41 protein-coding genes and 2 pseudogenes are annotated in these 45474 nt (G+C 28.1%); 22 read left to right on the top strand and 21 right to left on the bottom strand.

All coding sequences use genetic code 11. From position 1 onward, the window contains the following. Positions 1-1062, top strand: a 1062-nt coding sequence (locus tag KQ44_RS08790; RefSeq protein WP_168171263.1) for a hypothetical protein, incomplete at its 5' end; no start/stop codon positions are given. 57 nt (positions 1063-1119) lie between these two features. Here the strand turns inward: KQ44_RS08790 and pyrR are convergent. Beyond that, the gene (gene pyrR / locus KQ44_RS08785) at positions 1120-1647 is read right to left on the bottom strand and encodes a bifunctional pyr operon transcriptional regulator/uracil phosphoribosyltransferase PyrR (protein WP_020004931.1); all 528 of its coding nucleotides are present in this window, start codon (positions 1645-1647) and stop codon (positions 1120-1122) included. A gap of 253 nt (positions 1648-1900) precedes the next feature. Here pyrR and KQ44_RS08780 point away from each other — a divergent pair, with 253 nt between their 5' ends. From KQ44_RS08780 to pncB, 8 genes are all read left to right on the top strand, one after another. After that, a complete protein-coding gene (locus KQ44_RS08780) occupies positions 1901-2449 on the top strand; it encodes a flagellar basal body-associated FliL family protein (RefSeq protein WP_013114389.1) in 549 nt (182 codons plus the stop codon). Positions 2450-2490: 41 nt separating this feature from the next. Continuing rightward, a complete protein-coding gene (fliM, locus tag KQ44_RS08775) occupies positions 2491-3522 on the top strand; it encodes a flagellar motor switch protein FliM (RefSeq protein WP_008722421.1) in 1032 nt (343 codons plus the stop codon). A 4-nt stretch (positions 3523-3526) separates the two neighbouring features. Continuing rightward, positions 3527-4603 carry a flagellar motor switch protein FliN gene (gene fliN / locus KQ44_RS08770; RefSeq protein ID WP_096737087.1) on the top strand — a complete coding sequence of 359 codons (1077 nt, stop codon included), beginning with the start codon at positions 3527-3529 and terminating at the stop codon, positions 4601-4603. A gap of 149 nt (positions 4604-4752) precedes the next feature. Then, entirely contained in the window at positions 4753-5085 is a 333-nt protein-coding gene (fliN, locus tag KQ44_RS08765; RefSeq protein ID WP_096737086.1) for a flagellar motor switch protein FliN, read from the top strand. Positions 5086-5276: 191 nt separating this feature from the next. Beyond that, on the top strand, positions 5277-6221 hold the full coding sequence (locus tag KQ44_RS08760; protein WP_096737085.1) for an N-acetylmuramoyl-L-alanine amidase: 945 nt from the start codon (positions 5277-5279) through the stop codon (positions 6219-6221). Positions 6222-6302: 81 nt separating this feature from the next. Further along, on the top strand, positions 6303-7208 hold the full coding sequence (locus KQ44_RS08755; protein WP_096737808.1) for a peptidoglycan DD-metalloendopeptidase family protein: 906 nt from the start codon (positions 6303-6305) through the stop codon (positions 7206-7208). After that, a complete protein-coding gene (locus KQ44_RS08750) occupies positions 7192-7425 on the top strand; it encodes an AtpZ/AtpI family protein (protein ID WP_096737084.1) in 234 nt (77 codons plus the stop codon). The genes KQ44_RS08755 and KQ44_RS08750 overlap by 17 nt, the downstream gene beginning before the upstream one ends. 3 nt (positions 7426-7428) lie before the next feature. Beyond that, entirely contained in the window at positions 7429-8628 is a 1200-nt protein-coding gene (gene pncB / locus KQ44_RS08745; RefSeq protein WP_096737083.1) for a nicotinate phosphoribosyltransferase, read from the top strand. Positions 8629-8689: 61 nt separating this feature from the next. Here pncB and rsmD read toward each other — a convergent pair whose 3' ends face one another. The 4 genes and pseudogenes from rsmD to KQ44_RS08725 form a co-directional block, all read right to left on the bottom strand. Continuing rightward, complete coding sequence (gene rsmD, locus KQ44_RS08740) at positions 8690-9259, bottom strand: 16S rRNA (guanine(966)-N(2))-methyltransferase RsmD (RefSeq protein ID WP_096737082.1); 570 nt, start codon at positions 9257-9259, stop codon at positions 8690-8692. A gap of 18 nt (positions 9260-9277) precedes the next feature. Continuing rightward, a complete protein-coding gene (locus KQ44_RS08735) occupies positions 9278-9952 on the bottom strand; it encodes a hypothetical protein (protein WP_096737081.1) in 675 nt (224 codons plus the stop codon). 90 nt (positions 9953-10042) lie between these two features. Continuing rightward, a pseudogene (locus tag KQ44_RS08730) lies at positions 10043-11172 on the bottom strand (homoserine O-acetyltransferase). A gap of 79 nt (positions 11173-11251) precedes the next feature. Next, on the bottom strand, positions 11252-12547 hold the full coding sequence (locus tag KQ44_RS08725; protein ID WP_096737080.1) for an O-acetylhomoserine aminocarboxypropyltransferase/cysteine synthase family protein: 1296 nt from the start codon (positions 12545-12547) through the stop codon (positions 11252-11254). A 549-nt stretch (positions 12548-13096) separates the two neighbouring features. Here KQ44_RS08725 and KQ44_RS08720 point away from each other — a divergent pair. Continuing rightward, positions 13097-13831, top strand: coding sequence for an ankyrin repeat domain-containing protein (locus KQ44_RS08720; protein ID WP_096737079.1), 735 nt, complete (start codon positions 13097-13099; stop codon positions 13829-13831). A gap of 422 nt (positions 13832-14253) precedes the next feature. On the opposite strand, the gene KQ44_RS15410 is transcribed toward KQ44_RS08720, so the two are convergent. Together KQ44_RS15410 and KQ44_RS15405 are read right to left on the bottom strand one after the other, a co-directional pair. Next, entirely contained in the window at positions 14254-14754 is a 501-nt protein-coding gene (locus tag KQ44_RS15410; RefSeq protein ID WP_276307036.1) for an RtcB family protein, read from the bottom strand. Between the two features lie 113 nt (positions 14755-14867). Next, positions 14868-15518 (bottom strand): RtcB family protein, encoded by a 651-nt coding sequence (locus KQ44_RS15405; protein ID WP_276307035.1) that lies wholly within the window; start codon positions 15516-15518, stop codon positions 14868-14870. Positions 15519-16312: 794 nt separating this feature from the next. On the opposite strand from KQ44_RS15405, the gene KQ44_RS08710 reads away from it, so the two are divergent. Beyond that, positions 16313-19447, top strand: a complete 3135-nt coding sequence (locus KQ44_RS08710; protein WP_096737078.1) for an efflux RND transporter permease subunit — start codon at positions 16313-16315, stop codon at positions 19445-19447. A gap of 112 nt (positions 19448-19559) precedes the next feature. Continuing rightward, the gene (locus KQ44_RS08705; RefSeq protein ID WP_346426135.1) at positions 19560-20555 is read left to right on the top strand and encodes a rhodanese-like domain-containing protein; all 996 of its coding nucleotides are present in this window, start codon (positions 19560-19562) and stop codon (positions 20553-20555) included. A gap of 42 nt (positions 20556-20597) precedes the next feature. On the opposite strand, the gene KQ44_RS08700 is transcribed toward KQ44_RS08705, so the two are convergent. Beyond that, positions 20598-21065, bottom strand: coding sequence for a hypothetical protein (locus tag KQ44_RS08700; RefSeq protein ID WP_096737076.1), 468 nt, complete (start codon positions 21063-21065; stop codon positions 20598-20600). A 294-nt stretch (positions 21066-21359) separates the two neighbouring features. Between KQ44_RS08700 and KQ44_RS08695 the strand changes: the two genes are divergently transcribed. The 3 genes from KQ44_RS08695 to metK all read left to right on the top strand — a co-directional run bounded on the left by KQ44_RS08695 (position 21360) and on the right by metK (position 24766). Further along, positions 21360-22232: a ribokinase gene (locus KQ44_RS08695; protein ID WP_096737075.1), complete on the top strand. Its 873-nt coding sequence runs from the start codon at positions 21360-21362 to the stop codon at positions 22230-22232. Positions 22233-22433: 201 nt separating this feature from the next. Then, a complete protein-coding gene (locus KQ44_RS08690; protein ID WP_096737074.1) occupies positions 22434-23420 on the top strand; it encodes a VWA domain-containing protein in 987 nt (328 codons plus the stop codon). Positions 23421-23581: 161 nt separating this feature from the next. Continuing rightward, positions 23582-24766 carry a methionine adenosyltransferase gene (gene metK / locus KQ44_RS08685; protein WP_096737073.1) on the top strand — a complete coding sequence of 395 codons (1185 nt, stop codon included), beginning with the start codon at positions 23582-23584 and terminating at the stop codon, positions 24764-24766. 92 nt (positions 24767-24858) lie between these two features. Here the strand turns inward: metK and KQ44_RS15035 are convergent, their stop codons facing one another. Both KQ44_RS15035 and KQ44_RS15030 read right to left on the bottom strand, forming a co-directional pair. Beyond that, on the bottom strand, positions 24859-25020 hold the full coding sequence (locus tag KQ44_RS15035; protein ID WP_240516562.1) for a hypothetical protein: 162 nt from the start codon (positions 25018-25020) through the stop codon (positions 24859-24861). A gap of 2 nt (positions 25021-25022) precedes the next feature. After that, a complete protein-coding gene (locus KQ44_RS15030; RefSeq protein ID WP_240516561.1) occupies positions 25023-25457 on the bottom strand; it encodes a hypothetical protein in 435 nt (144 codons plus the stop codon). A 1341-nt stretch (positions 25458-26798) separates the two neighbouring features. Here KQ44_RS15030 and KQ44_RS08675 point away from each other — a divergent pair. Further along, positions 26799-27671 (top strand): glycine--tRNA ligase subunit alpha, encoded by an 873-nt coding sequence (locus tag KQ44_RS08675; protein WP_096737072.1) that lies wholly within the window; start codon positions 26799-26801, stop codon positions 27669-27671. Between the two features lie 871 nt (positions 27672-28542). On the opposite strand, the gene KQ44_RS08670 is transcribed toward KQ44_RS08675, so the two are convergent. Next, positions 28543-28782, bottom strand: coding sequence for a hypothetical protein (locus KQ44_RS08670; RefSeq protein ID WP_096737071.1), 240 nt, complete (start codon positions 28780-28782; stop codon positions 28543-28545). A 167-nt stretch (positions 28783-28949) separates the two neighbouring features. Between KQ44_RS08670 and KQ44_RS08665 the strand changes: the two genes are divergently transcribed. Both KQ44_RS08665 and KQ44_RS08660 read left to right on the top strand, forming a co-directional pair. Next, positions 28950-29954, top strand: a complete 1005-nt coding sequence (locus tag KQ44_RS08665; RefSeq protein WP_096737070.1) for an Ldh family oxidoreductase — start codon at positions 28950-28952, stop codon at positions 29952-29954. Between the two features lie 87 nt (positions 29955-30041). Beyond that, positions 30042-30641 (top strand): DNA alkylation repair protein, encoded by a 600-nt coding sequence (locus KQ44_RS08660; protein WP_143277854.1) that lies wholly within the window; start codon positions 30042-30044, stop codon positions 30639-30641. A 641-nt stretch (positions 30642-31282) separates the two neighbouring features. Here KQ44_RS08660 and KQ44_RS08655 read toward each other — a convergent pair. The 5 genes from KQ44_RS08655 to KQ44_RS08635 form a co-directional block, all read right to left on the bottom strand. Further along, positions 31283-32410 carry a sodium ion-translocating decarboxylase subunit beta gene (locus tag KQ44_RS08655; protein WP_096737069.1) on the bottom strand — a complete coding sequence of 376 codons (1128 nt, stop codon included), beginning with the start codon at positions 32408-32410 and terminating at the stop codon, positions 31283-31285. 16 nt (positions 32411-32426) lie between these two features. Next, positions 32427-32825 carry a biotin/lipoyl-containing protein gene (locus KQ44_RS08650; RefSeq protein WP_096737068.1) on the bottom strand — a complete coding sequence of 133 codons (399 nt, stop codon included), beginning with the start codon at positions 32823-32825 and terminating at the stop codon, positions 32427-32429. Between the two features lie 104 nt (positions 32826-32929). Continuing rightward, the gene (locus KQ44_RS08645) at positions 32930-33247 is read right to left on the bottom strand and encodes an OadG family protein (RefSeq protein ID WP_096737067.1); all 318 of its coding nucleotides are present in this window, start codon (positions 33245-33247) and stop codon (positions 32930-32932) included. 31 nt (positions 33248-33278) lie between these two features. Further along, a complete protein-coding gene (locus tag KQ44_RS08640) occupies positions 33279-34823 on the bottom strand; it encodes an acyl-CoA carboxylase subunit beta (protein WP_096737066.1) in 1545 nt (514 codons plus the stop codon). Between the two features lie 695 nt (positions 34824-35518). Beyond that, positions 35519-36166: a hypothetical protein gene (locus KQ44_RS08635; protein WP_096737065.1), complete on the bottom strand. Its 648-nt coding sequence runs from the start codon at positions 36164-36166 to the stop codon at positions 35519-35521. Positions 36167-36599: 433 nt separating this feature from the next. Between KQ44_RS08635 and KQ44_RS08630 the strand changes: the two genes are divergently transcribed. The 3 genes from KQ44_RS08630 to KQ44_RS15025 all read left to right on the top strand — a co-directional run bounded on the left by KQ44_RS08630 (position 36600) and on the right by KQ44_RS15025 (position 39126). Next, positions 36600-37133, top strand: a complete 534-nt coding sequence (locus tag KQ44_RS08630; protein WP_096737064.1) for a hypothetical protein — start codon at positions 36600-36602, stop codon at positions 37131-37133. 674 nt (positions 37134-37807) lie between these two features. Beyond that, complete coding sequence (locus KQ44_RS08625) at positions 37808-38452, top strand: hypothetical protein (protein ID WP_096737063.1); 645 nt, start codon at positions 37808-37810, stop codon at positions 38450-38452. 497 nt (positions 38453-38949) lie between these two features. Beyond that, a complete protein-coding gene (locus KQ44_RS15025; protein ID WP_240516670.1) occupies positions 38950-39126 on the top strand; it encodes a hypothetical protein in 177 nt (58 codons plus the stop codon). Between the two features lie 1467 nt (positions 39127-40593). On the opposite strand, the gene KQ44_RS08615 is transcribed toward KQ44_RS15025, so the two are convergent. The 4 genes and pseudogenes from KQ44_RS08615 to KQ44_RS08600 all read right to left on the bottom strand — a co-directional run bounded on the left by KQ44_RS08615 (position 40594) and on the right by KQ44_RS08600 (position 43846). Further along, on the bottom strand, positions 40594-41124 hold the full coding sequence (locus KQ44_RS08615) for a shikimate kinase (RefSeq protein WP_096737062.1): 531 nt from the start codon (positions 41122-41124) through the stop codon (positions 40594-40596). Then, positions 41117-42240 (bottom strand): annotated as a pseudogene (locus KQ44_RS08610) (chorismate mutase). The gene KQ44_RS08615 and the pseudogene KQ44_RS08610 overlap by 8 nt, the downstream one beginning before the upstream one ends. Positions 42241-42636: 396 nt before the next feature. After that, positions 42637-43164, bottom strand: a complete 528-nt coding sequence (locus KQ44_RS08605; protein ID WP_240516560.1) for a hypothetical protein — start codon at positions 43162-43164, stop codon at positions 42637-42639. A gap of 235 nt (positions 43165-43399) precedes the next feature. Next, positions 43400-43846, bottom strand: a complete 447-nt coding sequence (locus KQ44_RS08600; RefSeq protein ID WP_168171262.1) for an ankyrin repeat domain-containing protein — start codon at positions 43844-43846, stop codon at positions 43400-43402. 310 nt (positions 43847-44156) lie between these two features. Here KQ44_RS08600 and KQ44_RS08595 point away from each other — a divergent pair, with 310 nt between their 5' ends. After that, positions 44157-44459, top strand: a complete 303-nt coding sequence (locus KQ44_RS08595) for a Trp family transcriptional regulator (RefSeq protein WP_013113458.1) — start codon at positions 44157-44159, stop codon at positions 44457-44459. On the opposite strand, the gene KQ44_RS08590 is transcribed toward KQ44_RS08595, so the two are convergent. Then, positions 44448-45461 (bottom strand): radical SAM protein, encoded by a 1014-nt coding sequence (locus KQ44_RS08590; RefSeq protein WP_240516668.1) that lies wholly within the window; start codon positions 45459-45461, stop codon positions 44448-44450. The genes KQ44_RS08595 and KQ44_RS08590 overlap by 12 nt on opposite strands. Positions 45462-45474: the final 13 nt, after the last annotated feature.

The raw sequence follows: 45474 nt of genomic DNA, 5'->3' as shown, positions 1-45474 counted from the left end.
AAGAATGAGGGCTCAGAAAAAATAGATGAAGAAGAAAGTATAGAAGAGCCTTTATCAGAAGAGATAGAACAAACTGAAGAAGTTTCAGAAGTAAAAGAAGAATTACCAGAAGAAGAGATAATCAATAATGAAGAAGATTTGACAGAAGAAGATAAAGCTATGTATGAGGGCTATTTGGATAAAGTAGACAATCATGCAGAAGAGGATTTATCCGAAGAAGAAAAAGCAATGTATCATAGTTATTTGAATGGTGAGCAATCTTCTAATATAGAAGAAACAGAAACAACAGAACAAGCTGATGTAAAAAATGATGAATTACAAGAAGAAGTTAAAGAAAATGATAAAAAAGATGATTTAAAAGACGATGATATACTTGAAGAAAAAGAAATGTATAAAAAACATTTGGATAAGACAGTAGATGAAGATATTCAAAGTATTTTATCTACTAATGATGCCAAAATAGATGAAATACGTGATTCTGATTTGAATATGCTTGAAAATATCATCAAGGGTAATGAAGAGGAAGATGGTGAAGAGCTCATACGTATAAATAATAGTAAAGTAAATGAAAATGATGATAAAGATGAAACTAAGGCTGTTAAATCTGTAGAAAATTTTGATTCTATGGAAGAGCTTTTAAATAAGGAGACAAATATGTCTGAAGAAAAAGAATTACAAACTATAGAGAAAGATAATGTAGATAGCAGTGTTGCAGTTGAAGATGAGTTTAAATTGGGTGATGATAATGGACCTATACTGATTGAAGAAGAACATAAGCCTTCCAATGACAGCGATGATGATGATTTTGACGGAGAGATAACACAGTCTGATTTAGATTATGCTATAAAACTGTTTGAATCAGAAGAAACAAGCGGAAGCAGTAATGAATATAGTTCTAAACAGGATATTTTATTATCAGAAAATGAAATTAATAAATTTAAAAAACTCTTTTGTTATTTCAAAAATATTGTAGAGAAAATGTCTCCTGAGGATTTAAATGATTTTTCTAAAACAGAGTTTTATGATATGTATTCATCATTATTCAGGAAATTTGGAGATTAAAAAATAAAAGGGGCTTAAACAAAGCCCCTTTTTTATTAGTTTTTATTATAACTATTATTAATTTCTGTCTTTTAATAGTACCAAATCTTCACCTTCTAATTCTTTAACTCTCACAGATACATACTGGTCTTCTGGTACATTAAGAGCAAGTCCTACATAATTTGCCGATACAGGCAGTTCTCTTCCAAATCTATCAACCAATACCAATAATGCTACTTTTTTAGGTCTTCCATACTCAAATAAAGCATTCAAAGCTGCTCTAATAGTTCTTCCTGTATAAAGTACATCGTCTACAAGAAGTATAGTTTTTCCAGTAATATCAAAAGGTATATCAGTTTCTTTAATTTCAGGAAACTCTGAAAGTGAAGATAAATCATCTCTGTAAAGGTTAATATCTATTGCTCCAATAGGTATCTCTGTTTTTACTTTTTCTTCCAAAAGTTTTTTTAATCTTATACCAAGGAAATCACCGCGTCTTCTTATTCCTACAATAGCAAGCTTTTCAATATCTTCTTTTTCTATGATTTCTGCTGCTAATCGAGGAAGGACTTTTTCATATTCTTCAGCTTTTAATAAAACTCTCATTTTTATACTCCTTAAGATATTACTTTATTTTTATGAATTTAAGTAATTTTTGAAAATTATAACGATTAAAAAGAAAAAAATCAACATAATTATTTTTTTACTTTTGCATAAAAAATATGTTAAGTGTTTTAATACTTTACCGATATTATATATAAAGACAGTAAAAAAAGTTAAAGTTAACATAAGAGTTGCTAATTTTATTTTACTGTTATATAATTGAAAACAAACATATTAATTTAAGTGAGGAAATTATATGGCAGACGAAGAAAACTTAGACGAAGAATTGGATGAAGGCGAAGAAGAGCAAGCCGAAGCTGCACCAAAGAAAAAATTTGGTTTAAGCCCTATGATTGTTAAAATCCTTATGGGAGTTGCTGCCATTTTAGTTGTGGCTTTAATATCTGGGCTTATAGCATTTTTTGTATCTAAAAGTGTAGGAAAAGCTGCAGGAGTTCAAGGTGGAGTGGTGGACGATATGGTAAAACAGCCGCCTCCATCAATATATCGTATAGATCCAGAGTTCAATGTAAACACAGCTGACATGGATGTAGCTAGATATGTAAAAGTAAGTATTATATTAACTTATACTACTAATGTTAAACAGCTTGCAGTAGAACTTCCAGAAAGATTCTATATGATAAGAGATAGAATTACTACAATCCTTAGTTCTTACACTTATGATCAGTTAAGAACTAATGAAGGCAGAGAGCAGTTAAAAGCTGATATTAAGCGAGAGATTAATAGTATGCTTAGAAATGGTCAAATAGATGGTATATTATTTGATAACTTCTTATTAAGCTAATTAAAGAAGAACGGAAAAAATATTTATAGAAGGATACTCGTATGACAGAAGTATTGTCACAAAGCGAAATAGATGCGTTACTAAGTGCTATATCGTCTGGTGAAAGTTTAGATAATATTGATACTAAGCGTGTAGAAGTAGAGCATAGAAAGATAAAGATATACGACTTCAAACGTCCAGATAAGTTTTCAAAAGACCAAATTAGAACGCTTCAAATGATGCATGAAAACTTCGCACGTGTTACTACAACTTCATTATCAGCACAGTTGAGAACATTAGTAGGTATTCACGTAGCAAGTGTAGACCAGCTTACTTATGAAGAGTTTATAAGAAGTGTTAGTAATCCTTCTACTTTGGCTATAGTTAGTATGGATCCTTTGAAAGGCAGTTCTATACTAGAGATTGACCCATCTATCACTTTTACTATAATTGATAGATTGTTTGGCGGACCTGGTGAAAGTCCTAAGAATTTAAATAGGGAGCTTACAGATATTGAGTTATCAGTTATGGAAGGTATTATAGTAAGAATACTTGGTAACTTAAGGGAGGCTTGGTCTCAGGTAATAGACTTAAGACCGCGTTTGGGTTCTATTGAAACTAACCCTCAGTTTGCTCAGATGGTTAGCCCTAATGACATGGTTGTACTTATTACTTTGGAGACTAAAGTAGCCGATGTGGAAGGTATGATGAACTTTTGTATACCATATATTACTATTGAGCCTATACTTTCTAAGTTCTCAGCTCAATACTGGTATGCATCTATTAGAAGAGGAAGCACTAGCGAAAATTTAAAGATAATAAAAGAAAAATTACAAAATATATTTGTTGAAACTTCGGCGGAACTTGGATCTATGCAATTACCGCTATCAGACATTCTCAATCTTCAGAAAGGCGATGTTGTTAAGTTTACTGATACTAAGATTACAGATCCTGTTATATTCAAGATAGGAAACAGAAAGAAATTCTTATGTCGTCCTGGTATATCAGGCAGCAGAATGGCTGTACAGCTTACAGGTGTTATGGATGGAGAGGCTGATATAACCGAAGACGATTTATTAAAAGAGGAGGATTAAGGTTATGATGAGTGACGGTGCATTATCTCAAGACGAAATAGAAGCTTTGCTAAAAGGTGCCGATGAAGCTTTTGGAGGCGATTCCAAAGCATCTAGTAATGGCGGCGGAAATGTAGATAAACAACTTTTTAATGAAGCTGCTAAAATGATAGCAGAAAATCAAGCCTTTTCACTATCATCTATTTCTACTAAGACTGTATCCATTACTAATATTACTACTACAGTTGGAGATGTTAATAACTTACATCAAATGCTTTCTGGTAAAATGATAGAAGCTAAAGTGGGTTATACAGGCTCTATTACTGGAAATGTTTACTATTTCATGGGAGAAAATGAGGCTTTAATAGTTGCTTCTCTTATGATGGGACAAAAAGAAGCTGCTTTAAATGATATGGTAGCTCAGGTATTAAAAGAGGCTTTCTCACAAATGGTGGGAGTTTCTGATAGTGCTTTATCTTCTAGGTTTGGAGGCAGTTTTACTAATTCGCCTATAGAAACTTCTATACTAGAAGATGCTTTCAGTATCAATATACCTGGACCTTTGGCTATAGTAAGCGGTTCTTTGTCTATTGAAGGTGAAGTGGAAAATGCTCCATATGTATTTGCTTTGGAACTTCCTTTATTACAAAGCCTTTTAGGTTCTGCTTCTTCATCTTCTCAAGCTCCTGCTTCAAATGCAGCAGCTTCAAGTGCTGGCAGTGCTGCTTCAAACCCTATGGCTGGTCTTGTAGATAATCAGGCATTTGATTCTTCTCCTCAGCTTGGTGTACAGCATGCAGAGTTTAATTCTTTAATGCCTGCTTCTGATGTACAGGGAACTGGTAATATAGGTCTTCTTATGGATGTTACCATGAATATGACCGTAGAACTAGGAAGAGCTACTATGACTATCAGAGATATTTTAGGACTTGGTGAAGGTTCTATCATAGAGCTTCAAAAATTAGCAGGTGAGCCTGTAGATTTGCTTGTTAATGGTAAATTGATAGCTAAAGGGGAGGTTGTAGTAATAGATGAAAACTTCGGTGTTCGTGTTACTGATATTATTAACCCTATGGACAGACTTACTAATAAACCTAGATAATATAAGTTAAAATAATTACCAATAAATTAAAGCGGGGAGTAAAATCCTCGCTTTTTTATTTTAAATAGTAAAATTTTTTTTATAACTTAATTGAAATTATATTTGAAACATATATAATATATTTATTATAAATATATAGAAGTAAAATAATGGCGGATAAAAAGACAGTAACTAATAATCCTAACAATTCAGGCAATATCAGTTTGCTTATGGACGTTACTATTAATGTAACTGTAGAACTAGGAAGAGCACGCTTAACTGTAAGAGAAATATTAAGTCTTGGAGAAGGTTCTATTATAGAACTTCAGAAATTAGCAGGTGAGCCTGTAGATTTGCTTGTTAATGGTAAGCTAATAGCAAGAGGAGAAGTTGTTGTTATAGATGAATGTTTCGGTGTGCGTATTACAGAAATTGTTGATTCTATAAATAATATAGTTCCTGAAAAATCTGAAGAAGAAAAGTCCAAAGAAGAAATTAAATAATATTTTTATAATTATTGTATCGTTAAAAAATTATAAATAGGATAATAGCTTTCAAATTTAAAGATTTAAATAATGGCAATATTATAATTTCTAATAATTAAAAAATATTTGTATAATCAAGTGCTTTATAATATAAAAATTATTTACTTGAGCTTTAATTTAATAAAATTCTTTACGATAATTTAATTATTATGAATAACAAAAACCGTTTTATAATTTTTTCAGTAGTTATTATCGTTTTAATAATTGTATCTTTCTCATCACTTATTGTTACAGCAAATACTAAAGTTTCTGAAAATATAGTAAGAGAAAGCGAAGTAAATAAAGTTTCTACACCTAGTGAGAAATTTAATGATATAATAGAAAATAGAAAGATTAGGATACTTATAGATCCAGGTCATAATGCTGCTACTAAAGGTGCATTAGGATATTTGGGTTATGAATATTATGTTAATTTAAGAGTGGCTAGAGAATTAGCTAAAATACTTTCAGAAGATGACAGATTTGAATATTTTTTAAGCAGAGACGGAGCATATTACAGCAGACCTATTAAAGAATACATGACTAATAATTATGCTGAGCTTTTAGGAATATACAATACAAAAGTAAAAGGCGAAGAGAGAAGCGGAAATTTAACAAGATATCAGACTTTAGAGATGTATGCCATAAGACATTATGCTATAGATAATAATTTTGACCTTTTACTTAGTATACATTTTGATTATATGCCTTATATTAGCAGAAGGGCTAAAACTTCTGGTTTCCATGTTATAGTAAGCCCTTATAATAAAGAGTTTCCAGCTTCTATGCAGGTTGCATATAAATTATCTGAACGCATGCAGGAAAAATATAAAATCTCTCCTGTTATAGGTCATGACAGAGTGCTTCCTAATAATGTATGGAAGTTTTATGATAAAGACGAATTAATTAAAGAGGGAATATCTTTAAGAGGATTGATAGTTATAGGTGATGCTTATGAGAATGCCTATAATAAACAGGAAATAAAAAAAGATGTGCCTTCAGTACTCATAGAATCTGCCTTTATACATGAATGGCAGTTTGGAAGTATCAAAGCTATAAGAGAATTAGCAAATCAAATGTATGAGGCTTTGGTTGATGTATATACTACAAAATAGGTATTTGAACTGTTTTATTATTATTGATTAAATATCAATATTTTGTTAAAATAGTTATCAATTATTAGGCAGCAGATTATGATGCATATAAAACATAAGAGAAAAAAAAGTAGTAAATATATTAATAAAAAACCTTCTGCGTTTTATTTATTTTTTAAAAAAATCGGTCAGTTTCTTACGCATAAAATATTTTTTATGTTTATACCGCATTCAAAAAAGAAAACTAAAACATTATCGATTCCAGTATATTCTTTAATAATAATAATTATAATAATTATCTCGGCATTACTTTCTACTTTTTCTTTTCTAACCAAAAATACTGTACTTGCAAGTAAAACTGAAATATTAAGCGGAAGCTATAAAGATAAATTGGCAGAAATAAATTCTTTAGAAACTATTTTTAATTCAGTAGTAACTAATGATTATTATATAACTGATATGTCTAATATTGCAGGTATATTAAAAATAGATGATAATGCCATATCTTTTTCTAATAACTATGTAGATAATATTATGCTTATGAACTCAAGGGCAGATGAATTAGAAAAAATAAGATTATATTTAGAAGAATTAAGAGCAAATATTAACTCTAAAAATAATTCACTTGAATCTATTCCTTCAATACTTCCTATAGATTCAAGATATGCTGTTATATCAAGACCATATCAGGACGGATCTATTATATCTAAGGGTATAGGTTTTGAAACCATAGCTGGTACTTTAATAAGGGCAGCTGCTTCAGGTACTGTTAATGATATATCATATGATAAAGACAGCGGATTTACCATAACTATTTATCATAGATTCGGTATTGTTACAAGATACAGCGGACTTGCTACTTCTGCTGTATCTGAGAAGATGACTGTAAAAAAGGGTGAAATATTAGGAAATGCTAAAACAGGTATTTTTGACTATGATCTTAAAATAGCTACAAAATATGTTAATCCTTTGATATTTACTACTTTAGAATATGAAGATGGAGAATAAGAGTTTAAAAAACGCGGTAAGATATGCAGCTCTTGGTGCTGAGTTTGGAAGTATGGTACTTGGTTTAGCTTTTGTAGGGCATTATGCCGACAAACACTTTAACAGCAGACCTTTATTTACAATAATAGGTATATTTGTTGGGTTTGTTTCTGGTATTTACAGACTTTACAAGATATCAAAGGCTTTTGATAAAATGAATAAAAATAACAAGGATTAAACTATGAAGCCTATAATAAATAGTTTATTGGATACTGATTTATATAAATTTACCATGCAGCAATGTGCTTTAAGACAGTTCTCTGATGTTTGGGTACGTTATGTATTTAAAAGCAGAAATATACTAGAGTGGACTTTTGAGATGCATGAGGAGCTTTTAAGACAAATAAAATATTTCTGCGGCTTAAATTTCAAAAAAGATGAACTTGAATATTTGGCTTCTTTAAGATTTATAAAAAAGGATTATATAGAGTTTCTAAAATTATACAGACCTTTAGAAGAACATGTAAAAGCCTTATTTGATAATGATAAATTAACAGTTGAAATAGAAGGTCCTTGGTATCAGACTATACTTTGGGAAATACCTATGCTTGCTATGATTAGTGAGATTTATTATACATATACTGTTTGTAGGGAGGATAATGGAAGAAAAGCATATGAACAGGCTGAGATTAATTTATTAAAAAAAATAGATGGTAAATTAATACCTATGCATAAGGAAGAAAATGGATTTAAGCTTTCTGAGTTTGGAACTAGAAGAAGATTTTCTTTTGATTGGCAGAATAAAGTTGTTGATATACTAAAGAAAAAACTTCCTTCTTCATGTTTGGTTGGTACAAGTAATGTTTATTTTGCTAAAAAATATGATTTGCTTGCTGTAGGTACAAATGCTCATGAATATTATCAAATAGGGCAGGCATTGGATAAAGTAAGGCTTGCAGAAAGTCAGAAATTCATGCTTCAGTCTTGGGTTAATGAATATAGAGGCGATTTAGGTATAGCATTGTCCGATACATTGGGTACTGATAAATTTTTAAAAGATTTTGATTTGTATTTTGCAAAACTTTATGACGGAATAAGGCATGATTCTGGAGATCCTATAGCTTGGGGATATAAAGTTATAAATCATTATAAAAGTCTTAGGGTTGACCCCAAAACAAAAACTCTGCTTTTTAGTGACAGCCTAAATTTTGATAAAGCATATGTTATATATAAAGAGTTCAAAGACGAAGCTAATGTAACATTTGGTATAGGTACATATATTACAAACGATTTTGAACCAGTTTCCAAGCCCTTAAATATAGTTATGAAACTTCAAAGTGTTAATGGCAAACCTGTAGCAAAACTATCTGATGATGAGGGTAAGACTATTTGCGAAGATGAAGCATTTTTGAATTATTTAAAGATAGTTGCAAAAGAGTGAAGAAACAAAAATAAATATATTTTGAATTCTCAAATTTCTAATGCTATAATATTAATATTTATTATATTTTCATATACTTAAATATTACCAAAATACTTTCACCATAACTTTTTATATCATAATGCATTCTATCTTTTATAAGATCTTTAAAATTTCCTGTTTCTAAAAAACTTTTATAATAATCAGCACCAAACTCTACTGCTAAAATTCCATCATTATTTAATAGTTTTCTTTCTATTATAGCATTTAAGCAGTCAAAATATATATTTGAATGGTAAGGAGGATCAAAGTATATTATATCAAATTTATTACTAGTTCTTCTTACATAATCTAAAGCAGATATTCTTTTTACTTTATAAAGTGAATTATCATTTACAAATATAGCTTTTGCATTTATAAATATAGTTTTTACAGCATCTCTGTCTATTTCTATAAGTGTGGCATGTTTAGCATTTCTGCTTAAAGCCTCAAAGGCAATAGCACCGCTTCCAGAACATAAATCTAATAAAGTTTTATTTTCAACATTAACTATATTAAAAAAAGCCTCTCTTACCTTTGACTGAGTAGGTCTGAAATCTCTTTTTGGAGTTATTATTTTTCTTCCCTTTTTATTTCCAGATATAATATACATGTTTTTTCCAAATAAAAATTATTTATATAAAACTCTAATCTGAGCGAAAGCAGCATTCACATTTAAATAAAGTATATTGTCATGTGTTCCCATAACAAAATTCGTTTCTCCAAAACTTACACTGTCTCCAGTAGGAAGAGATACACTTCCAAAAGCACTTGAAGCCTTTATATGAACTTGAACCCTATCACTTATAAAAATAACAGTATCTGAAAATACAGTGTTTATGTCTATAACTCTGTTTCTGTCTATTTCTAAATCTGATAAGTCTATATTTTTTGTTTTGAAATATACATCATACTTAGTTCTTTTATTTTTAGGAACACTATCTCCAACATAATGCATTCCTAATAGTATGTATGCCCCCAAAAAAATGATAATCATTCCTATAATCATTCTAAATATAGGAGTGTATAGTATAAAAGGCATATTAATGTTGAAGCAGTATCTTATTAGTATGTATATACCGCCTCCTATTACAAATAATCCTAAAAGGAGTTTAGAAGCATAAAAGCCTCTTCCAAATATCATTGCAATACCCCAAGCAATTATTAAAAAAGAAACAATTATTGTAAATACAGGTGTATATGCCAATGCTGGAATATAAATATGAAAAACATACTGAAGCAGTATATAAGCACCTATTATTATTACAATACTTCCTATCAAGAATCTTGAAAATATAAATTTCATTTTTTTAATACCTTAAATATATTTTTTATATACTAAACAATATTAGCAAAAAAACAAGTGTTTTATAAAAAATATATATGCTTTAACTATTTAAAAATTTTTTATACATTTAGTTTGTTCAGTATTTTTTATTAAAAAAGCATCATGTCCGTAATTGGATTCTATTTCATAAAATAAAGTGTCTATATTAGCATGCTGATATGCGGAAACTATTTCAGCTGACTGAGTACTAGGATATAGCCAATCAGATATAAATGATATAACAAGTACTTTATTAAGAGATACATTTTTCTTATTTTTAATTTTTTTATATCATCTTTAGCATCAAAAAAATCCATAGCTTTAGTAAGATATAAGAAACTGTTAGCATCAAATCTAGCTGTAAATTTCTCTCCATTGTAATGAAGATAATTTTCTACTTCAAAAGAAGGAGTAAAATATTTTAATGCCTTTTTTCTTCTTCTTCCGAATTTTTTTCTCATATATTCTTCACTCATATATGTAATATGTCCAAGCATTCTGGCCAAAGCAAGGCCTTTATCTGGAGAGGACATTCCATAATATTTTCCGCCGTACCATTCATTGTCTTCTGTTATAGCTTCTCTTGCTATTTCATTAAAAGCTATCTGCATAGGCGAATGTGTCATTGTGCTTGCTATTATAATTGCTTTTTCCATCATTTGAGGATAAGAAGCAGTCCATTGCAAAGCCTGCATTCCTCCCATAGAGCCTCCTACTACACAGTAAAGTTTTTTTATACCTAATGAATCTACTAATATTTTTTGTACCTTTACTATATCTTTAATTGTAAATGTAGGAAAATCTGTCCCGTAGCATAAATTACTATTTGGTTTTTTTGAGGAAGGTCCTGTGGTTCCGCTGCAGCCTCCTAACACATTTGAACATATGACAAAATATTTATTAGTATCTATTGCTTTGCATTTGCCTACAAAATTACTCCACCAAGAAAGTACATCTGCATCACCTGTAAAGGCATGGCATATTAAAATAGCATTATCCCTATTAATATTTAAATGTCCTGAGGCAGTATAAGCTATTGTAAGCTCTGATATAGAAGCTCCATTTTCAAATTTAAATGATTTATCATAGTGAAAAAATTTAAGATTACCTTTCTCTTCTATTATAGTTTCTTCGATTTTATTGATTTGTTCTTTAATTTTATTTTTTTTATCTTTTATTATATTTTTTATATTCTCCATAAAATAAACCCCTAATAAATATTATCAACAAAAACAAGAGTGATTTATATTGTTATCACCCTTGTTTTTATGCTTATAATTATTTGCTTGCTATAGTTAAAGCTTCATCTAAATAATAGAGTATATCATCAATATGTTCTATTCCTATAGAAAGCCTTATAAAGTTTTTGCTTATTCCGCCCTTTATTAATTCTTCTTCTGATAATTGAGAGTGTGTAGTAGAAGCAGGGTGAGCAACTAAACTTTTTACGTCTCCTACATTAACTAAATGAGAGAATAGTTTTATGTTGTCTATAAATTTAACAGCAGCATCATATCCACCTTTAATGCCAAATACAACCATTCCGCCGAATTTATCTTTTAAATATTTGCTTGCCAAAGCATATGAAGGATCATTTTTTAGACCAGGGTATCTTACCCACTCAACTCTATTATCTTTTTCTAAGAACTCAGCAACTTTTAAAGCATTATACGAATGTCTTTCCATTCTTAGAGATAAAGATTCTGTACCCTGAATAAATATCCAAGAATTATCAGCTGAAAGACAAGCTCCCAAATTTCTAAGAGGTACTGTTCTTACTCTCAAAGCAAAAGCAGCATTTTTAAGTTCATCAGGCAAATCATAAGCCCATCGAAGTCCATGATAATTTGAGTCTGGTTTTGAAAATAAAGGAAACTTATCGCTTTGCCAATTAAAATTACCGCTGTCAGTAATAATGCCCCCTATAGCATTTCCATGTCCGCCTATCCATTTTGTAAGAGAGTTTATTACAATATCAGCACCATGTTTAATAGTCTGCAAAAGATAAGGAGTTGTAAAAGTACCGTCTATTACAAGAGGTATTCCAGAATTATGAGCTATTTCAGCTACTTTTTCAATATCTGTAAAATCAAGCGAAGGATTTGATATTGTTTCTATAAATATTAATTTTGTTTTATCAGTAATAGCCTTAGCAAAGTTTTCTGGATTTTTGGCATCAACAAATTTTGTATTAATACCAAACTTTGGAAGTATTGCCCCAAACTGAGAATATGTTCCACCATAAACATTAAATGCAGAAACTATTTCATCTCCAGCCTCGCATATTGTAATTATAGTATAAAATATTGCATTAGTACCAGAAGATACAGCAATAGAAGCAAGTCCTCCTTCCATAGCGGTAATTCTTTTTTCTAGTACATCGGTTGTAGGATCTCCCATTCTTGAATATATATATCCAAGTTCTTTTAAATCAAATAAATCTGCTGCATGTTTAGAATTTCTAAATAAATACGAAGTTGTTCTGTATACTGGTACTCCTCTGCTTGCGAACTTATCATCAAAATCCTGACCTGCATGTGCTGCTATTGTTTCAAACTTTAGTTCTCTTGACATATACTCTCCTTTATGATTTTTCATAAAAATTTAATTTTAAAAATAAAAAAGCCGCCAAAAATTAATTTGACGGCTGAAATTACAAAATAAAAAATATATTATATTATACAGCCATCATTATTAAACATACACATTTGCATGAGGCAGTGCATTTGATTCATAACGATGATTGATTTCATTCTTTATAATTCCTAAAATTAAATCTTATTTTTTACAGTATATAACAATATATAATTATTTTCAATAGTAATTTAATCATTTTTTATATATTTGTATTTAAGAGGCTTTTATATTATCTAAAACTATAGAATCAGCATTAAATAATAAAATTTTATCTAAAAATGGTATATCTAATTTTTAAAATACACTATAATGCCAGCTATGCCATGTATGTTTGTATTTTATTATATTACTTATATTTTTGTATTTTTCTATGTTCGTTTATTTATAAAAACTTATTTCACAATTTTTTATTATTAATAATAGAAAATAATTTGTTTTTATTGTATTATACTTTATAAATTATCAATTTACTATATGGCGGTATTTATGAAAAAGATATTATTAATTTCTTTGCTATTAATTATTTTTATTATTTCATGTAAAAAGAAAGAAGAAGCAAGTGTAGGTATAGGAGGAAATACTTCATATGTGAGTTCTCCAGAAAATATATATCATGCAGTATATACAAATATTGTAAAGATTCATGGTAAATTTGTTAATATGAATTCTGCTTTCTCTTACGTAAACAGAGAGGAAGGAGAATACAGTGAAGATTATGATATATTTGAAGCTATAGAAAATCATAGTTTAAAAAGAGTTCGGGAATTAATAGCAGAAGGCAATGATATAGGTCATACTTACAGAGGCGGCAGAAAATATAGTGAGGTTCTTAATTATGATTATTATCTTGATGGAGCTACTCCTTTAATGTTTGCAGTATTTTATAGGGATTTAGGTATAATGAAATATTTGCTTGATAATGGTGCTGATCCTAATATTATTCAAGATGAACATGGACGGAATGTATTTTTACTTGCTTGCGGTTTCGGAAATGTTGATATAATAAAGATGATTGTAGATTTTGACTCTGATTTAGTTGATTCTATATCTAGCCTTAATGAGAATGGACTTGATATAGCTTATTTGTATGGGAATATAGAAGTATTCGAATATTTAGTTAATACATTGGGTTTAACTACTGATCTTTTGGATTATGTCGATGAAGAAGATCCGTACGAAAATACTGAGGACATAAAAAAATTAAGAGAACTTCTGAATTAAAGTATTTTTATATAATATTTTTTATCTTAATAATTAATAAAAAATTATAAATAACGCACGGTGAATGAGCTTTTATCTATCAATTCATTATATTTTTTATTTTGTATATTTTATAAATAAAATTCTTCGTGCGTTGTGTAAGCAATAAATTTAAATAAATCTAGGGTGGGCCGTATAAATAACAGTGTAAACTTAAAAATAAAAATGAGACAAAATAGCAGATTAAAATTATAAGCCTAAAGGGCGGGGACTTAAAATAAGTTTTAAAACTTGATTCACATACCATGCCATTTATTCCATAGCACTTTATTAAAAAAAATCAACTTTAATTATCTTTATAACATACTTATAAATTTTAGTCCCTGCTCAAGCTTATATTATGTTTAACTAAATTGTAATAAAAAATTATATATTAATATTTTTTATGAAGCAGCTTTTATATTTAATACAGGCTTTAATCTGTCTATTATATCTGCTGTAGGCATTATTAATTTTTCTATTTCCTTTGAATCTTTATATGCCTGTGGTGCTTCATCTAAAGTATTTTTTGATATGCTGCTTGAATAAATACCTTTCATAGATTCTATAAAATCTTTCATCTCTATTTGTTTTCTTGCCTGCATTCTTGAAAGTACTCTTCCAGCTCCATGAGGTGCTGAAAAATTCCAATCTTCATTACTTTTTCCTTCGCATATTAATATACCGTCACGCATGTTAAAAGGAATTATCATTTTTTCTCCCTTATAACTTCTTATAGCACCTTTTCTTATTATAAAATCTTCAAAATCTATAAAATTATGTATAGATGAAAAAGTATCTTCTAATTTTATATTAAGAGAATCTTTTATAATGTTAAGCATAGCCTCTCGATTGATTTTGGCATAATACTGAGCTATTACCATGTCAATGCAGTAGTCAAACATAGCTTTGCCATATATATAATCTCCGCTTCTTACTATTTCATTATACTCATTATATTCTTTTGTTGTTTTATCATTAGTATCATTTACACTATTAAAAAAATCTTTTGCTTCTTCTATTCTTTTTTATTTTTTCTTACATGATATTGGCATACCATTGTACCGAAATTTCTTGATCCTGAATGTATAGTAAGAAAGTAATCATTATTTATTGAACTTCCTATCTCTATAAAATGATTTCCTCCTCCTAATGTTCCAATAGAGTTATGAAACTTTTCTAAATCCATTTCTATTCTTTGGCATAATTTTTCTATATAGTCATTATCTATTTCAAAGAGTGCAAAGTCTGTATTATATCTTTTATTATAAGCAATTATAAAGTTTCTCATAATTTCATTTAATTCTTTGAAATTAAAAAATGAATAATTACTTTTTTTATGAGTTTTAACACCCATAGGAATATTTTGTTTTATAGTTTTATCAATTTTTTCAAGCTCAATATTTTTGATATTATCATTTAATTTTGAAGTAAGCATTCCGCATCCTATATCAACGCCTATATGAAAAGGATTTACTCTGTCCGTTAAAGGCATTGTAAAACCTATCACTATACCCTTTCCAATATGAGTGTCTGGCATTATCCTAACTTTAACATTTTCGCTTGCTTTTTCATTTAAAATATTATAAATTAATGAATAAGATTCTTCATCAACATTATCAGTAAATATTTTGCAATCTTTGTTGTATTTTCCTTTTAGTTCTATCATAAAGGTATACTCCTTACTTTTATTATTAATAATATCATAAATTATTATAATGTCAGAAATTGTCATTATTATATACTGAAAATTTTTAAGTTTGTCAACAGCGAGCTCCCCCTCATCTTCGTTCGGGACGCTTCGCGTGCACCTTCCCGCACGGTATTGTTTATTCTTATCAAATGTCAACGCGACTGAACGAAGTGAGGAAGTACCCGAGACGAAGTCCGCCTGTGGTGATGGTATGCTGCTGATTACCTATTATTATAAAAAATAAATTATTTATTTTACATTTATAACTTATAAAACTTATGTTATTAACAACTAATAATACTTTATGTTTTTATAACTTATAATTACATTTATTAATAACTTAAAACTGACAAATCATATTTGTTTAAATATATACTGGAACAATTTTATTTTGTCAATTGCTGCACATTATACAGAATTATAACTTTTTTGCATGGCTTAGTCAAAGTTTTTGACAAAGGCACGCGACTGTGTGATTCGCAGGGCTAGTTTCATAAAATAATAAAAACATAAAAACTAATTTTTGATAAACTGTATTTTTTAGATTTATCATTATTAAAATAGTTATAAGTAAAATATTATTCAATATAAATTTAATTTAGTATAAAATAAAATTATATTGAAAACAAGATAAATTTAAATAGCAATTATATTTCAGCTGTTTTTAGAATTTAAAACTTTTTTTACATTTTATCGTCTAATATGATATAATAACTAAATGTATATTATATTATTAAAAAGATAAAAAATAAAAATTAAGAAATTGGTTTATGAGTAAATTAATAGAGATAGTTGTAAAAAGACCTGTAACCATACTTATGGTAATAGTTTCAATACTTATATTAGGGCTTATTAGTTTATCTAGGCTTTCTATAGATTTTATGCCGAACATGCAAATTCCTTATATAAGCATATATACAAGCTATAGAAATTCAGGACCTGAAGAAATAGAAAAATCTGTTACAAAATTAGTTGAAGGTGCTGTTGCAACTGTCAATAATATTAAAAATATAACTTCTACTTCAAGAGAAAATTCTTCAAATGTACTTGTAGAGTTTAATTGGGGTACTGATTTAACGGAGGCAACAGAAGATATAAGAGAGGCTTTAGAGCAGATTACAGATTTGCTTCCAGATAATGCTGATAAACCAGTGATAAGAAAATTTAATATGGACGATACATCATTAATGGAAGTTGCTGTTTATGGTATTGATGACCAGTCTACATTGTATAATATAGCAGATAATCAGATAGCTCCGCAGATAAAACAGGCTAAGGGTGTAGCACAGGCGGAAGTTATGGGAGGATTAAAAAGCCAAATAAAGATTGATGTTAATCTAAACAGATTAAAAGCATACAATATTAATATCAATGAAATAGCTTCAGCATTATCACGCGATAATAATAATCTTGTAGGCGGTCAGGCAGATCAGGGATTTTATAAATATACCATAAGAACTATGGGGGAAATAACAAGTATTGATGATATAAAAAATACTACTATTACTTTAATAAAAGACGGAGAAAATAGTTCTGTAATAAAGGTTCAGGATTTGGCTGAAGTGTATGAGGGGTATGATGATAATGTTAATATTATAAGAGTTAATGGAGAGAACTCTATATCAATAGCTGTAAGTAAAGAGTCTGGAGCTAATACTGTAGAAGTATCAAAAAATGTAATAAAGCAGCTTGAAGAGTATAATTTCCCAGACGGTGTAAAATATCAGATAATGTTTAATACGGCGGACAGTATTAATGAATCTATAAGCGGAGTACTTGATGCAGCTTGGCAGGGGGGACTTTTTGCAGTTATAGTGCTTATGCTTTATATGTGGAATATAAGAACTGTATCTATAATAGCAATATCAATACCGCTTTCTATAATAGTAACTTTTACACTTATGTATTTTATGAAAATTACTTTAAATGTTATATCGCTTTCTGGTCTTGTTCTTGGAATAGGTATGATGGTAGATAATTCTATTGTTGTACTTGAGAATATATTTTATTACAGAAATAACGGATTTGGAAAATACTCTTCTGCTATAAATGGTACTTCAAAAGTATCGCTTGCAATTTCAGCTTCCACTTTTACAACTATTGCTGTATTTCTTCCTTTTCTCTATCTTGAAGGTATGGTTAGCCAAATGTTTAGAGATTTATGTATAACAGTTACAATATCGATGATAGCTTCTTTATTAGTTGCTCTTTTGATAGTTCCTATGTTCGGGGCTAGGCTTGTTACAAATAAGAGACTAAAATTATTAGGCAAATTAGAAACTCTAACCAATAAATATATACACAGCAATATAAACAATATTTATAACAAAATACTTTCTTTTTCTATTAAAAGGAAATTAGTAGTACTTCTTCCTTCTATGATATTAGTATTTTGTGTTATAATATTTGGTTTAAAATTTATAGGTAAGGAAGGCTTTCCAAGAACAGATGAAGGTCAGTTTATGGTTCAGGTAACTATGCCTATAGGTACTAAATATGAGCAGACTGAGTCTTTCGTTGCATTAATGGAAAATGATATAAGAGAAATTATTAAAGATGATTTAACTAGAATTCAGTCAAGAATAAGAAAAGGAAGCGAAGCAAACAGTGCTAATATAAGAATACAATTAAAAGCAAAGAATGCTGGAAGAATTGGTGATATCAATGAATATGCTGAGAGAACAAGAGAAAAACTGCAGTTATATCCAGCCAAAATAAATGTAAGATTATTAGGATCAATGTCTAGTTCTTCAGGGGGAGAGGCTATAAGAATAGAGATGCTTGGATATGATACAGTTCAGGCTAAAGAGCTTGGAGACAGAATAGTTAGTGCAATATCCAATATAGAAGGTGTAAGAGGTGCTATGGTTGATATTGATGAATCAAACAGAGAGCTTCAAGTTTATGTTAATAGAGATATTGCTGCTAAAATGGGGCTTAAAGTTAATGATGTGGCAAGAATAATAAATACGAGTTTTGCAGGAAGAACTGCAACTACAATTACTCCAGAGAATTCTGATTATACTGATATAGATGTTAATGTTCAGCTTGAAAATATTGATAGAGTTACTATAGAAGATGTAGAAAAGATAAGCATACCAGTTAAAGGAGTATTAATACCTTTATCTTCAATAGCTGATATAGTAAAAAGTTACGGACCAAATAGAATAGAGAGAAAAGACAGAAAAAGATTTACAGTTGTAATAGCAAATACTTATGGAAGACCTTTGAATGAAATAATAGATGAAGTAAAACAAGTAATAAAACAAGATGTATTTGTACCAAGCGGTATATCTATAAATTACGGAGGAGATTTTGAAGATATGAATGAGGCATTTTCTCAGCTTCTTCAGACTTTAATATTGGCATTGGTATTAGTATATGCAATAATGGCTAGTCAGTTTGAATCTTTGATAGCTCCTTTTGTAATAGCATTTGCAATTCCTTTCGGTTTTGCAGGATCACTTGCTGCCCTTATAATAACAAATACCACTTTGAGTGCATACAGTGCTATAGGCTGTATAGTACTCATAGGAATAGTTGTTAATAATGGGATAGTTTTAATTGATTATATGAATCAACTTATGCATGAAAAGCATATTAAAGGTGATGAAGCAGCTTTGATTGCTGGGCAGAGAAGGTTAAGACCAGTACTTATGACTACTTTAACTACTATACTTGGTATACTTCCTATGGCTTTAGGAATTGGAAGCGGTAATGAAATGTATAAGCCTCTTGCTACAGCACTTCTTGGCGGGCTTAGCGTTTCTACATTATTTACTTTAATAATAGTACCAACAATATATGCTGCTATAAGAAATAAAATACCTCTTAAAGATTATGATCAAAAAGATAGAGACAGTGCTAATGATTTTGCTTTAAATGATGCTGTTAATAATATGTGAAATATTTAAAATTATTAAATAAAATTACTTATGAACATTCTTGTAAATATTCTTCTATAATTATTGACGAATATCATAATTATAATATAATATCCCGCATACAAATTTATAAATTTATTTCGGGAGAAAAAAGTATGAAAAAGTTTTTATTTTTTTAATTCTAATACTGTCTCTATTAGCTTCATGTTCTAAAACGGAAACTAATTCCAATACTAATCAGTCATCAGTAAATGCTGCCCCTGTTGAAAAGACAAGAGTATATGTAAATGCTGATTGGCTAAAAAGCGTTATAGACGGAAATCAGCCTCAGTCATCTAATTATGTTATTTTAGAGGCTTCTTGGGGAGATGCAAGTGCTGACTATAAAAAAGCTCATATACCAGGTGCTTTGCATATTAATACTGATTTGATAGAAGAGCCTGAGTATTGGAATGTAAGAACGCCTAAAGAAATAGAACAGGTGATGAAAGATTTTGGTATATCAAAAGATACTGCTGTTATAGTATATGGAGAGCCTTCTCCTGCAGCAAGAGTTGCTACTACTCTTCTTTGGGCTGGTGTTGATGAAGTGCATGTATTAGACGGCAATTTAAAAGCATGGACTGATATGGGTTATGCTACTTCAAGCAGCACTGAAATAGCTAAACCTATAGATGACGTAGGAGTTGCAGTTCCAGCTAACCCAGAATATATTATATCACTTCCAGAACAGATAATAGAAAAACAGAAAGACCCTAATTTCAAACTTGTAAGTATAAGAAGCTGGGACGAGTTTACTGGAAAGGTGAGCGGATACAGCTATATAGAAAGAGTGGGTGAGCCTAAAGGAGCTGTTTGGGGAAGAGATGAATTTGATTATGTTGATGATAATGGTAAAATTATAAGTATAGATGAAGCTCAAAAAATATGGAATGAATGGGGCGTAACTAAAGATAATGAGATATCATTCTACTGCGGTACTGGCTGGAGAGCTGCTATACCATTTTTAATAGCTTATCAGGAAGGATGGACTAATGTAACTTTATTTGACGGCGGCTGGTATGTATGGCAGATGAATCCAGAACTTCCTGTTCAATTAGGAGACCCTAGAGAAAATACTAATAATTAATTTATTTTTAAGCATAGATTCTAATTAAAGCGGACATTATTTTTATATGCCCGCTTTTTTATTTTTTAATATTTTTTTTGATTTTTTTATAAATAAATAATACAAAGAAGTTTTTATAAGCTCCACTATATAAACTATAAAGAATATTAAAGTCATATAATAATATGCTAATAAACTTTCTCCTGAAAATATTCTTAAAAAAATGATAAAAAGTATTCCCAAAACAAACAGAGAAATATTTAAAAACATCATATATTTATTGTTCTGTATTTTTGATTTTAAAAAATAAAAAAATACAATTGCGGCAAGTATAATTATGATTAATACTATAAAAGATACCGTATTTATTAAGAAAGGCATGTTGTGAATAGTTTCAAGTTTTTTGTTATAATATACAAAATGTCTCATAATGCCCATTTTCTTTTTTGATAAGAATTGTAATGCCAATGCTGATATTACAAATAAAACTTGTATTACTGTTACAGAAATGAAAAATATTTTTTTAATCATATAAATAAACCATTTAAAAAAATTACTGATAATATATAATTCTAAATTTAATATATAAATAGTCAATATATGTTTTTAATAAAAATATATATTGACTATAATAGAACTTTTATAATTTTTTTTATATAAAGTATTTGTTAATTATGAGTAAATTATATTATAAGAATTTATATAAAAATTATAAAATAATAAATCAATTACAAAATGATTGTTATATTTTATAATTTTTAAGTTTTTAAATAACATTGTATAATAATTATTATATGAATTTTATATAAAATTAAGGGGTAAAATGTGAGTAAAAGTATTTTGGTGATAGGAAGTATAAATAAAGATTTGGTTGTTAATACAGAGCGTTTTCCTGAAGCGGGAGAAACTATACTTGGTAATAGTTTTACTACAAATAATGGAGGAAAAGGTGCTAATCAGGCATGTGCTATAGGAAAATTAGGCGGAAATGTAAGCATACTTGGTGTAGTTGGAAATGACAATTTTGGAAAGGATTTATCAGATGCTTTATCTTCAAATAATGTTAATATAGATAATTTGATAGTTAAAGATAACGTTTCTACTGGAATAGCTTTGATCACGGTTACCAAAAGCGGAGCAAATAATATAATTGTAGTACAGGGAGCTAATGCTTTAATAATGAAAGATGATATTAAAGAAGAACTTATATCTATGTATGATATAATAGTTATGCAGCTTGAGATACCTTTAGATATAGCAAAATATGCAGCATGCATGGCTAAAAAGCTAGGTAAAACAGTTGTTTTAAATCCATCTCCTGCAGTTAAACTTGATAAAGAGTTTTTAAGCTGTATTGATATATTAATACCGAATGAAACTGAAATAGGTATTATAGGAGGTGTAGATTATATACTTGAATGTGGAGTTAAAAATATTATATTAACTTTAGGGGCTGAAGGATGCGATTTAATAACTAAAGAAAAAAGAAAGCATTTTGATGCATATAATGTTCATGCTGCTGATACCACTGCGGCAGGAGATAGTTTTTTGGGAGGAGTTGTAAGAATGCTTGCTGATGATAAAACTATGGAAGAGGCTATCATTTTTGCGGTGAAGGTATCAAATATTACTGTTACTAGAAAAGGTGCTATAGATTCTATACCAAATTATAATGAAGTTATTAATAGAAAATGGTGATTAATTAATGTTACTAAAAAATGAAGTCTGTCTATAAAAGATAGTCTAACTTTTATTAATATTATAATTTTTTACATATGTATAATTATAAAGTTTTATTTACACATTGTATATAAATAAAAAATTGTTAACTTTACTTTTATTTGTATTTTAGTATAATAGTTTTCAAAATAATAAAATTATGATTAGGAAAATGTTTAAATGACTTTTGTATCGCCTAAATTTTTATTCTTACTTTTTATATTACCAATTATAATATTTTTATATATACAAACTAGGAAGAATCATTCATATTCAGTTAAACACCCAAGGGTAAGTATGTCAAAAGTATTAAAATCAAGATACTATGTTAAAGATATACCATTTGCTCTTATTATTTTAGCCCTTCTTTTTTCTATTATAGGTCTTGCACGTCCTGCTAAAGTAGCTCATTTATCAGATATTAACGGTGATGGTATTTATATTTCACTTGTTGTAGATGTTTCGCCTTCTATGATGGCTGAGGATATGATGCCTACAAGACTTGAAGCTTCTAAAAAAACTATGATAGATTTTATAAAAAAAAGAAACTTTGATAAAATTAGTTTAGTAGCTTTTGCATTGCGTGCTTCTGTTCTTTCGCCTTCTACATTTGATTATACTTTGCTTGAAGAAGAGATTAAAAATATTAAAATAGATGAAGAAGGTTCTACTTCAATAGGACTTGGAATAGCTACTGCTGTTGATATGCTTAGAAGTGTAAAAGGTGATAATGAAAAGATTATTATACTACTTACAGACGGAGAAAATAATTCAGGAGAAATAGATCCAAAGTTAGCTTCAGAAATAGCTTCAAACTTTAATATAAAAATATATACAATAGGTATAGGCGATGCTAATGGAAGTCATGCTTGGGTAACTTATGATGATCCTAATTATGGAAAAAGAAGAATAAGGGCGGATTTTAGTCTTAATGAAGAGGCTTTAATTGATATAGCTTCAACTACAGGCGGTAAATATTTTAATGCACAAAATGCTTCTGCTCTGGATAATGTTTATAATACAATAGATAGAATAGAAAAAAAGCCTATACTTGACGATGATCTTATTCAGTATGATGAGCTTTATAAACCGTTTATTGTATTAGCTCTTATTTTCTTGTGCATTAGTGTTATACTCTCTACTACTAGATTTTTGATAATACCATAGTTTGATATGTATTATAATATTAATTAATACTATATACAATAATAATTTTTAGATAAATTAATAGTTATTTATACTAAATTGTAATAATTATCAAATATTTCCTTGACTTTTATATTAAGCAATATACAATAGATTGATTATTTTAAAAAAGAGGTAAAACTATGGCAGAGATAAAAAATTATTATTTCTCTTCTGAATCGGTAACAGAAGGCCATCCTGATAAGATCTGCGATGCTGTAAGCGATGCAGTCTTAGACGAATGTTTAAAACAAGATCCTAATTCTAGAGTAGCTTGTGAAACTTTGGCAAAAACTGGAATGATTTTAATCGCTGGAGAAATCACTACAAAAGCTAGATTGGATTATCAAAAAATCGCTAGAGATACCGTAAGGCGAATAGGATACACAAGCAGCGAAATGGGTTTTGACGCTGATACTTGTGCTGTAATGGAGGCTATTGCTGAGCAGTCTCCAGATATAGATATGGGTGTTAGTGCTGGTAAAGGATTGTTTAATTCTGAATCATCAAATGTTTCTGAAGGTGCAGGTGACCAAGGTATAATGTTCGGTTATGCTATAAATGAAACTGAAACATTTATGCCTTTAACTATACATTTAGCTCATAGATTGGCTGAACGTTTGGCTAAAGTTAGAAAAGAAAAAATAGTTGACTATTTAAGACCAGATGGTAAAAGTCAGGTTACTGTTGAATATAAAGACGGTAAAGCTGCAAGAATAGAAGCTGTTGTTATTTCTACTCAGCATGCAGCAGGTGTTGAGCATAAACAAATAGAAGCAGACATAAAAAAACATGTTATAAATGAAATATGTCCAGCTAATATGCTAGATGAAAACACCAAATACTACATCAACCCAACAGGTTTATTTGTAGTAGGCGGTCCTATGGGAGATTGCGGATTAACAGGTAGAAAAATTATTGTAGACAGCTACGGTGGACATGGTGCACATGGCGGCGGTGCTTTCTCTGGTAAAGACCCTACAAAAGTAGATAGAAGTGCATGCTATATGGCTAGATATGTAGCTAAAAATATAGTAGCTTCTGGTATAGCTGACAGAGCATTAGTACAATTTGCTTATGCTATAGGAGTTCCAGAGCCTTTATCTGTATATGTTAATACTTTCGGTACAGCAAAAGTACATGATGAAGTATTGGCTAATATAGTTTCTAAAGAACTTGATTTAACCCCAGCTGGTATAATCAAAAAATTAGATTTAAGAAGACCTATTTACGAAAAAACTACTGCTTATGGGCACTTCGGTAGAGAGCTTCCAGAGTTCACTTGGGAGAAAACAGATATAAAAGACTTGTTTGCTAATGCTAAATAATTGACCTTAATAAAAATAAAATATAAAAAGTTTTAAACATTCAGGGCTTGTTAATGCTATATTAGCAAGCCTTATTTATTTGTCATAAAAAATTATTTCAAATTACCAAATCCTAGATATTCCATAGATTTAAATATTCTATCATTACATAAAGGAATATTTTCATCGTTACTCATAACTCCAAATAACTCTTTGACACAGCTTTGAGCAAAAACTTTTAATTTTAAATCTTTATTATATATGCAGTTAGCCATTTTTATTTCATACGGTTTATCATTATATAATAAATTATTCTTTTTATATTTTCTAAACCATTATTTGTATTCAAAAATTCTTCTTTCATAGAATTATTTGAAAAAAAGCGTCTTCTATCGTTAAAAGCATTAATAAATAATAAAGCTTTATATAATTTATCATAAGATACTGTATTTATATTATTTTCTTTTAAAGTATCTCTACATCTGTTATAATTTGTAATATATTTATATTCAATGTTATAATTATAATAATCTTCTTTAATAAGATATTGTAACTTTAGTTCTATATTATCATCATTAATTTTTGTATAAGTTTTTTCTTCTATTATTTTTATTTCTTTTATCCAGTTTAAAAACTGATCTATTTCTATTTTTAATGGTAAATTATTGTACTTTCTATTAATTTTAAGTTTTATAAGAGATGATTTATACATTTTGCTTAATCTTTTATAACAGTCCAAAAATATTTGATATTTTCTTTTAAAATCTGAAATATATGATAGTTTTTTGTTTTTTTAGTATTATTAATAGTTATAATATTATCAAATTTAAAATCGCCTATTTCTTCTTTTAATTTTTGTCTAAAGTTTTTTTATTTGTATATCCACATTATAACATTCTTCTTCTATTTTTGAATATTTTTCTATTATATTATCATTTACTACTTCAGCACTTCCCAATAATCATAAAAACAATTTATTAAATCATCAAAAATTATATTATTAGAATCTATTTAAACATTTATTTCTTTATTAGATAATATACCGCTTTTAGTTAAATTTGATGAACCTATAAATGCTACAGAATTGCCGAATATATATACAGTTTTGGATGAAAACTTTCGGATGTAAAAAATCTAATATGAACATTTTTTTATTATATAATTCTTTTAATCTTTATATGGAGGTTTCTAATAATAATCTTACAATAAGTTTTTATATTACAATTTTTTATATGGCATTATTTATTATTTCTGTATCATTAAAAAATGCAGTTGCTATAAATATATCATCATTTCTTTTATACTATACTTCAATGCTGTTTTTAAAAAGTCATGTTTATCATTAGAATTTGTCAATAAATTCATTTTTTATTATCCGATATTAGAAATTAATTAAATTATACTTAAACAAATATGATTTGCTAAAATTAATTTTTAAGATTTGGATATTTGAGGTCTTTGACTTTACTGGTACACAGACCACAGTTCTTTTATGATGCTTGTCCGTGTGTCACACGAAGTACGCCTTACTCTGTGTGTCTTCGGCAGACAAGAAGCAGGTACAGTCTATAATCTCAAAATTCTATATTTTATACTAAATTCAATAATTTATTTCAAATGTAAAACATAATTAGTACAATTTAGTATTATTTTCCATTTGCACTTTTTTATTATTTTTCCAGCCTTAGCTCTGCTGGCTTCCCAAAAGAACCATACGCTGTATGCCTGCGGCTAAAGTGCAAGTATTGAAATTATTATTAAGTCGTACTAATTATATTTTATATGTGGTATAAATTGCTAAATTTATCATAAAATGTGGTCTTTCGCTGCCGACACCACAGGTGGACTTCGTCTGCACCCAGAGCGTGGTACGACTGTGTGTTTCGTAGGACTAGTCCACACAAATACTAAAATTTAAAAATTTATTTTCTGACAAATTATATTTGTTTAGGTATATATAAAATATTTTAATAAAGTTATAGCATTTTAATTAATACTGTTATATAATTACTTCTATTATTATTTAATAGATAAAAAATGGGAGAGATTTATTATGACTTTCACAGATTTAATTATGAATTTAAACAAATTCTGGAGCGAGAATAATTGTATAATACAGCAAGGTTATGACTTAGAAGTAGGTGCAGGTACTTTCAACCCAGCAACTGCATTAAGAGTGTTAGGACCTGAACCTTTTAATGTGGCATATGTAGAACCTTCAAGAAGACCAACAGATGGAAGATATGGTGAAAACCCAAACAGACTTCAGCATTATTATCAATATCAAGTTATAATGAAACCATCTCCTGAAAACATTCAGGATTTATATATACAGAGTTTGGAGGCATTAGGAATAAGTTTTAAAGATCATGATATACGTTTTGTTCATGATGACTGGGAGTCGCCTACCCTTGGAGCTTGGGGACTTGGATGGGAAGTTTGGCTTGACGGTATGGAAATTACTCAGTTTACATATTTCCAAGCTGTTGGAGGTGTAAATTTAAAGCCTATAGCTGGAGAAATAACTTACGGACTTGAAAGAATATGTATGTATCTTCAAAATGTTGATAATGTATATGATTTAGAATGGGGACATGGAATAAAATATGGTGATGTACACTTGCAGAGTGAAAGAGAGTTTTCTAAATATAACTTTGAAGTAGCTGATACAGATATGTATTTCAGGCATTTTAAAGAATATGAAGAAGAATGTGATAGATGTTTAGCTCAAGGCTGCGTACTTCCTGCTTATGATATGGTTATGAAAAGTTCACATGTATTTAATATGCTTGATGCTAGGAATGCTATAAGTGTTACTGAGCGTGCTGGATACATTGCAAGGGTAAGAGAGCTTATGAAAAAGGTTTCTGCTGCCTATATAGAATCAAGAGAAAAAATGGGATATCCTTTAATAAAAAATAAGTAACATTTTATTATATATTTTTGCTGATTTTTAACTTTAATAAAAGGTCTCTGATAAAACCATCATAGACCTTTTTATTTATCAATAAAAATTAACCATATCCAATTTTGTATATACCTAAACAACTATGATTTATCAATTTTCAAACAGATGAAAATTTTCTGACAATGCTATTGATAGTTCTAGTTTCCATTTACTACTTTTATTCCTAAAAAGTTTAAAATCCGAGTAGAGAAACTTTGATAGCCTTTACGGTATCGGTTGTATAAAATTTTCTTCTTCATTAATCTCTAAAGCCGTTCTATTAAATTTAAGTTTTGAGAATATGAAGGCAGATAAAGAATTTCTACTTTTCAGTATAGTAAATATTTTATAAGCAATTTACTTTTATAATAACGAGCATTATAACAAATTAAATAGATTTTTCTTTATATTTTATTTCTAGGAAGTTAATAAAATTAACTATACTAACAGCATCTAACTTCTGAGAACTGCTCACTGCTATTATTTACTAATCGGACTGTAATCCCATTTAATATCAATTCTTTCTATTTCTGTATTGGATTTGACAGCTTTATCTTTTACTTTTCAATCCAAGCATAGGCAGTCATTGTGTTATATGTAGCATGAACGTCATCCATAAAGAATATTTCTTCATTATTTTTCTTTATTTTCTTTGATATTTTCATGAAGTTTTTGATATTTTTCGAGAAATTCTTTTTGTAAAGCTATATAACAACGGGCATGTATTACTTTAGTCTTTTTATAAAGAAAACTGATACGGTGTAATAAGATAAATAAACCAGCTACTGCATATTTTATTTTAAAAATTTTTTAGATATATTTTTTAATTTTTTTAGCATAACTATAACAATTATTTCTTAACTCTTATTTTAACAATTCTATATTTTTCTATACCTTCTTTTCTGTATATATCAAGATATCTTCTAGCAGTTCTCTCATTAATTAATAGAATATTTGTTATATCATCAAAACCAAAATCCTGAACCAAAGCAATAACACACTTTACTCTGTCAGCTATTCTTCTATCTTTAACTTTTTTATGAAAATATTTCAATAATTTTATTTCTTCGTCCGTTAAATGAAAACACATATTTTAATTATACTATAAACTAAAATTTTGATAAACTTAAAAATTTTCAGTATATACAAAAAATTAATAATCTATTATAAAAAACGAAATAATAGTTATTGACATTATATTATAATTATGTAAACTTTATTATATTTGTTAAAAAATATAATAAAGGTTTTGCAATTATGATAAAAGTCAAAGCAGAAAAATTGATGGATGCTGTATTTAATAAGTTTAAATCAGCAGGAGTATCAAACGAGCAGGCAGGCATTGTAACAGATGTACTTATTTATGCTGATATTAGAGGCATACATTCTCATGGGGTATTAAGAGTAGAACATTATATAAATAGAATAAAACAAGGCGGAATAAATTTACAATCTGAATTTAATATAGAGACAAAAAGACCATCCTTTGCATTGATGGATGCTGACGGAGGATTCGGGCATGTGGCAAGTCAGTATGCTATGGAATGGGCTTTAGAAACTGTTGAAAAACAAGGAATAGCTTTAATAGGAATAAAAAATAATAGCCATGCAGGAGCTTTAGGATACTATAATAAAATGGCAATAGATCAAAACAAGGTCTCTCTTATAATGGTTAATACTGATCCTTGTGTTATACCTTTCGGAGGAAAAAGGTCATTCTTTGGAACTAATCCAATAAGCTACGGATTTCCTGCCAAAAAAGATTTTATATTAGGTGATATGGCTACAAGCGAGGTATCACTAGGACGCATATTTACAGCAAGAGAGAATAATGAAACAGTACCTATGCATTGGGGAGTTGATAAAAATGGTAATCCTAGTTCCGACCCTAATGAAATAAAGTATGTTGTGCCTTTCGGAGGAGTTAAGGGATATTTGATAATGACTATGGTTGAAGCTTTTACAGGGTTATTAATAGGTCAGGCTTACTGCAATAATTTAGTAAAGATGTATGGAGATATGGATAAAAAAAGAAACCTTTCTACTTTTATACTTGTTATTGACCCTGCTATTTATAATGATTTAGATACTTATTTAAATACTGTTCAGTCATTCATTGATGATATAAAAAAAGAGCCAGCCTTAAAAGAAGGTGAAACTATATCAATACCTGGGGAGAGAAAAGAGGCTTGTTCAAGGAATTATTTAAAAGAAGGAATACCTTTATCAGAGCATGTTTATAAATATATTTTTAATAAGTAATTTTAAGGTTTTATTAAATGAATAATTTATATGATAATCTCTCAAAAGAATTTGATATTCTAAAAAAATGATAAAGAAGCTGCTTCAATGTCTAAATATATGAAAAATAATTTTGAGTTTTTGGGTATTCATTCAAAAGAGAGAAAATTGGCAGAAAAGCAAATATTTAAAACAATTCCAAAAGATGAAAAAGAATATATCGATTTTAACTTTACAGACAAATGTTATAAAAATAAATATAGAGAATTTCAGTATGCCGCAATAGATTATATTATATTAAAAAAGAAATATTTAAATAAAAAACATATAGAAAAATTGAAAGAATATGCACTCACAAAATCATGGTGGGATACTATAGATTTTTTGGACAGAATTATAGGTGATATTGTTTTAAGAGATGAAACAGTTAATAGTATACTTTTAGAATGGTCTTTATCTGATAATATTTGGCTTAGAAGAATATCTATAGATCATCAGCTTTCAAGAAAAGAAAAAACAAATACAGAATTATTAGAGAAAATTATAATAAACAATTTAAACAATAAAGAGTTTTTTATAAACAAAGCAATAGGATGGGCATTAAGAGATTACAGCAAAACCAATCCCAACTGGGTAAGAGACTTTATAGAAAGGCATAAAGAAAACATGGCTAATCTAAGTATAAAAGAAGCAAGCAAATACATTTAATTTATTATTGTTGCTAGTGATAAACTAGCTAAGAAATAGCTGAGAACTTCCTTCGTCAGTTATCAGCTGCTCGTTTATCACTTTAAAACTCATAATTATAAATTTCAGTATATTCCCAAGTGTTGATTAGATTGAAAAATTATTTAACGCACGGTAAACAAAATTAACAATATGATAAAATTTTAATTACAAATAAATCTATATTGTTAATTTTATTCTGCGTGTGTTAAAACTAATAAATCTAATTAGACTTATTTAAAAACTATTTTGGGACTAGCCCTGCGAAGCACACAGTCGTGCCGTAGGCAGGTGAGAAGCAGGCACAGCCCGCAGTTGTGAAAGGCTATATATATTATACTAAATTTAACAATTTATTCTTATATAAAACATAATTAGTGCGATTTAATAATAATTTCAATACTTCACTTTTGCGAAGCGTATCCGAGCTTGTCGAGGATATAAGGTTCTTTTGACAAAGTCCTCCTGCGACCGAAGTAAGTACTGTTTAAGTATGGTGTGCGGCTGGAAAAAGTTGAATAAAAATAGTTTTGAAACAAGTCTAATAAATAAAAAACTCTGCTATTTTTGTAAAAAACAGCAGAGCAAAAAACAATTAATTTATTCAAAAATATTATTATATATCAATGAAAAAATGTAAGAAGTATACCCATAACAACAGCACCTGATATAATACCAGATATATTAACAGCCATAGCATGAAGAAGCAGACAGTTGGAAGAGCTATTCTCCTGACCGTAAACATGTGCTCCCCAAGCAGGAACTGGAAAAGCACTCAAACCTGCAGAACCTATTATAGGATTAACTTTTCCGCCTGATAATACATTAATAAGTTTTGCTGCAAGTATACCGATCGCTGTACTTAATACTAATGACACTATTCCAAATACAAATATTAAAACAGTATCTAATGTCATAAAATAATCAGCTGTTGCAGAAGATCCTATTGCCATTCCTATAAGCATAGTAAGTATACCAGTTAAAGATTTCTGTAAAGTAACAGAAAAATTTTTAATAATGTCAGATTCTCTTAAAATGCTTCCAAATAAAAGAGCAGCTATAAGAGGAAAAGAATTAGCTAAAAATATACCGCAAAGCCCCATAGCAATAACAGCAAATATAATTTTCTCACCTCTTGAAACCTGTCTTAAATAATTCATAGGAATTTTTCTTTCTTTTGAAGTAGTTAAAACTTTTGTAAGCCCAGACTGAAGTACTGGAAGAAGCTCCATATAAAGATAAGCAGCCATAACAATAGCAGCAAAATATTTAGGCTCTGTAATAAGCGAAGACATATACATAGCTAAAGCTCCGTCAGCAGCACCAATAATAGCAGTCGCAGCCGATAAACCTTCTGATATATTCAAAGAACTCATAATATAAAATACTACAAGTATACCTATCTGAGAACTAGCTCCAATAAAAAAATTTTTAGGGTCAGCAAGTACAAGACCTAAATCTATCATAGTACCTACCGCAAAAAATACCAATACTGGATAAATACCGCTGTCAGCTCCCTGATGAAGAAGCCCTAAAAATCCGCTTACAACATCTTCTGTAAGTTTAGGAAGAGGCATGTTAGAAGCGAGTATTGCAACCCCCATAGGAAGAAGAAGCAAAGGTTTTCTCTTATAATATATTGACATATATATAAGATAAGCTCCTAAAAGTATCATTATAATTTGGGCTACAGTCGGCGGATAAAAACCAGTAAGTAAATTGTTAAAATCCAAACCTAAAGCATTATTCATATCTACCCCTTCAATATTACTTAATCTGCAATATAACTTGACCTTCAACTACAGATGAACCTTTTTCAACATGTATAGATTTTACCTCTCCAGAAGCAGGAGCAGTAAGTTCATTTTCCATTTTCATAGCCTCTAATATAGCCACAACCTGACCTTCAGTAACTTTATCTCCAACAGCAACACTGAATGATACTATAGTACCCGGCATAGTTGCTTTTACTGATACAGCATTTTCATCTATAGTAGCAGAAGGAGAAGCAGCCTGAACAGCAGGTTTTGGAGCTGCTGGTTTAGGTGCTTGGGTTTGTGCTTGCTGAACAAGAGGGGCAGAAACTCTTACTTTCTCTTGTTTTACTTCTTCTACTGATACATCATAAGTTTTTCCATTAACAGTGATTTTATATTGTTTAGTCATAATGATATCTTCTCCAAAATATTTATTAATATTTATTTTATGATAAAAGTTAATTTACTTATTTAAAACTTTATTAAAAATTGTAGTTTACAGATAAAAAATAATTATTTTATATTTACTCTGTCAGCCATACCCCATATAGGAGTTTTAGATTCCTCTATAGAAGTAATTATAAATTTATTATTAGACATACCTGTATAAGATGAAATTGCTGCAGTAATAACAGCGACAAGCTCGGTATCATCAAGTAAGTCTTCTTCTTTAGTTTTACTCTCTTCTACAACCTTGCTTATTTCCTCTTCTTTTTTAATATTTCTGCTTTTGAATATAATACCCAAAACTAGGGATAATATATAAAAAACTAAAGCGACTATAAAAACAGATAGTATACCAAATATTGTAATAGCGGCATTATGTTCCATTTAATTCTCCTTTTTAATTTAAAATTAAATTTTATAGAGGTATATTACCATGTTTTCTAGGAAGTCTTGTTTCTCTTTTGCTTTTTAAAAGATGCAAAGCATTAATAAGATAGCTTCTAGTGTATTCAGGCTCAATTACATCATCAACATAACCTCTTACCGCAGCTCTATAAGGATTAGCAAACTCTTTTTTATACTCTTCTATTTTTTCAGCTCTTACTTTTTTAGGGTCATCAGCTTTATCTATTTCTTTTTTAAATATTATATTAGCAGCTCCGTCTGGCCCCATAACAGCAATCTCAGCAGAAGGCCAAGCATAAACCATATCAGCACCCAAATGTTTAGAACACATAGCAATATAAGCTCCGCCGTATGATTTTCTTATGATAAGAGTAATTTTAGGAGCAGTAGCCTCTGAATAAGCATATAAAAGTTTAGCACCATGTCTTATAACTCCATTATGCTCCTGACCTACGCCCGGTAAATATCCCGCAGTATCAACTAATGTAATCAAAGGAATATTAAAACTATCGCAGAAACGTATAAATCTCGCTGCTTTATCTGCTGCATTAATATCGAGTACGCCTGCCATAGAATTAGGCTGATTAGCTATTATACCAACTGACTTTCCATCAAGACGTGCAAAACATATCACTATATTAGTAGCAAATAAAGGCTGAAGCTCAAAGAACTCTCCATTATCAACCACTCTTTTTATAACTTCTTTTATATCATATGGTTTATTAGGACTGTCTGGAAGTATATTAGACAATTCTTCATCGTTTCTATTAGGGTCATCACCTGTATTTTCTAAAGGCACATCTTCCAAGTTATTTTGAGGTATATAAGAAAGTAGTGTTTTTACTCCCTCCAAAGTAGAAACCTCATCTGGAAACATCAAAGAAGCAACACCAGAGGTTTTACTGTGAACATAAGCTCCACCAAGCTCTTCAGAAGTAACCTGTTCTCCAGTTACAGCTTTTACTACCTGAGGACCAGTAATAAACATGTTTGAACTTTTATCAGTCATAAATATAAAGTCCATCAAAGCAGGCGAATAAACAGCTCCTCCCGCACAAGGTCCCATTATAACACATATCTGCGGTATAACCCCAGAAGCCTGAACGTTTCTGTAGAAAATATCGCCGTATCCTCTTAATGAGTCAATACCTTCCTGTATTCTAGCTCCGCCAGAATCATTAATACCTATGCAAGGACATCCCAGCTTTATTGCCATATCCTGTACTTTACAAATTTTGGCAGCATGCATTTGTCCTAATGAACCGCCTATTACAGTAAAGTCCTGAGCATATATACATACTTGTCTTCCATTAATTTTACCGTATCCTGTAACTACTCCTTCCCCAGCTACTTTGTTTTTTTCCATACCAAAATCACTGCATCTATGCTCTATAAAAGCATCAATCTCACAGAAAGTATTTTCATCTAATAACTGTAAAATACGTTCTCTTGCAGTTAATTTTCCTTTTTTATGGCGTTCCTCTATTTTGTCTTCTCCGCCAGCCTTTTCTATTTTCTCTTTTCTTTTTCTAAGTTCATTGATTTTTTCTTGCATATTTTTTTAGTCCTTATTAGATTTTTTGTCTAATTATTAGATTTTAATGCCTTTATAAAACATATACTATTTATTATTTATTGCAATCTTATTTTACAACTTTTGTATGTTTTAACAATTTAGTCGAAAGTTTAAATCCTGCTTTATTATTGAATATTAGAATTAATAAATTTAATAAATATAATAATTATTTTTTTGATTGACTAAAACTAAACATTTATATTAATAAAATAGGGGATTTTATTAGAAATCCCCTATTTTTATTTTTTACTATATAGACTTGTTTCAAAACTCAATTTCTTAATATTTATACTTTTTTAATTTAATATTTTTTTAATTATAGTTGGGGCTTTGCCCCAAACCCCCAGTTCTTTTATTGGTATAAAAGAGCCAAAAGAACTGCATCATGTAAAACATTTAATTAAACCATGATTAATATTATTTAATTTAGCATAAAATAACAAACTCGTAAAAATTGTTTGTCAAGTACTTTTGAAACAAGTCTATTATTTTTTCACAAACTTATTGACCAGATTTTGTATAAGTATATTGATTTAATGTATTTACATCAATATATGAAGAAGTCTCGCCTACAACTTTTCCATTTTCTACCATAGGATAATAGTAGTATTGAATAGGAGTATAATTAAATGTTAATTTTCCTTCACTGTCAATTACAAGTCCATCTGAATAAACTACAAAATCTGTATATATAGCTGATGCTCCTGTCCATCAACTTTAAACCAAGAAACAGGTATACTTAGTCTTGCATTTACATTTTCACCTTGCGTATCATAAATAAGAGAGTATGATATTAATGTTTTATCAATTACTAGCTTATGTGTTCTAGATGCATCAGATATTACTGCTTTTTCTACATATTCCCAAGTACCCTCACATTGACTAGAAACTCCTCTTTCCTGAATAGTTCTATTATCAATAAAGCCGTTTATCACTTTAGTTCCATCTGTTATATATAAGTATGCAGCATCTGATGCATCATATATCTCTATATATCCCTTATAAGAATCAGCATAAACTAATAATATATTTTTATAGGTAGCAGATTTGTATATCTGAGATTTGTCAAATGAAACAGCAGCAGAATTATTATCATATTTCAAACCTGATATTCCGCCATCTTTAATTGTAACATCATAAGTATTACCATCTGCACTATAAAGTTTCCAAGCAGTTCCATCGTAGCTAGATGGTATACCTGAAGCAACATATTTATCTCCTGTTGTAGGATTATTAGTATTATTGTTATTTGGATCTGTAGATGGGTTACTGCAGCTTATAACAAATAATAATAATAATAATATATAAATTTTACCTTTCATAATAAATCCTTTAAATAAATTAATTCATTTAAACAGTATAATACAAAAAATCTAAAAAACAATATGACAAATAGTAAATATAAATTTATTTACTATTTTTAGTTTTCTGCTTATATTTTAAAAATTAATATTGATTATATATAATATATAACTTTGTATGTTTTAAAAATTTAGTCGAAAGTTTAAATTTTTTATAAAAAACAAATAATGTAATAAGATATTTTTATAACTTTAAACAATAAAAGCAAAGCTATTTTAACAATAATTATTTTTTAATAATTTTAAATAGATTTATCATTTTTGTAACTGGGTATTTAGTATACAAATAAAAATTCATTAAAAAATATGTAGTTGTTATCTATGCAAATATAAACTTGACAATATTATTAGTATGACATAGAATATTGTAAAATAATAACCCAAAGGAGAAATTATGAATAAAAAAATTCTTTTATCCATTTTATTAGTTTTAGTATTAGCTGTAAGCTGTAAAAATAATACAACAGACAGCACAGCAACAACTAAAGTAACTTTTGATGATTTTAGAGATGAAATATCAAATTCATTAGAAGGTTTGGATATAGCTACAACAGGTCAAATGCCAATACCTGCTATTACTTATGCAGCTACTGGTAGCGAAAATACCATAAACATTCAAGTAACAGGTGCAAATAATGCTACTGCTTCATCTGAAGATGCTGCAACAAAAATGCAGACTGCTTTAAATGGCATAGCTAATTCAAAAATAAAATATACAGTAACTCAAGATTCATTCCCTACATCAACAACTGATGTTGTTTCATATGAAATTGTAATGACCCCAACAAGTGGTGAATTTGATGTAAATAGCTTTATAAATGGCGGTCTTAATGATACTGCTCAGACAACAGCTCAAAAGATAACATTTTGGCTTGATATAACTCCTAACAATGCTACTTGGACAGATGTTATTGCTACTTCTAAATAATTAAACAAAAAATTAATTTATAATAATTATTAGGATATTTTCTTTAATAGAGAATGTCCTTTTTTATTTAACTAATAATTTAAAAAAATCATCTCATAAATAAAAATATATTAAACTTATTTCAAAGCTATTTATAACAATATCTATACACTTATAAAAATGCAGTAATTCAATTATATATTTTTTGTATATACCTAAACAATTATAGTTTGCCAAAAAATTAATTTTTTAAAATATTACAGGGCTTTATCCCACCATTTCTTTTGTGACGCTGTCTGTGCCGTAGGCAGGTGTGGCACAAAGAAGCAAAAAGACTATATTTAAGGATAAATTTAATAATTTATTCTACATATAAAACATAATTAGTACTATTTAGTATTGTTTTTTGGACTTGCACTTTCGCAAAGCGTGCCTTTGGCAGCAACTTTTGCGGCGTGAAAAAGAACAATAAAAAAATTGAGAAACTTAAGAATTTTTAGTATATTATAACAATTTGGTCGAAAGTTTAAAAATATAAAAAAGAACTTGCAAAAAAGTTAGATTTCTCTTACAATTTGCAATACAAGCTACATTACAGCACATAGAATCAATAAACAAAAGCAAACTATATATAGTTTATTTTTTTCTATAGCTGTAGTTTATTATATAGATAATAATCAAAAAAGGATAATAAAATGAAAAAATTAATAATAATAACAAGTATATTAATTATGAGTATAAGCAGTGGATTAATGGCAAAAACAGGATTTAGTTTAGGGTTGCTTGTTCCTCTTGGAGCAAGTTTTAGTAGTTTTAGCGGTAATGATTCATCAAGTTTAAAATCTGATGTTGGTTTTGAATTTGGGGTTCATGTTCAGCCTGCTTATTATTTTGGTTTTGAATATTTGTCATTTGGTTTAGGATTAGATTTAGGATATAACAGAGATGTATTTGCATTTAAATCAGCAATAGATGAAAAATCAAGAGGAGGTCTTGTTTTTGACAGCTTAATGATAGGTATATTGCCAAGAATAGATGTTTGGTTTGTATCTATAGGAGTAGGTGCTGGAGTAAAAATACCTTTAGGAGGAAACAGCTATTTTAGAGAAAGCGACGGAGGATATACTTCTCAAGGATATGATTTAAAAAAGATAAAAGAAAATTTTAAAAATCCATACATACCTTATGTTAAGGCTTCTGTCGATTTTATATTGCCTCTCAATATAGTTCTTGGTGTATATGCCTCTTATGATATACCTTTGGCAGAAACTACAAACCCTTCATTCAATACTAAATTCTCTTCTTTTGATTTAGGTGCTGAAGTGGGATTAAGATTTTAATTAATACATAATATAAAAAGGGGGCATAATTATTCTGCCTCCTTTATTTTTTATACAAACTTATAAAACTCAATATAATTCTTGTTATTAAATATCAAATACTTTTTCTCGACATTTACTTTTGTATTATATAGAATAATAATACAGAAGATTCTCTAGAAGTTTTATTATTTATATTACATTCAGTTCAAATATAACCTATCAAAATAAAAAATAATTATTTTTAATAATTATATAAATGTTTTTTAATATAATATTAAGCATTAATTTTCTATTAAAAAATTATTAATAAAATATAAAAATACAAAAATAGGATGAAATATGAAATTAATTAATAAAAAATTAGGTATTTTTATAGTATTTATAATAACTGGAATCAGTATATTAACTTATAATATAAAACTTTTGATAAGAAAAATTTTAATTCAAATCTAAGACCAAAATACAATTTCACACCAGAATAAAAATGGGTTAACAGGCTATGCTATTATAATGGTATATTTAATCTATATTATCAGTATAATCCTTTTGCTCCTTGCTTTGGTACTATTCATTGGGGTCATGCTAGTAAAGATATGCTAAATTGGAAGTATGAAGATATAGCCCTAAAGTATGATAATGAATATGATAAAAACGGATGTTTTTTCTGGAAGTGCAATAGAAAAATACGGTAAATTACATATATTTTATACAGGAGTTAAATATCATAAAATACAATTAATATACCTATTCTATGCGTTTAATAAGATTAACTATATTTAACAGAATATAACTTCTAAGGACTACTCACCACTATATCTTGGCAAATCTGACTGTAAACTCCATTAATATTAATTCTTTCTTTTTACGTATTGTGTTTGACAGTTTTATCTTTTCCTTTTCAATCCAAGCATAGGCAGTCATTATGTTACATGTGGCATGAACGTCATCCATAAAGAATATTTCTTCATTATTTTTCTTTATTTTCTTTGAGATTTTTACGAAGTTTTTTATATTTTTCGAGAAATTCTTTTTGTAAAGCTATATCACAACGGGCATATACACTTTAGTCTTCTTATAGAGAAAACTGATACGGTGTAATAAGATAAATAAACCAGCTACTGTATATTTTATTTTAAAAGTTTTTTCGATATATTTTTTAATATTTTTGGCATAACTATAACAATTATTTCTTAACTCTTCTTTTAACAATTCTATATTTTTCTATACCTTCTTTTCTGTATATATAAAATATCTTTTAGCAGTTCTTTCATCAATTAATAGAAATTTGCTATATCATCAAAACTAAAACCCTGAGTCAAAGCAACAACACACTTTACCCTGTCAGATATTCTTCTATATTTAAACTCTTTTATGAAAAGATTTCAATAATTTTATTTCTTTGTATGTTAAATGAAAATCCATATTTTAATTATACCATAAACTAAAATTTTTAAGTTTGTAATTTTTTTTATTTAACTTTTGGTTAAGCCCACCTCACACAATAGGCGAACTTAGTTAAATAACATTATATCCTAGACAAGCTCAGATACACTTCTAGAAAGTGCAAGTGTAAAAATAATACTAAATAGTACTAATTTTATATGTAGGATAATTTATAAATTAGTGTGAAATATAGCATTTCTAGACAGAGGTCTGTGCCTGCTTATTTGTCACAACAAAATAAACAGTGTACATGGAAAAGTTCAAATATTTAAAAGTTAAAAAATTAATTTTGATAAACTATATTTGTTTAATCATATACTGAAACAATTTTATTTTGTTAATTTCTATATTTTTATAAATGTATTATCAACTTTTTTGCAGCGACTTAGTTAAAGTTTTTATCTTTAGGATACTCTTTTCGAAAATACAATTACTACAGCTTTATATGTTAGTTATTCTATTAAATGTATCGTAATATCTAAAATACAGTTTTTGCAATAAATGGACAGATCCTTGGTTATTTCATACCATACCAACGGTATTTTTTTGGTAACAGTCATACAGTGTCATAAGATAAATATAAGTTGGTACGACTCTATGTATACAAATATTAAAAACAAAAAATAATATTAAAAAAATTACTATAAATAAAAATTATGGTATATATTTTAAACATCAAATTTATAAAAATACAAAATTATAACACCCATACTATATTAATTAATAAAACTTTTTAAATCATATTCTAATTGTTCAAAGGTTCTATTAATATCATCTTCCCAAGTGTTATGTGTAAATATTACATCAGCACTCTCTCTGTATAAACTATCCCTCTGTTTTGAAAGCTCTAATAATTTATTTTTATCTTTCGCAAGCAAAGGACGCTCTCTTGGATCTATATTTTGAAGTATAATTTCTGGATTTCTGTCTATAAAAATAGTAAGTCCTTTTTCTTTCATAATATTTCTATTTTTTTCTGCAAGTACTATCCCTCCACCAGTGGATATTACAACATTATTCATGCCTGCAAGCTCCTCTAAAATTTTACTCTCTACTTTTCTAAAATATTCTTCTCCATTTTCAGAAAAAATATTAGTTATTGTTTTATTTTCTTTTTTCTCTATAAGTGAGTCCATATCATAAAGAGTATAATTTAATTTTTCTGCTAGAAGTTTTGATAAAGCACTTTTTCCAGAGCCCGGAAGACCTATTATAAATATTATTTTATTATCTATATTATTATTCATCATACTGCCCCAATATTATCAAATTCTCCACACTTCTTTTAAAATCTTCAAACTCTTCTCTATATTTATCAAAGTCTCCAGTCATATCAATATAAAAATAATACTGCCATTTTCTGTCACTATGCGGACGGCTTACTATAGAAGTTAAATTAAAACTTTTTAATTTATCAAGAGAATTAGCCAAACTTCCGTTTTCATGAGGAAGCAAAAACCTCATAGTCATTTTGTTTCCGCTATTTAAAGCATTATCATAATTAGCTACTATTATAAAGCGTGTAGTATTTCCTTTTATATTTTCAATATTTTCTTCAATCATTTCTAAATCATAAATCTTACAAGCATTTTTATTTGAAATAGATGCAATAGTTTTATCATCTCCTTTAGAGACTATAAAAGCAGCCTCAGCAGTATTTGATGCTGTTATCTCTTCAAAACCATTTTCTTTTATAAAATTAGAACACTGCTTCAAAGCCTGATGATGAGATATAACTTTTTTAATATCTTTTATGCTGCTTCCCTTTTTAGCCATAAGTCCGTATTCTATAGGTAAATATATTTCCCCTACAATTTTGCAGTTATAATCAGCAAGTATATCCAAAACCTCATTAACCATACCAGTAGAAGAATTTTCCAAAGGTAAAACTCCATAATAACTATCTCCATTTCTTATACTTTCAAGCACATCATTAAAATATGCTTTTTTTATGAGACATGCATTTTCACCAAAAAATTTTAAAGCAGCCTCATGTCCGTTTCCACCTTCTCTTCCTTGATAAACTACCACCTTATCATATTTTATTTTTTCTTTATTATTGCCATTTTCTTTTTTATTATTACTACTCTCATCAATTAAATGTTTCTGAAGCTGTTTTGATGTGTACATTATATCATTATATATGGTTATTATTAATGATGATAAATCTTTATTTTCAAGAAGTTCTATTTTTTTTGATATAACTTCCTTTTCTCTTTTTGGATCAAATATAGGGGCATTATATTTTTTTTTGTTTCCCCTACTTTCAAACTTACTTTCATTCTCTCATCTATCAAATTTACTATTTGTTTATCAATTCTATCAATTTCTTTTCTTAATTCCTGTAATTCTTCAGCTAACATAACAATATCCTTAAATATAAAATATTTCTTATTGTAGTAATAAGATTATACTAAATAGATGTAAATTGTAAAGTGATTTAAAAATATTATATCATTTTATATTAATAACTACAAATAGTAATTTTTATACTCTATAAATAAGTTTTAAGTATATAAATAAAAATATAAAAAGTCTTAAAAACGAAAATTAAACAATTTTATTCTGTCTATATGTACAACATATATATCAAAAAAAGTATATATACCTAAACAATTATAATTTGTCAAAAAATAAATTTTAAGTTTGTCAACCGATGCTCTTTATATAGAATTATTAACTTTTTTGTTGCACAAAAAAGTTTATTATTCTCTATAATGTGTATCAATTGACAAAATAAAATTGTTCCAGTATATATTTTATTTTGATAAAAGTTCTTTCATTTCATTATATAATTTTATAATATTATTTGCTGCACTTTCTTTTACTTTGAAATTTTTAAATCCGTCAGCAGTTTCTACGCGTATATCTGTTATTGTTTTCATATCTGTTATTTTATTTTCTGCCTGTATGCTGTATGTTCTATCCACATAGGCCGTATCCATAAAATATATAGAAGTACCATATATTACTTCAGTATCCGTTTTTGGAATTAAAGATGTATAGTATAGATCTAAAAATGTACCGTCAGAAAATTTTATAACTATCTTGCTTTTTTCTGTAATATTAAAAGAACCGTCTGTAATATACTGAGCTTCCAATATTATATTACTCGTACCACTTATATTTTTTAATCTGAATTTTATAGTTGCTGACCAAAAAGTTATAGATACATAATCTGTTTGATAGAATTTCTTACCGTAAAAAGAGTCTTCTACCAAATGAACTTTAGCCGCACATGATGATAATGATAAAATTAATATAAAAACTAATATTATTTTTTTCAATATTTTCTCCAAAAAATTTTATATTTTAATAGGCATATTATATAACTATGTAGTATTTTGTAAATAAAAAATAATTTTTATTTCTTATAACTCCATAAATATTAAACTTTTACCTGTATTAATTTTTTGTTTTTTTTAATTGTTACTTACACAATATATACATAATATTATAATTAGAGAAATGAAATATTTTATAGCTAATTTTATCAAGTACTTTTGCAGAAAGTATTATTTACTATAATGAAGATAAGTATTTGTATATATCTCCATATCCTTCATATTGTGCTATGTCTATCGGCGTGAGAGAATAATTATCTTTTATGTAATCTTTAGCACCAAGTTCTATTAATGTAACAACAGCATCATACTTATTATAATAAACAGCCCAATGCAAAGCGGTTCTTCCATTGTTATCAGTTTCGTCTAATAGGTTTCCATAGTTTGATATGTCTTTTATTATTTCTGTATTTCCGTTAAATACAGCATACATTAAAAGTGTTTTGCTTTCACTATCCCTTATTTTATAGTCTATATTTTTTCTATTTTCTCTTACAAGTCTTTTTATATCATTAATATTTATATTATTATTTTCATTAAGGAGTGCTTTCATTACTATTGTAAGACCTGAAGAATCTATTTCGTTTATATTTTTTATTATATTTTTATTGTTTTTTTTATTCATGGTATATATATATAGTAGTTATTACTGTAATAAATATTATAAATATAATGATAAAAATATTATTAATACCATTTTCTTTTGTGGATTATTTTTTTAGTTATTTTTTTTGCTATTATTATTTTTTTTATTAGTCTTTTTCATAAATATGCCTTTATTTATAAACAGTAATTTATACATACTTGTAATATACATTATAAAATAATAAAATATATTTTATTATCTGTAATAATACAAAATTCACTTGAAAAAATTAATATTTATTCTATACTTAGTAGTATTCTAAATAGTAATAATTAAAGGAGAATAAATTATGGAACTTTTAGCACATATTCTAGCAACAGAAACAGATGAAGAGTTTATTAAGAAGCTTTTAGGGGAACTTTTTACTAAGGACGAGCAGGATATGATACAGCAAAGGCTCAGGATAGTCACTTTATTAAGGAAAAAAATGCCTCAGTATGAAATAGCAAAACATCTTAATGCAAGCCTTTGTTCGATAACAAGGGGAGCAAAAGAATTGAAAAAAGAAGACAGTGCTTTAGCAGTAATAGTTGATAAATATCTTATAAACGACAAAAACTTTCAGGAATCTTTAATAAAATCACAGCAGTAATATACTAATCTCATCAGCATAATTAAAATAAGAATTTTTTATAGATAAGTATTTGGGGGATATATTAAAATATTCTCTATAGCTGTTTATCGTTTTTTTATGTTTCAAATAAAAATCTTCATTGAAAATGCAATTATATTTGTTTATGTCTATTCCTTTTACTGTTCTCAGTGAAAGGAATATAAACTCTTTTTTTCTAGTATCTTTATCTAAATATTCTCTTTCTTTTTCTGCAAGCTGATTTTTAGATATAGAGTTAAAATAATCATTAATCATTTTCACATTCGTATATCTTATATTATTATAACAGCCTGAAGCAGATACTCCTATTCCTATATAATCTTTCATAAGCCAGTAATTGCTGTTATGAATAGAACTATAACTAGAAAAAGCAAAATTTGACACTTCGTATCGTTTTAATCCCAAACTATATAATGTATCAGAAGCTAGCTTATAATAAATGATTGATTCTTCTTCACTTGGAAGTAATTTTTCCCATTTATTTTTAAGTGATTCTGTGAGTTCCAAATAGTAAAGAGAGGCATGCTTTATTTTTGGAAGAAGGTCAAATGAAAATAATATATCATCTCTTATCTGTGTTTTTGAGTTTAAAGGAAGACCGCATATAAAATCGAGAGAAATATTCTCTAAAGAAGATTTATTTATTAATTTAAGTGATTTTATAATATCTTTTTTATTTGTATGTCTATTTATAATAGATAAACTTTTTTCATTAAATGTCTGTATACCTAGTGAAAGCCTTATATTTTCTATACTTTCAAGCAAATTAATGTATTTATTATTTATGTTATTTATATTAGATTCTATTGTTATTTCTTTTATTAAATATTTATTTTCATTATGTTTATAAACAATATCTAATATATTATCTAATAAATACTTTAATAAATCAGCACCCAATACAGAAGGAGTGCCTCCTCCCAAATATATAGTTTCTATTTTTTGTTTATAATCTTTTATTCTAATTTTAAGTTCTTCTATTAAGAAGTTAGAA

The organism is Brachyspira sp. G79 (genome assembly GCF_002379365.1).
Lineage (GTDB): Bacteria > Spirochaetota > Brachyspiria > Brachyspirales > Brachyspiraceae > Brachyspira.
This window is presented reverse-complemented; position numbering and strand designations above follow the sequence as displayed.

Coding starts and splice junctions, on each gene's coding strand:
- pyrR (WP_020004931.1), bottom strand. CDS start 1,647: ATGAGAGTTTTATTAAAAGCTGAAGAATATGAAAAAGTCCTTCCTCGA.
- KQ44_RS08780 (WP_013114389.1), top strand. CDS start 1,901: ATGGCAGACGAAGAAAACTTAGACGAAGAATTGGATGAAGGCGAAGAA.
- fliM (WP_008722421.1), top strand. CDS start 2,491: ATGACAGAAGTATTGTCACAAAGCGAAATAGATGCGTTACTAAGTGCT.
- fliN (WP_096737087.1), top strand. CDS start 3,527: ATGATGAGTGACGGTGCATTATCTCAAGACGAAATAGAAGCTTTGCTA.
- fliN (WP_096737086.1), top strand. CDS start 4,753: ATGGCGGATAAAAAGACAGTAACTAATAATCCTAACAATTCAGGCAAT.
- KQ44_RS08760 (WP_096737085.1), top strand. CDS start 5,277: ATGAATAACAAAAACCGTTTTATAATTTTTTCAGTAGTTATTATCGTT.
- KQ44_RS08755 (WP_096737808.1), top strand. CDS start 6,303: ATGCATATAAAACATAAGAGAAAAAAAAGTAGTAAATATATTAATAAA.
- KQ44_RS08750 (WP_096737084.1), top strand. CDS start 7,192: ATGAAGATGGAGAATAAGAGTTTAAAAAACGCGGTAAGATATGCAGCT.
- pncB (WP_096737083.1), top strand. CDS start 7,429: ATGAAGCCTATAATAAATAGTTTATTGGATACTGATTTATATAAATTT.
- rsmD (WP_096737082.1), bottom strand. CDS start 9,259: ATGTATATTATATCTGGAAATAAAAAGGGAAGAAAAATAATAACTCCA.
- KQ44_RS08735 (WP_096737081.1), bottom strand. CDS start 9,952: ATGAAATTTATATTTTCAAGATTCTTGATAGGAAGTATTGTAATAATA.
- KQ44_RS08725 (WP_096737080.1), bottom strand. CDS start 12,547: ATGTCAAGAGAACTAAAGTTTGAAACAATAGCAGCACATGCAGGTCAG.
- KQ44_RS08720 (WP_096737079.1), top strand. CDS start 13,097: ATGAAAAAGATATTATTAATTTCTTTGCTATTAATTATTTTTATTATT.
- KQ44_RS15410 (WP_276307036.1), bottom strand. CDS start 14,754: ATGTTTGACTACTGCATTGACATGGTAATAGCTCAGTATTATGCCAAA.
- KQ44_RS15405 (WP_276307035.1), bottom strand. CDS start 15,518: ATGATAGAACTAAAAGGAAAATACAACAAAGATTGCAAAATATTTACT.
- KQ44_RS08710 (WP_096737078.1), top strand. CDS start 16,313: ATGAGTAAATTAATAGAGATAGTTGTAAAAAGACCTGTAACCATACTT.
- KQ44_RS08700 (WP_096737076.1), bottom strand. CDS start 21,065: ATGATTAAAAAAATATTTTTCATTTCTGTAACAGTAATACAAGTTTTA.
- KQ44_RS08690 (WP_096737074.1), top strand. CDS start 22,434: ATGACTTTTGTATCGCCTAAATTTTTATTCTTACTTTTTATATTACCA.
- metK (WP_096737073.1), top strand. CDS start 23,582: ATGGCAGAGATAAAAAATTATTATTTCTCTTCTGAATCGGTAACAGAA.
- KQ44_RS15035 (WP_240516562.1), bottom strand. CDS start 25,020: ATGGCTAACTGCATATATAATAAAGATTTAAAATTAAAAGTTTTTGCT.
- KQ44_RS15030 (WP_240516561.1), bottom strand. CDS start 25,457: ATGTATAAATCATCTCTTATAAAACTTAAAATTAATAGAAAGTACAAT.
- KQ44_RS08675 (WP_096737072.1), top strand. CDS start 26,799: ATGACTTTCACAGATTTAATTATGAATTTAAACAAATTCTGGAGCGAG.
- KQ44_RS08670 (WP_096737071.1), bottom strand. CDS start 28,782: ATGTGTTTTCATTTAACGGACGAAGAAATAAAATTATTGAAATATTTT.
- KQ44_RS08665 (WP_096737070.1), top strand. CDS start 28,950: ATGATAAAAGTCAAAGCAGAAAAATTGATGGATGCTGTATTTAATAAG.
- KQ44_RS08660 (WP_143277854.1), top strand. CDS start 30,042: ATGTCTAAATATATGAAAAATAATTTTGAGTTTTTGGGTATTCATTCA.
- KQ44_RS08655 (WP_096737069.1), bottom strand. CDS start 32,410: ATGAATAATGCTTTAGGTTTGGATTTTAACAATTTACTTACTGGTTTT.
- KQ44_RS08650 (WP_096737068.1), bottom strand. CDS start 32,825: ATGACTAAACAATATAAAATCACTGTTAATGGAAAAACTTATGATGTA.
- KQ44_RS08645 (WP_096737067.1), bottom strand. CDS start 33,247: ATGGAACATAATGCCGCTATTACAATATTTGGTATACTATCTGTTTTT.
- KQ44_RS08640 (WP_096737066.1), bottom strand. CDS start 34,823: ATGCAAGAAAAAATCAATGAACTTAGAAAAAGAAAAGAGAAAATAGAA.
- KQ44_RS08635 (WP_096737065.1), bottom strand. CDS start 36,166: ATGAAAGGTAAAATTTATATATTATTATTATTATTATTTGTTATAAGC.
- KQ44_RS08630 (WP_096737064.1), top strand. CDS start 36,600: ATGAATAAAAAAATTCTTTTATCCATTTTATTAGTTTTAGTATTAGCT.
- KQ44_RS08625 (WP_096737063.1), top strand. CDS start 37,808: ATGAAAAAATTAATAATAATAACAAGTATATTAATTATGAGTATAAGC.
- KQ44_RS08615 (WP_096737062.1), bottom strand. CDS start 41,124: ATGAATAATAATATAGATAATAAAATAATATTTATAATAGGTCTTCCG.
- KQ44_RS08600 (WP_168171262.1), bottom strand. CDS start 43,846: ATGAATAAAAAAAACAATAAAAATATAATAAAAAATATAAACGAAATA.
- KQ44_RS08595 (WP_013113458.1), top strand. CDS start 44,157: ATGGAACTTTTAGCACATATTCTAGCAACAGAAACAGATGAAGAGTTT.